The organism is Nocardiopsis oceanisediminis (genome assembly GCF_048595525.1).
GTDB classification, from domain to species: Bacteria; Actinomycetota; Actinomycetes; order Streptosporangiales; family Streptosporangiaceae; genus Nocardiopsis_A; species Nocardiopsis_A oceanisediminis.
In genome coordinates, this window is sequence record NZ_JAFMZJ010000001.1 from 2,032,088 (window position 1) to 2,089,758 (window position 57,671).

The window sequence follows — 57,671 nt, forward strand, 5'->3', positions numbered from 1 at the left end:
GCCACCGTCGGGCTGCTCAGCGGGATCATCGTGGGCATCATCCTGATCAACTGGGGTGCGCGCCGCGGGAAGACCAGCGCGATCAGCGCCGACTCGCGCGGGACCGCCCGGGAGCAGGCCGGGCTGATCGAGAAGGAGAACCGCGGCCCCGGTGCGGTCATGACCGTCCACCCCTCCTCGATGGACCCGCTCACCCTGCACTTCGGCCTGATCGCCGTCGCCGTGCTCATCGGCCAGGTCATCCTGATGGGGCTGCAGGCCCTGGAGCGGGCGCTGTGGGCCGACACCATCGAGATCATGGCCTTCGTTCCGCTCTTCCCGCTGGCGATGATCGGCGGCATCGTGCTGCAGATGGTCATCGACCGGTTCGACAAGAACCACGTGGTGGACGAGCGGACGGTCGAGCGGGTCCAGGGCCTCTCCCTGGACCTGCTGATCATCTCCGCCATGGCCACGCTCTCCCTGCAGGCCATCGCGGAGAACCTCGTCCCGTTCCTGCTGCTCGCCGTCAGCGGCATCGCCTGGTGCCTGTTCGCCTTCCTGGTGCTGGCGCCGCGGATCATGCCCAGCCACTGGTTCGAGCGGGCGATCGCCGAGTTCGGCCAGTCCCTCGGCGTCACCGCGACCGGCATGGTGCTGATGCGGGTCGTCGACCCGGAGATGAAGACCCCCGCCTACTCCGCGTTCGGCTACAAGCAGCTGATCTTCGAGCCGTTCTTCGGCGGCGGCCTGATCACCGCCGCGGCGATCCCGCTGATCGCCAGCCCGCAGATCGGGGCGTGGGGCTTCCTCGGCATGATGGCCGCGACCATGGCGGTCGCGCTCTTCATCGGCCTGATGGGGAGGCGCAGGGCCATGGCGGCCGGCGGCGCGGCGCAGCGCGAGGCGGCCGGTACCGGGGCGTCCTGACGCGACCGGACGCGGTGAGCCGGACACGCTGAGGGGGAGGGGCCGCGCGCCCCTCCCCCTTCTTCGTCCGCGCCTTCCGCCCCCCGGGGCGGGCCGGGCTAGAGCGCTCGGGCCCGGTCGTAGACGGCCCGCTCGGAGGAGCCGAGCACCGGGCCGTACTGCACGCCGTCCCGGCCGGCGTACTTGAAGCTGACCACCGAGACCACGGTGCCGGCCCCGGTGGAGGGGTCGAACCCGGACAGCCACGGGCCGCCGCTGGACCCCTCGGTCATGTCGCAGGACATGCCGTAGGCGGTGGTGCCGCCCTCGTCCGGCCGGGTGGAGCCGGAGCAGTAGTGCATGTGCCGCCCGTCGTAGGGCGAGCGGGACGGGTAGCCGAAGGCGTGCACCGTGCCGGCGCCCTCGCCGGTGAAGGCGATCCGCTGCGCCCCGGCGGCCTGGCGGACGTGCCGGCCCTCCCGGGGCTCCAGCACCGCGGCGCCGAAGTCGTGGCTGTCGTCGGCGCGGCGGGACCACTGCGAGGTCACCAGCAGCTCGCGGGCGGCGAACCGGCCGTAGGGGGCCTTGCCGTCGTCGTAGCCAGGCACGAACACCCACTTGGAGGCCCAGTCGCCGGTGCCGTCCTTGAGGCAGTGGCCGGCGGTGACGACGGTGTCGCCGTTGTTCGAGGGCACCACCGAGGCGGTGCAGGTGAAGTCGCGGCCCCCCATGGTCAGGAAGACCCGCCCGGTGGTCCGGGTGACCTTCCCGCCGCCGGTCCACCGCTTCCCGGTGACCGCGGCGCTCTGCGGCCGGGTCTCCCCTCCCCGCGGGGCGTCCGCTTCCGGAGGGGCGTCCGCGGGCGTCCGCGGGAGCAGGCCGCCGGCGGCGCCCTCCAGGATTCGGGTGATCGGGCGGGCGGCGGCCATCCGCTCCTGGGTCCAGTAGGCGAGGGACTCCGCCGGGGACTCGGCTGCGGAGTACCGGGCCACCTCGGCGGAGGGGTCGGCGCGGGGGCCGGGCGAGGCGGAGGCGGCGGCGCCGGTCGCGGTCGCCGCGAGGACGAGGGCGGCCACCGGCGCGAGCAGGATGCGGGCAAGGGACGGTGTCATGGAACGGGATCATGCCATACGGAGAGTGACTTCGTCCCTACTTTGGGTTCGGTGTCGGTCGGCCGGGCCGCGCGGAGCGGAGCGGCGGGCGGCCCGGCCCGGCAGGGCCGCCCGCGACCGGGCCCCGGTTCCGGCCGTGCGCCTTACGGGCGCGGCCGCGGCCGGAACCGGGCACACCCGGTCAGGCGGCGCCGGACGGGGGCGCCGCGGTGGGGACGGTCAGCCCGGACGGGGAGCCCTCGGGCGAGGTGAACTCCACGGTCTCGCCGCGCGCGCCGGAGTCGGTGTAGCGGGCGTCCTCGGTGTCGACGACCAGCGCCAGCCGGTGGCCGGCGGGCACGTCCCAGACCACCGGTTCGAACTCGACGCCGACCGTGGCCGGGGCCCCCGGCTCGGCGTCGCGCAGCGTGTAGGGCTCGTGCGTGACCAGCGCCCCGGTCCCGTGCCGGTCGACGGCGTACAGGTAGAAGTAGAGCGACTGGTCGGAGGCGGACGGGGTGACCGTCACCGTCGCCTCGGGGGAGCCGCTGACCCGGGTGCCCTCGGGCAGCGCCGGGCCGGTCCACACGCCCGCGTACGAGCGGTTCACCAGCGGCAGCGACACCCCGGTGGGGATGTCGGCGAACTGCTGGAGGGCCCCGCTGAGCAGCAGCGTCCCGCTCTCGGCGGTGGTGCCGCGGCCCGCGCCGACCCGGTAGTCCCAGCCGGTCTCGGCCCCCTCCACCAGGGCGCCGGTGGACTGCCAGTTCTCCCAGGAGCGGCGCGGCTCGCTCAGCCCGTAGGCGAGCTCGCCCTCCGAGACCGCGTCCCAGTCGGGGTAGGAGGCCCACGCGCCGCGCCCGTTGTTCGGCTTGACCCGGACCGGGTCCTCGCCGCCCACCCCGTTCTCCTCGCCCTTGAGGTGGTGGTCGAACCAGCGGTTCAGCTCCGCCCAGGTCTCGTTGGGCAGGCCGACCGCGCCGAACGCCTCCGGGGTGGCGTGGTCGCCGGCCGAGAGCATGAGCCGCTTGGGGCCCTCCAGCTCCCCGTAGAAGTCCGTCATCTGGCCGGGCGGGAAGATCCCGTCGTTCCAGGCGTGCCCGATCATCACCGCGGTCCCGTTGGCGTTGAGCGCGTCGACCTTGGTGGAGACCGACCGCTCGGGCGCCAGGTCGAGGGCGGGCTGGACGTTGCCCTTGCGGTACTCCCGCTCCATCTCCAGCAGCTTCTCCCCGGGGTCGCCGGTGAGGTGGCCGGCCGCGATGAGCATCTCCACCGCCTGGTAGCTGATGGTCTCGTTGCCGTAGATCGACTCGGCCAGGTCGGCCCAGCCGCTGAGCGCGCCCACCGCCTTGACCCGGTCGTCGGCGGCCGCGGTGAGCAGGCTGATCCCGGCCCCGTAGGAGATCCCGGCCATGCCGACGCGGTCCGGGTCGGCGCCGGTGTTCTCCAGCGCCCAGTCGATGACCGCGCGGGCGTCGGCGACGTCCTCCGGGCCGGCGACCTCGATCCGGCCGCCGGAGTTCCAGAACCCCCGGGAGGTGTAGGAGACGACCTGGTAGCCGGACTCGTAGGCGAGCTTCTTCGCGGCGCCGACGTAGAGCAGCTTGTTGGTGGCCCACGCGGAGGGCATCACCAGCAGCGGGCGCGGCCCCTCGTAGCCGGTGGGGGTGATGACCAGGGCGGGGATGTCGATCCCGCCGTGGCCGGTGATGGTCTCGTAGTCGACGTCGGTACCGGTGCCGGCGTGCGCGGGGGGCGCGGTCAGCGCGACGGCGAGCAGGGCTGAGAGTGCGGCGGCGCAGGCCGCCCTGAGTGTGCGCATGGCTTCCTCACTCCGGCCCGGCGGGGCGGGCCGGAACAGGGGGATGACGGGGGGAGGGGCGGTGCGGGGGACCGCCCCGTGGGCCCGGGGTCGCGCCGGCGCCGGCGGGCGCCTCGGATGGGAGGGGTGCCGCAGGCGTCTCCCGGGGGTGCGGTCCGCGGGGTGCCGCGGACCGCGCGGCTTTTTACTGTGAGGTAACTTACACGTCGGTAACGTAAGGCGGAGCACACCGGCTTGTAAAGGGCCCGAAACCGGGACGTCCCCGCAGGGCGCGGCGGCGCCCCGCCCGGTGCGGGAGAATGGCGGGGTGCGAATCGCCGAACAGCTCCTCCAGAACCCCGCCCCGTCCGAACCGCGCGAGGTGGTGATCCTCGGCTCCACCGGGTCCATCGGCACCCAGGCGCTGGACGTCGTCCGGGGCGCCCCGGGCCGGTTCCGGGTCGTCGGACTGGCCGCCGGCGGCGGCCGCCCGGACCTCCTCGCCGACCAGGCCGCCGAGGTGCGGGCCGAGGCGGTGGCCGTCGCCGACGCCGGCGCGGCCGCGCAGGTGGAGCGGCTGCTGCGGGAGCGCGGCTGCCACGCGAAGGTGCTGGCCGGCGCCGAGGGGGTCGCCGAGCTCGCCGCCTGGCAGTGCGACGTGGTGCTGAACGGCATCACCGGGGCGCTGGGCCTGGAGTCCACCCTGGCCGCGCTGCGCGCCGGGCGGCTCCTCGCACTGGCCAACAAGGAGTCGCTGATCATCGGCGGCCCGCTGGTCCGGGAGGCGGCCCAGCCCGGGCAGATCGTCCCGGTCGACTCCGAGCACTTCGCGCTCGCCCAGTGCTACCCCCGGGTGCCCGCCGCCGAGCTCACCAGCCTGGCCCAGGGCCAGGTCGACGCCCGGCCGGAGGACGTGCGCCGGCTGGTCATCACCGCCAGCGGCGGCCCGTTCCGCGGCCGGACCCGGGCCGACCTGGCCGGCGTCGGCCCCGAGGAGGCGCTGCGCCACCCCACCTGGAGCATGGGGCCGGTGATCACGGTCAACTCCGCGACCCTGGTCAACAAGGGCCTGGAGGTGATCGAGGCGCACCTGCTCTTCGACGTCCCGCTGGAGCGGATCGAGGTCGTGGTGCACCCGCAGTCGGTGGTCCACTCCATGGTGGAGTACACCGACGGCTCCACCCTGGCCCAGGCCAGCCCGCCCAGCATGCTCGTCCCCATCGCCTACGGCATGTCCTGGCCGCACCGGGTCGCCGGGGCGGCGCCCGGGGTCGACTGGACCCGCGCGCAGAACTGGACCTTCGAGCCCTTGGACCACGAGGCGTTCCCCGCCGTCCGGCTCGCCTGCGAGGTGGGCGCGGCGGGCGGCACCGCCCCCGCCGTCTACAACGCGGCCAACGAGGAGGCCGTCGACGCCTTCCTCGGCGGACGCCTGGCATTTCCCGCGATCGTGGACACGGTGGCACGGGTAGTCTCAGAACGACAGCGGGCCGACGAAACGTCCGCGCTGACGCCGGAGGACGTCCGGGCCGCCGACGCCTGGGCCCGCGCCCGGGCCAGGGAGCTGATCTCCGGGGCCGCCTGATGGAGGGGTAACGAGGTACATGGCCACAGTGCTGACCGTCGCCGGGATCGTCCTGTTCTTCCTCGGCCTGCTCTTCTCCATCGCCTGGCACGAGCTCGGCCACCTGTCCACGGCGAAGATGTTCGGCATCCGCTGCACCCAGTACATGGTGGGCTTCGGCCCCACCCTGTGGTCGCGGACCAAGGGCGACACCGAGTACGGCGTCAAGGCGGTCCCGCTCGGCGGCTACGTGCGCATGGTCGGGATGATCCCGCCCGCCTCGGAGCGGGACGAGGCCAAGCCGATGGGCCGCTGGCGGCGGATGATCGAGGACGCCCGGGAGGCCAGCTTCGTCGAGCTGGAGGAGGGCGACGAGGAGCGCCAGTTCTACCAGCGCGCCCCCTGGAAGCGGCTGATCGTCATGTTCGCCGGCCCGGGCATGAACCTCATCCTGGCGGTGGTGCTGTTCACCGTGGTCCTGATGGGCATCGGCGTCCAGCAGCCGGGCACCTCGGTCGAGTCCGTCGCCGAGTGCGTGGTGGCCGCGGACGCGGCGGACCCGAGCTGCCCGGAGGACGCCCCGCCCACGCCCGCCGCCGACGCCGGGTTCAAGCCGGGCGACCGGATCGTCGAGGTCGGCGGCGAGCCGGCCCCGGACTGGGCCGCCGCCAACGAGCTGATCCGCGCCTCGATCGGCCCGACCGAGTTCACCGTGGAGCGCGGCGGCGAGCGGGTCGAGCTCACCGCCGACCTGATCGAGAACGACGTCGTCGCCCGGGACGCCGCCGGCGAGGTCGTCCTCAAGACCGGCCCGGACGGCGAGCCGCTCACCGACGAGCAGGGGTACCGGATCCCGGAGACCGAGAAGGCCGGCTTCCTCGGCATCACCTTCCAGAACGAGCGGACCCCGCTGACCGTCGGCGAGACCGCCTCCTACATGGGCGACACCATCGTCGGCGTGGGCCAGGCCATCATCTCGCTGCCGAGCAAGGTGGACGACGTGTTCCGGGCCGCCTTCCTCGGCGAGGAGCGCGGCGTGGACTCCCCGGTGGGCATCGTGGGCGCCTCGCGGATCGGCGGCGAGGTGCTCGCCCAGCCCATCCCGCTGCTGGACCGCGCCGCCTTCATGCTGAACATGCTGGCCGGGGTCAACCTCTTCCTGTTCGCCTTCAACATGCTGCCGATCCTGCCGCTGGACGGCGGGCACATGCTCGGCGCGCTCTGGGAGTGGGTCCGCCGCGGCCTGGCCAAGGTCTTCAAGCGCCCCGACCCCGGCCCGTTCGACGTGGCCAAGCTGATGCCGGTCGCCTATGTGGTGGTCGCCTGCTTCCTGGTGTTCAGCGCCATGCTGCTCATCGCCGACGTGGTCAACCCGGTCCGGATCATGCAGTGACGCCCGGGCGGCGGGCCGGCCCGCCGGGGTGAACGCCGCGGGCACCGCCCGGGGCGCGGAGGCGAACCCTCGGCGCCCCGGGCGGTGCCGTTCCGGGACCCTGGGCGGATTGGCACACCCCGGCGCGGGCGGCGGGTAACCTGGGCAGCGCGCGCGGACGGCGAGGTTCCCTCGGCCGCTCGGCCCCTTCCCGTGCCGCTCCGCCGCGGGCGCCCGGACGCGCCCCCGTACCTTCGACTTCAACCGAAGCCGCCGGATCGGCCCGGCGGCCCATGAGGTGAGACCGCGTGACCGTCGATCTTGGCATCCCTGTGGCCCGTCCGCGCCCGCTGGCGCAGCGGCGCAAGTCCCGGCAGATCATGGTCGGCAACGTCCCCGTCGGCGGGGACGCCCCGGTGTCGGTGCAGTCGATGACGACCACCGTCACCTCCGACATCAACGCCACGCTCCAGCAGATCGCCGAGCTGACCGCCAGCGGCTGCCAGATCGTCCGCGTGGCGGTGCCCAGCGCCGACGACGCCGAGGCGCTGCCCATCATCGCGAAGAAGTCGCAGATCCCGGTCATCGCGGACATCCACTTCCAGCCCAAGTACGTCTTCGCCGCCATCGAGGCGGGGTGCGCGGCGGTGCGGGTCAACCCGGGCAACATCAAGAAGTTCGACGACAAGGTCGGCGAGATCGCCAAGGCCGCCAGTGAGGCCGGCACCCCGATCCGGATCGGCGTCAACGCCGGCTCGCTGGACAAGCGGCTGCTGGCCAAGTACGGCAAGGCCACCCCCGAGGCGCTGGTGGAGTCGGCGCTCTGGGAGTGCTCGCTCTTCGAGGAGCACGGCTTCCGCGACATCAAGATCTCGGTCAAGCACAACGACCCGGTCGTGATGATCAACGCCTACCGGCAGCTCGCCGAGCAGTGCGACTACCCGCTGCACCTGGGCGTCACCGAGGCCGGCCCGGCCTTCCAGGGCACCATCAAGTCCGCGGTGGCCTTCGGCGCGCTGCTGGCCGAGGGCATCGGCGACACCATCCGGGTGTCGCTCTCCGCGCCGCCGGCCGAGGAGGTCAAGGTCGGCTCCCAGATCCTGGAGTCGCTGGGCCTGCGCGAGCGCGGCCTGGAGATCGTCTCCTGCCCCAGCTGCGGCCGGGCCCAGGTGGACGTCTACACCCTGGCCGACGAGGTGACCGCCGGGCTGGACGGCCTGGACGTGCCGCTCCGGGTGGCCGTCATGGGCTGCGTGGTCAACGGCCCGGGTGAGGCGCGCGAGGCCGACCTGGGCGTGGCCTCGGGCAACGGCAAGGGCCAGATCTTCGTCAAGGGCGAGGTCATCAAGACCGTGCCGGAGTCCAAGATCGTGGAGACCCTGATCGAGGAGGCCATGCGGATCGCCGAGGAGATGAAGGACGGCGGCGCCGCCTCCGGCGAGCCCAGCGTCTCCGTGGCGGGCTGACCCGGCGGGACCAGAAGGAGAACCGGCCGAGGGGCGGGACGCGGACGCGTCCCGCCCCTCGGCTTTTCGGTGCCCGCGATCCCGGCGGTGTCGGGGTTTTCGGGCGTTCCCGATGCATGTTCGGGCGGTCGGTTGCGCATAACCGGACACTCGCGACGGAGTGTGGCGTGATGGACGCCATGCGTCGAATATGTGTGACATCCTGCACATCCGGCGCCGGATCATTGCGTGGCATGGCAACGAACGGCGGGCTTTCCGGGTTAATGGGCAATGAACAGTGGTTCTGTCATCCAGGTAACATCGCTACTGTTTCCGAGGCGCGCTTTGTTCTTCCGTGGGTCGAGTGCGAACTCTCCTGAGAAGAGTTCCCTGTGTGCGCGTCCGGCCACGATGTCCGAAATCCCCCTAGGAGTCCGCAGTTGGTTGAGCAGAAGACGGCCGGAGCGCCGCAGGCGGCGGCCGGCCCCCGGCGGGGCGCGCTCGCGGAGCGCATCCTGCGCCGCAAGCCGGTCGAGCGCCTCGCCTCCGAGGCCGGGCAGGGCGAGGGGGGAAGCCTGCGGCGCTCCATGGGGCTCGCGCAGCTGACCATGATCAGCATCGGCGCCACCCTGGGCACCGGGATCTTCGTGGTGCTGGGCGAGGCGGTCCCGATCGCCGGCCCGGCGGTGGTGCTCTCCTTCGTGATCGCCGGGGTCACCGCGCTCTTCTCCGCGCTGGCCTACGCCGAGCTCGCGGGCATGATCCCGGCGTCGGGCTCGGCCTACTCCTACGCCTACGCCACCATGGGCGAGCTGGTCGCCTGGGTGTGCGGCTGGTGCCTGATGCTCACTTACGGCGTCTCGGTGGCCGCGGTGGCGGTCGGCTGGGGCGAGTACATCAACGAACTGCTCCGCCTGGTCACCGGGGCCACCCTGCCCGGCGCGCTGACCCAGCCGCCCGGCGCCGACGGCGGGATCGTCAACGTCCCCGCCGCGGTGGTGGTGCTGCTCGCCATGGTCGCGCTGCTCGGCGGGGTCCGGGAGAGCGCCGCGCTGAACGGCGTGATGGTCGCGATCAAGGTCGCCGTGATGGTCATGTTCGTGGGCATCGCCTTCACCGCGATCCAGGACGGCAACTTCGCCCCGTTCATGCCGCTGGGCATGGCCGGGGTGAGCGCGGCCGGCGCCACCCTGTTCTTCTCCTACATCGGCTTCGACGCCGCCTCCACCGCCGGCGAGGAGGCCAAGAACCCGCAGCGCGACCTGCCCCGGGCGATCATGCTCTCGCTGATCATCGTCACCGCCATCTACTGCCTGGTGGCCTTCGTGGCGGTCGGCGCCATGCCGTGGACCGACTTCGCCGACACCGAGGCCAGCCTCGCGCACATCCTCACCGTGGTCACCGGCACCCCGATCTGGTCGGTGGTGTTCGCGGTCGGCGCGGTCATCGCGATCGCCAGCGTCGTCCTGGTCGTGCTGTACGGCCAGACCCGGATCCTGTTCGCGATGTCCAGGGACGGCCTGATCCCCAAGGTCTTCGCCAAGCTGGACCGGCGCGGCAACCCCTCGGCCAACACGGTCATCCTCTCGGCCGCCATCGCGGTGCTGGCCGCGGTGGTCCCGCTCGGCCACCTCGCCGACGCCACCTCCATCGGCACCCTGTTCGCCTTCGGGCTGGTCAACGTGGCCGTGCTGGTGCTGCGCCGGAGCCGCCCGGACATCGAGCGCCGGTTCCGCATGCCGCTCGCCCCGCTCACCCCGATCCTCGGCGTCGCCTCCTGCGCCTACCTGATGCTCAGCATGGGCGCCGCCACCTGGATCACCTTCGCCGTGTGGATGGCCGTCGGGTTCGCCGTCTACTTCGGCTACTCGATGAAGCGCTCGGTGCTGCACCGGGAGACCGAGGAGGCGCAGGCGGCCGGCTGAGGCCGCCGGCCCCGGAGGAAGCGGGCCGCCCGCCGGGGGCGCCGGTCGCCGACCGGCGCCCCCGACGCGTCCGGGAGGCCGGGCGGCCCCGCCGCTCCGCGGCGCCAGGACGCAATGAAGAGCGGTCGGACGCCATGAATGCGCAATGAACTCCCAGGCTGAACGCAATGAATCGATTGATCCGTGCGTCTAGAGTGGGTCCGCGAACATCTCACTCGCGGAGTCAGGGGGGCGAATGGAGTCGGCCGGAGCGCTGCGCATCGCTGTGGACCAGGGCACCGGGCCCAGCGGGGACGTGCCCGCGGCACTGGAGCGGCTCGGGCGCACCGCCCGACGGGCCGCCGGCGCCGGAGCGGACCTGCTGGTCGGACCGGAGTGCTCGATCACCGGCTACGCCATCGGCGGGCGGACCGCAGAGCTCGCCGAGCCCGCGGACGGCCCGATCGGCAGGGCGGTGCAGCGGATCGCCGCCGAGGCCGGCATCGCCATCGCCTACGGCTGGCCCGAGCGCGACGGCGACCGGGTCCGCAACGCGGTCCGGCTGGTCGACGCCTCCGGCACCGAGCTCGCCGTCTACCGCAAGACCCACCTCTACGGCGAGCTGGACCGCTCCGCCTTCGCCCCCGGCGGCGAACCGGTCGTCCAGGCCGACCTGGGCGGCCTCCGGATCGGCCTGCTGATCTGCTACGACGTGGAGTTCCCCGAGGCGGTGCGGGCGCACGCGCTGGCCGGGACCGAACTCCTGCTCGTGCCCACCGCGCTGATGCACCCGGCGACCGAGGTGGCCACCGCGCTGGTCCCGGTCAGGGCCATGGAGAACCAGATCTTCCTGGCCTACGCGAACCGCTGCGACACCGAGGGCGACCTGGACTACTGCGGCCTGAGCACCCTGGTCGGCCCGGACGGCGCCGAACTGGCCCGGGCCGGCGCCGGCGAGGAGCTGCTCATCGCCGAGGCCGACCCCGCGGCGATCGCCGCGGCCCGCACCGGCGAGGCCGGCTACCTGCGCGACCGCCGCCCCGACCTGTACCGGGCGCTGACCGGGCCGGCCTGAGCCCCTCCCGCCCCCACCCCCGGCCACCACCGATTTCCTGGAGGAACCACGCGATGACGTCTGCCGTGCCCACCGCCGCCCCGGGCGGCGGCTCCGAGGAGCGCCCGCTCACCATGTGCGGACCGGACTTCCCGTTCGGCTACGACGACTACCTGGCGCACCCCGCCGGGCTGGGCTCGGTCCCGCCGGAGCGGTTCGGCACCGAGGTCGCGGTCATCGGCGGCGGCCTGTCCGGCCTGGTCACCGCCTACGAGCTGATGAAGATGGGGCTGCGCCCCGTCGTCTACGAGGCCGACCAGCTCGGTGGCCGGCTGCGCACCCGGCGGCTCCCCGGCTGCCCGGACGACGTCGTCGCGGAGATGGGCGCGATGCGCTTCCCGCCCTCCTCCACCTCGTTCTTCCACTACATCGACAAGGCCGGGCTGCGCACCGAGGAGTTCCCCAACCCGCTCGCGCCGGCCACCCCCAGCACCGTCGTCGACCTCAAGGGCGAGTCGCACTACGCCCGCACCACCGACGACCTGCCCGAGGTCTACCAGGAGGTGGCCCGCGCCTGGAACGCCACCCTGGAGGAGGGCGCCCGGCACTCCGAGATGCAGCGCGCCATCCGGGAGCGCGACGTCGCGGCGATGAAGGAGATCTGGAACGAGCTGGTCACCCGGCTGGACAACCAGACCTTCTACGGCTTCCTCTGCGACTCCCCGGCGTTCTCCTCGTTCCGGCACCGGGAGATCTTCGGCCAGGTCGGCTTCGGCACCGGCGGCTGGGACACCGACTTCCCCAACTCCATCCTGGAGATCCTCCGGGTCACCTACACCGGCGCCGACGACGACCACATGAGCGTGGTCGGCGGCATCCAGCAGCTGCCGTACCGGCTCTGGGAGCACGCCCCGGACAAGACCGTGCACTGGGCGCCCGGCACCAGCCTGGCCTCGCTGCACGGCGGCGACCCCCGCCCGGCCGTCACCGCGCTGCGCCGCACCGCCGCACCGGGGAACCCGGCCGGCAACATCACCGTCACCGACGCCTCCGGCGCGATCCGCACCTACCCGGCGGCGGTCTTCACCGCGCAGAGCTGGATGCTGCTCAGCAAGATCGAGTGCGACGAGTCGCTGCTGCCGATCGACCACTGGACCGCCATCGAGCGCACCCACTACATGGAGTCCTCCAAGCTCTTCGTCCCGGTCGACCGGCCGTTCTGGAAGGACACCGACCCGAAGACCGGGCGGGACGCGATGAGCATGACGCTCACCGACCGGATGACCCGCGGCACCTACCTGCTGGAGGGCGAGGGCGACGGCCCCGCGGCCATCTGCCTCTCCTACACCTGGTGCGACGACTCGCTGAAGTGGCTGCCGCTCTCCCCCCGGGAGCGGATGGACGTCATGCTCAACTCGCTCTCCCAGATCTACCCGGACGTGGACATCCGCTCGCATATCATCGGCGACCCGGTCACCGTGTCCTGGGAGGCCGAGCCCTACTTCATGGGCGCCTTCAAGGCCAACCTGCCCGGCCACTACCGCTACCAGCGGCGGCTGTTCACCCACTTCAAGCAGGACGCCCTGGCGGAGCGGCACCGCGGCCTCTTCCTCGCCGGGGACGACATCTCCTGGACCGCGGGGTGGGCCGAGGGCGCGGTGCAGACCGCGCTGAACGCGGTGTGGGGCGTGATGACCCACTTCGGCGGGGCCACCGACCCGGCCAACCCCGGTCCGGGCGACCTCTTCGACGAGCTGGCCCCGGTCGAGCTCCCCGAGGACTGACCCGGAGCCCCCGGAGTGCAGGGGGCGGGCGCGGCACCGCGCCCGCCCCCGCCGGGCGAACGGGCCCGGCGGCGGTGGTGCGGTGCGCGCCCCGCGGCCGGGGCCGCGCACGGGCTCAGGCGGTGCGGCCCCGCTCGGCGCCGGCCAGCATCGGCTGGTCCACCAGCCGGGACAGCACCAGGGTGCTCTTGGTGCGCACCACGAACGGCTCCGCGCAGATCCGCTCGATGGTCTCCTCCAGGTGCTGCATGTCGCGGGCGCGGACCTGCACCATGGCGTCGGCCTCACCGGTGACGGTGCAGGCCGCGGTGACCTCGGCGTAGCCGGTCAGCCCGGCCCGGATCTCGGCGGGGGACGTGCGGGGCCGGCAGTAGACCTCGATGTAGGCCTCGGTGGTCCAGCCGAGCGAGGAGGGCTCCAGCACCACGGTGAAGCCGCGGATCGCCCCCGCCTCCACCAGCCGGTCCACCCGCCGCTTGGCCGCCGACGCGGACAGGCCCACGGCCGCGCCGATGTCGGCGAAGCTCGCGCGCGCGTCCGCGCCGAGTATCGCGATGATGCGCTCGTCGACGCGATCCAACCGCACTGAAGCTCCCATCGGTCCCGCCTGCTCCGGGTCGGACCCGGCGAGACCGATGCTACCCACCGGCCGGACCGGGTTCCGCCCGGCCGCCCCGAGCGGGAGCCCCCTGCCCCGGCCCGCCGGAGGGGCACACACCCCGGCCCCGTGCCCTGCGGGAACGGCTCCGTCCCTCTGCCGGAGGGCTTCCCTCCCGGGCCCCTGCGCCAGGGAGCCCCGTCCCCGGTGTCCGGGGGGAACCTCCCCCGTCCCCGGTGTCCAGGGGGAACCTCCCCCCATCCCCCCTCTCCGTGTCGGATGCCGCCCGCCCGCTCGATTGCGGAGAGAATGTGCGTCGTCACGTCAGGTAGGGGGTGGGGGATGCGGGCCATCGGGGTTCCGGCGGTCGCCCTGGCAGCGCTGCTGCTGCCGGTGCAGGGGGTCGCCGCGGCGAAGGAGCAGACCAGGGAGGACCGGTACTCGGTGGAGTGGGGCGAGTGCACCGACCTCGGCGGGGCCGGTGTGCAATGCGCCGAGCTGGAGGTCCCGCTGGACTGGGAGGCCGACGGCGGCCCCGGGGCCCGGTCCGGGGAGACGGCGACCATCGCGCTCTCCCGGGTCCCCGCCCGCAAGCGGGCCGAGGGCGTGCTGCTGGTCAACCCGGGAGGACCCGGCAGCCCGGGGCGGGGCTGGGCCTCCCGCACCGCCGCAGGACTCCCCGGCGACCTGCGCGACCGCTACGACGTGGTCGGCTTCGACCCCCGCGGCACCGGGGCGAGCACCCCGGCGGTCGGCTGCGACCCCGGCTACTTCGATCCGGTCCGCCCGGACACCGTGCCCGCCACCGGCACCGCCGAGAGGGCCCTGGTCCAGCGGGCCGCCGCCTACGCCACCGCCTGCGCCTCCCGCAACGGGGAGCTGCTGGAGCACATGCGGACCGAGGACACCGCCCGGGACATGGACCGGATCCGGCTCTCCCTGGGCGCCGCGCGGATCGACTACCTGGGCTACTCCTACGGCACCCTGCTCGGCGGGGTGTACGCCACCCTCTTCCCGGACGGCGTCCGGCGCCTGGTGCTGGACAGCGTGGTGCACCCCGGCCGCCCCTGGTTCGAGTCCAACCTGGAGCAGAGCCGGGCGCTGGACCAGGCGGCCGGGCACTTCTTCGCCTGGACCGCCGAGCACTCCGCCGCCTACGGCCTGGGCGGCGACCCCGCCGCGGTGGAAGAGGCCTACTACCGGGTGCGATCGGAGCTCGCCGAGGCGCCGGTGGCCGGCACCGTCGGGCCCACCGAGTACGAGAACTCCTTCATCACCGCCGCCTACACCTCGGCGGCCTGGCCGCCGCTGGCCCGCGCCCTCGCCGACCACGCCTCCGGGGCCGACCCGGAGGCGCTGCTCAAGGCGCACGAGCGGTTCGGCGAGAGCGGCGCGGACGACCCCGCCTTCGGCGCCTACCTCGCCACCGAGTGCACCGACGCTCCGTGGCCCCGGTACTGGCCGGAGTGGAGCGAGGCGGGGGAGAAGGCGCACGCCGACGCCCCCTTCCAGGGGTGGAACAACATCTGGTACAACGCGCCGTGCGCGTTCTGGGCGGCCGGCGACGGGCCCTGGACCGAGGTGGACGGCTCCGCCGCGCGGGACGCCCTGCTGGTGCACGCCTCCGAGGACGGCGCCACCCCGCTGGACGGCGCCTTCGCGATGCGCGACCGCTTCCCGGAGGGCCGCCTGGTGGTCGAGGAGGGCGGCCACGACCACGGCGTCGCGCTCGGCGGCAACGCCTGCGTGGACCGCGCGGTCGCCGACTACCTGCGAGACGGCTCGCTGCCCGCCGCGGCCGGGGCGGGCGGCGCCGACCTGGCCTGCGAGGCCGGGCCGGACCCGGAGCCGGCGCAGCGCGGCGACGGCGGCCGCGAGCGGCAGCGGGGCCCGGGGGCGCTCTCCCGGAGCTGATCCGGCCGGGCCGCGGGTCCGGGCCCGCACCGCGGAGGCGCGGGCCCGGGTGCGGCGCGGATCGCCGGGAAGCGGTCGAATAGTCTTGAAAGGCCGGTGACGAGCGCGTTGTCAGGACGCGCCGGGTCGCGGAGGCGGCCACGTGCGGGAAGGCGGCCGGTGAGCGGATGGCGTCTGATGGCGGACGGGGTGATGCGGGTGCTGCGGACCTCGGCGGTGCGGGTGCTCGACGGGCGCGACCTCGGAGCCGTGCACGCCCTGCTCGACCGGGACCCGGTGGGCAACGTCTTCGTCAGTTCCCGGCTGCGCGCCGCCGGCCTGGACCCGGGCCGGCTCGGCGCCGAGGTCTGGGGCCACATCGCGGACGGTGAGATCACCTCGCTCTGCTACTCCGGGGCCAACCTGGTCCCGGTGGACGCCGGACCGGAGGCGGTCCGCCGGTTCGCCGAGCACGCGCGCTGGCGGGGCCGGCGCTGCTCCTCCATCGTCGGCCCGGTCCCCGCGGTCCGCGGGATGTGGGAGCGGCTCGGCCCGGTGTGGGGCCCGGCCCGCGCGATCCGCGCCCGGCAGCCGGTGATGGAGCTGCTGGCCGAGCCGGAGGCCGGGCCCGACCCGCTGGTGCGCCGGGTCCGCCTGGACGAGCTGGACGTCCTCCTGCCGGCCTGCATCGCGATGTTCACCGAGGAGGTCGGGGTGGCGCCGGACGCCGGCGACGGCGGCGCGCTCTACCGGGCCCGGGTGGAGGAGCTGGTCCGATCCGGCCGCGCCTTCGCCCGGATCGAGGACGGCCGGGTGGTGTTCAAGGCCGAGGTGGGCGCGGTCACCCCGCACGCCTGCCAGGTGCAGGGGGTCTGGGTCCACCCGGAGCTCCGCGGCCGCGGCCACGCCGCCGCGGGGATGGCGGCGGTCGCCCGCTTCGCCCGCACCGGGATCGCCCCGCGGGTCACCCTCTACGTCAACGACTACAACGCCCCGGCCCGCGCGGTCTACCGGCGGGTCGGCTTCCGCGAGGTCGGCGAGGTCATGTCGGTGCTGTTCTGAGCCGCCCCGCTCCCGGGGCCGCGCCGGGGCGCCGCTCAGCCGGGCCGCGGGTCGGTCTCGCCGAGCGGGGGCAGCTGGAAGTGCCGGGACGCCAGGTGGTCGATGAGGGCGTTGATGTCGGCGATGTCCTTGGCCCGGCCCAGGCGCCGCTTCCAGCGCAGCACCCGCTCGAGCGGGGCGAAGGGCAGTCCGTGCAGGAACTCACGGGCGGAGACGAACTCGTCCAGGTCCCACATGGACGGGAACCAGCCGTTCAGCATCTCCAGCCGGCCGTCGGCCAGCATCACCCGGCGCACCCCCTCCCAGGGGGCGGTGGACACCGGGCCGAGGCCGCGGACGATGTCCCAGGCCCGGCCGCGGAGCACCACGTCCAGATCGGTGATGTCGTCCCGGATCCCGTGCGCCAGCAGCGGGCCGCTGCCGGCGATGATGAAGTCGGACTGCGGCAGCCGGAGCCGGCGCAGTTCGACGACGAGCGGATGGCCGCTGACGGTCTTCCATGTCACCCAAGGGCCCTTTCTCCCAGCAGCACGCGGACGACCGCGGCGACCAGGAGGGCGAATCCGATGCTGCTCATGGATCCGATGAGGAAGTACTCGGCGAAGCGCTTCTGGTTGCTCTTCAGCTCGGGGAAGCGAGCGAGCGCCTTGATCCCCACGACCACCGCGACGGCCTCCGGCTGTCCTGCGACGGCGAAGGCGTAAGTCATGGACCGCTCCAACCACCCGATGGCGGTGCCGGCCCCGCGCAGGGGCTCCATCTCCTCCGCCTCCGCCTTCTTCAATTCGGCGTAGAACGGGTGGAGCGTGTGAGTGACGACCTCCCCCCCGACGAAGGTGGCCACGAGGAGACCCGAGACCACGAGCGCCGTACTGTCGTCCAGGATAAGTTCACCTGTCGCCCGGGTCAGCAGGGCACCCCCGTAGAGAAGTCCGGACGCCAGGGCGAGCAGCACGGCCAGGGCGAACGGGACGTAGATGAACCGGGCGGTGCCGGCGGGCCGGAACAGCCGGGGCGACCCCTGCATGTTCGCGTCGGCCTTGGCGAGCCGCCCGAGCAGCCAGGAGGCGCCCAGGCAGAGCGCGAGGAGGAGCAGCGCGGCCCAGGAGAGCAGGCCCGGGGCCAGGGAGTACAGGGCGTAGCCGGCGGTGAGGGCGAGCGCGGTCACCCGCCGCGGCCGCACCATCGGGATGGAGTAGGGCAGCAGGGCCGCCGTCACCAGGCCGATGACCACGCGTTCCAGTTCCATGCCGCTCCCTGTCCGGTCGCCGGCCCGCGGGGTGCGGGGGGTCGATTATCGGGAAGGGGCCGGACGGCGAACAGGGCCCCGGAAGCCCTGCGGGAGCGGCGGTGCGGCGGGGCGCCGGCCGGCGCCCCGCCGCCCTCCCCGGCGGCGGTCTAGTCCCGGAACTCCGGGATGACGTGCTCGGCGAACATCTCCAGGTTCCGCTTGACGTCGTCCAGCGGGAGCACCCCCTGCTGGCCCTGCATGAACAGGCCGAACCACTCCAGGTCGGGGATCTCCTTGAGCATCGCCTCGATGCCGCGCTTGACGTCGTCCGGGCCGCCGATGAGCGCCATCTGCACGTCGGCCATCCGCTTGAAGTCGCCCTTCTCCGGGCTGATCGGCTTCGCCGAGTCGTCGTCCGCGGTGCGCAGCACCTCCAGGTAGCCGAACGGGCCGAAGAACGAGGCGAAGTCCTTGTGCATCCTGCTGCCGTAGGTGGCGATGGCCTCCTCGCGGCTGCCCGCCATGCCGACGATCTTCAGGATCCCGGTGTGCTCGCCCAGCTTGTAGTCGCGGCCGTTCCGGGCGGCCTCCGCGCGGTACAGCTCGGCCTTCTTGCGGTGCTCACCGGGGATGGGGGTGAACATCCACGGCAGGATGTCCTCCTTGGCGGCGCGGATCACCGACCGGTCGCTGATGGTGAACGGCTGCCACAGCTCCGGGTGGGGGTCCTGGTAGGGGCGGGGCACCACGGAGACGCGCTGGATCCGGCCCTGGTCGTCCAGCTCGCCGGGGGCGCCGAAGGTCCGCGTCCACTCCTGGGCCGGCCACCCCTCGATCCCGTCGTAGGGCGCGGGGACCTGGTAGTCGAGCACGTCGCTCTTGTACCGGAGGGTCTCCTGCGTCCAGGCCATCTTCATGATGTGCAGCAGCTCGCCGAAGACGTCGAAGTTGCGGTCGTCGCTGGAGGAGCCGTCGCTCCGCGCCGCCTGGGACCGCCACCGCTGCCCCAGCACGTTGGCCCAGCGGGCCTGGTAGCCGCGGGCGATGCCGAGCCGCAGCCGGCCCCGGCTGAAGTGGTCCAGCAGCGCCACGTCCTCGGCGGCCCGGATCGGGTCCCAGGCCGGCAGCACCAGGCCGAGCGGGGCCAGCAGGATCCGCTCGGTCCGGGCGGCCAGGTCGGCCAGGACCATCAGCGGGTTGACCGAGAACTCGAAGCCCTCGGAGTGGAAGTGGTGCTCGGTGAGCATCAGCGCGTCGAAGCCGATCCGGTCGGCGTGCACCGCGATCTCGCGCACCTCGTGCAGGAGCTTCTGGTAGGAGCCGGGGTCGCGTCCGATCGGCCGCAGGGCCTTGGCGTTCTCCTCGGCGGCGAAGCCCGATCCGGGGATCTGCGGGTTCATGAACAGGCTGAACTTCACTGCGCTCCTCGATTCTCGCGGCCGGTGCCGCGCTCGTCGGGATGGGTGCCGCCGCGTCCGCCCTCCGGGACGGCGCGCTCCAGCCAGCGCTGGAGCACCAGCAGGAACTCGGCGGGCCGCTCCTCGTGCAGCCGGTGCCCCGAGCCGGGCCAGCAGACCACCTCGGAGGCGGGGTGGCGGAGCAGCGGCCGCTCCCACTCCGCGTGCTCCGGGTCGAAGCGGAAGGAGAGGGTGGGCTGGTCCCGGCCGGCCAGGTGCCGCTCGGCGGCCGGGCGGGGCCCGATCGCGCCGGGGTCGGTGAACATGCCCGCGAACGCCTCGGCGAGCACGTGCGGGGCGGCGGCCTCCAGCCGGCGGTCGTGCCAGGTGCGGATCCAGGCGGGGGTGGCCGGGGTGTAGTCCCAGGCGTCGATGGCGATCGCGGTCCGCACCGGGTCCGGTCCGCGCAGCGCCTCGGCCATCGCCGGGAAGGCCTGCGCCACGCCGGCCGGGAAGCCGTACCCGGGGTCGACGGTGACCAGGGCGTGCACCAGGTCGGGCCGGTCCGCGGCGAGCAGCCCGGCGACCTGGCCGCCCATCGAGTGGCCGACGGCGGTCACCGGCGCCCGGCCGGGCAGGCCGTCCAGCAGCGCGGCCAGGTCGGCGGCCATGGCCGGCGGGGTGTTGCCGCTCGGCGGCACCCCGGAGCTGCCGTGCCCGCGCAGGTCGGCGGCGATCACCCGGTGCCGCTCGGCCAGCGCGGGGATGTGCTGGACCCACTCGTGGGAGTCCGAGCCCCAGCCGTGCACCAGGAGCAGGGTGTGCGCGGCGTCCTCGGGGCCGTGCTCGGTGTGGAACAGTCGGACGCCGGTCAGGGCGCCGTGCCGCAGGTCGGTGCTGTGCCGCAGATCGGTGCTGTGCCGCAGGTCGGTGCTGTGCCGCAGGTCGGTGAAGGGCATCGGCTGGCTCCCGCCGGGGTCCGTCGGTGGCCGGTCGGGGCGGGGGGACCCGCACCGCCGCTCGCGCTCCAAAAAGCAGAACGTGTTTCAGTTTTTGTTCTCGGTTCACGGTAGCGCCTCCGCGGGTGCCGATCAATCGCTTGGTTCAGTGTGCGGCGGCCCCGCCGGGCGGGGCGTCGAAGACCACCACCGACCGGGTCGCCTCGCCCGCGCGCACCCGCCGCACCGCCTCGTTGACCTGCTCCAGCGGCACCCGCTCGCTGATCAGCTCGTCCAGCAGCAGCCGCCCGGAGGAGTACAGGTCCACCAGGCGCGGCAGGTCGGAGTAGGGGGAGGCGTCGCCGCCCTGGCAGCCCAGCAGCCGCCGGGAGCCGAACAGCCCGGCGGCGGGGACCACCGCCTCGGCGCCGGGCGGCGGGCTGCCCACCATCACCGTGGTGCCGCCCTGCCGGGTGGCGCCGAACGCCTCGGCCAGCACCGCGGGCGCGCCGGTGGCGTCGAAGGCGTAGTCCACCCCGCCCGGCACCAGCGCGCGCACCCGCTCGGCCAGGCCGCCGTCCCCGTCCGCGGAGACCAGCTGGTCGGTGGCGCCGAACCGCTTCGCGGCGCCGGCCTTGGCCGCGGAGACGTCGGCCGCGACGATCCGCGCCGCGCCGGCGAGCGCGGCGCCCTGCACGATGTTGAGCCCGACCCCGCCGCACCCCGCCACCAGCACCGAGGAGCCCGCCTCCACCGCGGCGGTGTTCAGCACCGCGCCGACCCCGGTCACCACGGCGCAGCTGAGCAGCGCCATCGCGTCCAGCGGCAGGCCGGGCGGCAGCCGGACCAGGGCGCGCTCGCTCACCACGGCGTACTCGGCGAAGGAGCCGATGCCCAGGTAGGGGCGGACCTCCTCGCCGCCGGCGCGCAGCCGGGTGCCGCCGTCGGGCATCACGCCCATCACGGCCCGCAGCCGGTCCTCGCCGGTGCACAGGTGCGCGTCGCCGCGCGCGCACATCCGGCACGACCCGCACGGCCGGTTCATCGCGATGAGCACCTCGTCGCCGGGGACGAACGCGGTGACGCCGGGCCCGGCCGACTCCACCGTCCCGGAGCTCTCGTGCCCGCCCACCACCGGGAGCCGGCGCACCACCGGGCTGGTGCCGTCGATCGCCTTCAGGTCGGAGCCGCAGATGCCGGAGGCGGCGATGCGCACCCGGACCTCCCCCGGTCCGGGGTCGGCGATCTCGACCTCGCGGACCTCCAGCGGCGCCCGGTGGGCGGTGAGCAGTGCGGCGCGGATCAGCATGTCGTCAGGTCCTCCTCGGTCGCGGACGCCGCCGCGGGGGCCCGCGGCGGGATCGGCCCCAGGGGTCGCCGGCTCAGCCCAGCTCGATCCAGGCGGCCTTGAGGTTGAGCCACTCGCGCAGCCCGTCGACGCCGTTGGCGGGCAGGTTGCCGCTCTGCTTGTGCCCGCCGAACGGCACCGCCCAGTGGAGCCGCCGGAAGGTGTTGATCCACACCGTCCCGGCCTCGATCGCGGCGATGGCGCGGTGCGCCCGGCCCAGGTCGCGGGTCCAGGCGCCCCCGGCCAGCCCGTAGTCGGTCTCGTTGGCCAGCGCGTAGGCCTCCTCCTCCGACCCGAACGGGATGGCCACCGCGACCGGGCCGAACACCTCCTCCCGGCAGACCGCCGGCCGGTTGTCCGCGGCGGAGAAGAGGGTGGGCTCCACCCAGTAGCCGCCGGCCAGCGCCGGGTCGGCCACGGCGTCGGCGCCGGTGCGCCCGCCGAAGAGCAGCTCGGCCCCGTCGGCCGGGGCGGACTCCAGGTAGGAGAGGACCTTCCGGTACTGCCCGGCGAAGGTGATCGGCCCCATGCCGGTCTCCGGGTCGCGGGGGTCGCCCAGCCGGATCGCGGCGGCGCGCTCGCGGAACCGCTCGGTGAACTCCTCGAAGACCGTGTCCTGGATCAGGATCCGCGAGCCCGCCACGCAGGCCTGCCCGGCCCCGCCGGTGTAGATCCCGGCGGCCGCGCCCGCGGCGGCGGCGTCCAGGTCGGCGTCGTCGAAGACGATGTCGGGGGATTTGCCGCCGAGCTCCAGCGAGAGGTTCTTCAGGTTCGCGGCCGAGCGCTCGGTGACCCGCCGCCCGGTCGCGGTGGAGCCGGTGAAGTGCAGCTTGGCCACGCCGGGGTGGTCCACCAGCGCCTCCCCGGCCTCGGGGCCGGTGCCGGAGACCACGTTGACCAGGCCGGGCGGGAAGCCGGCCCGCTCGAACAGCTCGCAAGCGGCCAGGACCGAGCAGCAGGCCTGCTCGGCCGGCTTGACCACCACCGCGTTCCCGGCGGCCAGCGCCCCGGACACCTTGGCGAAGAACATGGCCAGCGGGGCGTTCCACGGGATGACCACCCCGACCACCCCGAACGGCTCGTAGTAGGTGGAGGCCAGCGCGGTCCCGCCGAGGTGGACGGTGTCCCCGGTGATCTTGTCGGCGAGGCCCGCGTTGTACTGGATGTGCAGCGCGCCGCCGGGGACGTCGGCGTCCCGGGTCTCCCGGAGGACCCGGCCGTTGTCCCGGCTCTCGATCTCGGCGAGCTCGGCGGAGCGCGCGAGGACCGCCTCGGACCAGGCGCGGAGCAGGGCCGCACGGCGCAGCGGCGGGGTGGCCCGCCAGGCGGGGAAGGCGGCGGCCGCCGCGGCGACGGCGTCGTCCACGTCCTCGGCCCCGGAGGCCGGGACGCGCGCCCACACCTCGCCGGTCGCGGGGTCGGTGCTGTCGATCCAGCGCGCGGAGCGGGCGGGGCGGAACGCGCCGCCGATGTGGTTGAGGTACTCGGTCGTCATCGACGGACCTCCGGGGGGTCGGCGCCGGGCCCGCGCGGGGCGGGACCGGCGGTGGTCTCGGTCCTCAAGGGGCGTTGACACCGGTCTGCGCGGATCATACTCTCCGATACCAAGCGAGCGCTAGGTTCAATCGGGTGCGGCGGGGGCGCGCCCGGCACCCCCTCGGGACGGAGCGCCCATGACCAGGACGACCGCAGCCAGGACCCGGACACCCGCGGCCATCTCCCGCCGCCTCGCCGCACTGCTGGCCGCGGCGGCGCTCACCGCCGCCGGATGCGCGGCCGAGGGCGGCACCGCGGCCGCCGCGGACGCCGGCGTCACCGAGGACGCCCTCATCGTCGGCGGGCTGCTGGTGGAGACCAGCACCATCGGCTACTCGCTGGCCGACATGGAGACCGGCGCCCTGGCCCGCTTCGAGCGGGCCAACGCCGAAGGCGGCGTGCACGGCCGCACCATCGACTACACCGGAACCCAGGACGACCGGCTCGACCCGGAGGAGAGCCTGGCGGGCGCCCGGGCCCTCGCCGAGAAGGAGCAGGTGCTCGCGGCCGTCCCGGTCGCCTCGCCCGCCTTCAACGGGGCCGACGTCTTCACCGGCAACGGGATCCCCTGGTTCGGGTGGGGGACCCACCAGGCCTTCTGCGGCAACGACCACGGCTTCGGCTTCAACGGCTGCCTCCAGCCGGAGCAGGGCGACCGGACGCAGACCTGGTGGGGCGAGCTGATGGCCGAGGAGATCGGCGGAGCCGGCGGGAAGACCGCCTGGGTCCAGTCGACCGATTCGGCGAGCAGCGCCGCCGGGATGGGGCCGATGGCCGCCTCGTTCGCCGCGGCCGGGTTCGAGGTCGTCGGGCAGGACGCCGGCATCCCGGCCGACGCCGCCCCGGCGGACTGGACGCCCTACGTCAACGCGGTGCTGGGCGCCGACGGCGGCGACCCGCCCGACGTGGTGGTCTCGGTGATGACCTCCGGGCACAACGCCGGCCTCTACGGCGCGCTCAAACGGGCCGGCTTCGAGGGCGCCTGGACCGACGGGGTCAGCTACGACCCCGACATCCTCGCCCAGCCCGAACTGGCCGAGGCCCTGGACGGGGCCTACGGGTCCCCGCAGGTCCAGCCGTTCGAGCTGGCCGAGGAGCACCCCGAGGTCGCGCTCATGCAGGAGGACCTGCGCTCGCACACCGGCGACCCGGACCTGGAGTTCAGCCAGCCGATGGCCTACGGCTACTGGTCGGCCGACCTCTTCCTGGCCGCCGCGGAGGCGGCCGGCCCCGGCATCACCCGCGCCTCGCTCACCGAGACCCTCAACTCCGGCTTCACCCACGAGAACCCCGGCTTCGGCACCACCGAGTACCCGGCCGGCCACCGGGAGTCCAACGGCTGCGGCGCCCTGGTCCGCCTGGAGGACGGCGAGTTCACCCCGGTCCAGGAGCTCACCTGCACCGAGAACACCGTCTACCGGGGGGACTGATGCGCCGCCCGCCGAGGCCGGACCGCGGCCGCCGCCCGGCCTCCGATCCCCGGCGGAGGACCGCTCCGCCCCCGCCGCCGGTCCGGTTCGCGGAGGGAGGGCGCGGTCAGGGCGCCTGGACGCCGTCTTCGCTCGCCCGGTCGGCCGGGGGCGCCGCCGGTCCGGGCCGCTGCGCCTCCGTCCGGGTCTCCGCCTTCCGCCGGGAGGCCGGTCCGCCCCCGCCGCCGGCCCGCTTCGCGGAGGGAGGGCGCGGCCCTGACGAGAACGCCGGGACACGGCTTCCGCCTGGGGATCCGGCCCGCCCCCGCACCGCCCGCAGCGGCCGGAGCCGCGGTCGCGCCCCTGGTGGCCGGGGCGCCTCCACGCTTCCCGGCGGGAGCCCGGCGCCCCTCCGGCCACCGCTCCGCTCGCCCGCTCGGCGGGGGCTCCACCGGTCCGGTTCCCGTCGCGGGCAGGTCTGCGGCGGACGGGCGCCGGACCCGCGGGAACGGGTGGGGAGCCCCCGATCGCGAGCCCCTGTTCCGCGCCCGCCGCCGGGCCCTTCCGCCGGCGGTCCCCGGCGGAAGGGGCGTCCGGTCCCCCAGTACCCCTGATCCCCTGAGCTCCGCGATCCCTGGAGGGGTGCATGGCCGAACTCCTGGCGTACATCGTCAGCGGACTGGTGACCGGCTCGGTCTTCGCCGTGATGGCCTCCGGGCTGGTGCTCACGCACGCCGCCACCGGGGTCTTCAACTTCGCCCACGGCGCGATCGGGTTCGCCACCGCCTTCCTCTACTTCCAGCTGCACACCGGGGCCGGGCTGCCCGCCCCGGTCGCGCTGGCCATCGCCGTCGGGCTGTTCGCCCCCGGCCTCGGCTACCTGCTGCACAGGACCATGTTCGACCGGCTGGCCGGCGCGGGCGCGACCGCGCAGACCGTCGCGGCCATCGCGCTGACCGTCGCGCTGCCCGCCGCCGCGCTGTGGACCGTGCACGTGCTGAACGGGACGTTCGGCCTCCGGCTGCCCAGCGGCGACGACCAGTTCACCGTGCCCGGCATCGGGCCGAGCCCGGTGGTCGCCTGGCGGCCGCTGGACCTGTTCACGCTGACCTCCAACCAGGTGGCGGCGTTCGCGGCCGCCGCACTGGCCGCCGCCGGGCTGTGGGCGCTGCTCCGCCGCACCCCGCTGGGCCTGCGGATGCGCGCCGCCGCGGACCGGCGCGACCTGGCCGCGCTGCGCGGCACCGACCCCGGCCGCACCTCCGCGGCGGCCTGGGCGCTCGGCTCGGCGCTGGCCGGCCTGGCCGGCGTGGTGGTGGCGCCCTTCCTAGGCCTGGACGCCACCGCCTTCACCGTGCTGCTCTTCTCCTCGGCGACGGCCGCGGTCTGCGGGCGGCTGCGGTCCGTCCCGATCGCGTTCGCCGCCGGGCTCGGCCTCGGCGTGCTGCAGAACCTGGCCGTGGGCTACCTGCCCTTCACCGACCGGGTGCGCGGCCTGGCCACCGCCGTCCCGGTGCTGCTGCTCTTCGCCGCCCTGCTGGTGATGGGCGCGCACCGGGGCCGGATCGCCGGGGCGATGGCCGAGGACGCGCCGCCCCCCGACCACCGGGCCGGGCTCCCGCCGTGGCGGCGCGCGCTGCCCTGGGCCGCCTCCGGGGCGGCCCTGGCGGTCTGGGCGCTCGCCTTCGCCCCGCACTTCTGGCTGGGCCTGGCCGTGCAGGGCCTGGCCTACGGCCTGATCTTCACCTCCTTCGTGCTGATCACCGGGATCGGCGGGATGGTGAACCTGGCGATGCCGGCCTTCGTCGCCGCGGCGGCACTGACCACCGCGATCGCCTACTCCTCCGGGGTGCCGCTGTTCGCCGCGGTCCTGCTCGGGATCGCCGTCTCGGTGCTGCTCGGCCTGGTGGCGGCGGTGCCGTCGCTGCGCCTGGGCGGGCTCGCGCTGGCGCTGGCCACCCTGGCCCTGGCGCTCCTCGCCGACCAGATCCTGTTCCAGCTGGACGCGGTCACCAACGGCAACGAGGGCTGGCCGCTGCCCGGCATCGCGGGGCTCACCGACCGCAGGGCCCAGGTCCTGGCCCTGCTGGCGCTGCTGGCCGGAGCCGCGCTGCTGCTGCGCAACCTGGAGCGCTCCGCGACCGGGCGGGCCGTGCTGGCCGTCCGCTCCGCGCCCGCGGCGGCCCTCACCTCCGGCGTCTCCCAGGTCCGCACGAAACTGCTGCTGTTCGTGCTGGCCTCCGGGGTCGCCGGGCTCGGCGGGGTGCTGCTCGCGGTGTTCAACGGCCGGGTGACCGCGGACGCCTTCCCCGCGGTGACCGGGTTCGTCTGGCTCGCGGTGGCGGTGATCCACGGGGTGCGCAGGGTCGGCCCGGCGGTCGCGGCGGGCCTGGTCTTCGCCCTGGCCCCGGAGGTGCTGAGCCACGTCAGCGACTCCGCCCACCTGCTCACCGCGCTGTTCGGGCTGGGCGGGCTGGTGCTGGCGCGCCGCCCCGACGGGCTGTTCTCCCGCCCCGCCGAGCCCCGGAGGCGCCGCAGGGCCGCCCCCGCCGCGCGGACCGCCCCGCCCGTTCCGGATCCCGGAGGGGAGGACCGGCCCGCCGCGCTCCGCCTGGCCGGGGTCTCCGCGGGCTACGGCGACGTCCCGGTGCTGCGCGGCGTCGACCTGGAGGTCCCCGCGGGCCGGATCACCGCGCTGCTCGGCCCCAACGGCGCGGGCAAGAGCACGCTGTGCGGGGCGGCCGCCGGCACGGTGCCCGCCACCGGCGGCGCGGTGCTGCTGGGCGGACGGGACGTGACCGCCGCCCCGGCGCACCTGCGGGCGCGCGCCGGGCTGTTCCTCGCCCCGGAGGGCCGGGGCGTCTTCCCCTCGCTCACCGTGGAGGAGAACCTCGCCACCTGGCTGCGCGCCCCCGCCGAGCGGGAGGAGGCACTGGACCGGCTGCCGCTGCTGGCCCGCCGCCGCACCACCCCGGCGGGCCGGCTCTCCGGGGGAGAGCAGCAGCTGCTCGCCCTGGCCCCCGCACTGGTCCGGCCGCCTGCCGTGCTGATCGCCGACGAGCCCTCGCTGGGGCTGGCCCCGAAGGCCGCCGAGCAGGTGTTCGCCGTCTTCACCGAGCTGCGCGCCGCCGGTACCGCGCTGCTGGTGGTGGAGGAGAAGCCCAAGGGGATCCTGCCGATCGCCGACACCGCCGCCTTCATGGCCGCCGGCGAGCGGGTCTGGAGCGGCCCGAGCGCGGAGGTCGGCGAGGAGCGGCTGGCAGAGGCGTACCTGGGGCCCGGTCGCGGCCCCGGACCGGACGAGCGTGCACGGCAGGTACAGGAGGTGGGCGAAGCACATGAGAACCGCTGACACACCGGCCCCGGCCCGGCGGGAGCCGGGGGGCCCGGCCGCCGAGGGCCTGCGGATCGAGGGCGTGACCGTGGCGTTCGGCGGGGTCCGGGCGCTCTCCGAGGTGACCTTCTCCGCCCGGCCCGGCGGCGTCACCGGCGTCATCGGGCCGAACGGCGCGGGCAAGACGACGCTGTTCGACGTCGTCACCGGGCTGCGGCGGCCGGCCGCCGGCCGGGTGCTGCTCGGCGGCCGCGACCTGGCCCCCGCCAACGCGGTGGCCCGGGCCCGGATGGGCGTCCGGCGCACCTTCCAGCGCCCGCAGGTCTTCGGCCGGCTGACCGTGCTGGACAACGTGCTCACCGCCCTGGAATGGCGCGGGGGCGGCGGCGGGCTCCCCGCCGACCTGGTCGGCTGGCCGGCCCGCAGGCACCGGGAGCGGGCCCGCCGCGAGCGCGCCATGGAGGTGCTGGAGCGGTGCGGCATCGCCGGCCTGCACGCCGCCTGGGCCGGGTCGCTGCCGATCGGCGGGCGCCGGATGGTGGAGCTGGCCCGCGCGATCGCCGACGACCCGCCGCTGCTCCTGCTGGACGAGCCGACCTCCGGGCTGGACGCCGAGCAGACCGCCCGGCTGGCCGAGGCGCTGCGCACCGTGCAGGAGGCCGCCGGCGGCACCATCCTCCTGGTGGAGCACGACGTCTCGTTCACCATGGCCGCCTGCCGCCACCTCGCCGTGCTCGACCTCGGCCGGGTCATCGCCGAGGGCCCGCCCGAGGAGGTCCGCCTCGACCCCGCGGTCCGCGCCGCCTACCTCGGCTGACCCGGCCCGCCGACCGCGCCGCCGGCCCCTCCGGCACCCCGGCCGCGCGGGCGGCCGCCGGCCCCGGCGGGGATGCGGCGGTCCTCCCCGGAGCCGGGAGCCGCCGGGGCGCCGGAGAGGCCGTCGGGTGCGCGGTCGGCCGCCCGGAGTGTTCGGGTGCGGGCCCGGGGGAAGCGGCGGTCCGGGGCCCGGCGCCGCCGCGGCCGCTGCGGGGAGGTTTCGCGGGGGTGGGCCGTGGCGGGCGGAGAAGCGCGAGGCGGCCCCACCGGGCGACCGGCCGGAGACCCGACAGTCTCTGAGGGCCTGCCGGGTGCGCGGCCGACCGCCCGGGGCCTTCGCCCTCGAACCGTCCCGCTTCCGCGTCGATCTCGGCGCCGCAGGGGGTATTCAGAGCGCTCTGATATCCCCGCAACGCCAAGACCGACGTGTGGGGGAGGGAGGACCGGGGCGGAGCGGGCGCCGCGCGGGGCGGACCGCCGGGCCCGCTCCGCCGGGGCCGCCCGCCTCCGGGACGGCCCGGAAACGGGCGGCGGGCGGACAGGGCGCGCCCTTCGGGCGCGTCCGGGGCGGGGCGTCCTACCGTGGAGGGCGGGAGGACGACATGGCCAGTGGCGTGTACATCGCGGCGACCGATGCCGACAGCCAGCAGGCGGTCGTGGCACTGGGGGTCACCGAGGCGCTGTCCGGAGCGGTCCGCTCGGTCGGCGTGTTCCGGCCGGTGGTGGAGGGCGGTGCCGGCGACCCGATCGTGCAGACCCTGCGCGCCCGGTTCGACCTGCCCGACCGGTACGAGGACTGCGTGGGGGCGAGCTACGCCGAGGCGCGGGCCGATCCGGAGCAGGCCATGGCGCGCATCGTGGACGCCTACCACGCCCTGGCGGCGCGGCACGCGGCCGTGGTGGTGGTCGGCACCGGCTACACCGACGTCGGCACCGCCACCGAGTTCTCCTTCAACGCCCGCGTCGCCGCCAACCTGGGCACGCCGGTGCTGCTGCTGGTCTCCGGGGCCGAGCGGAGCGGGCAGGAGACCGCCGACGCCATCGCCATGGCCCGCCAGGAGGTCGAGCGGGAGCACGCGGTGGCGCCGGCCGCGGTGGTCGACCGGGTCGACCCGGAGCGGGCCGCCGCACTCCGCTCCGCCCTCGGCGACCAGGGCTACGTGCTGCCCGAGGTGCCCCGGCTGCGCGCGCCCACCCTGCGCGACCTGCTCCGCGCCTGCGACGGCCGGCTGCTCTTCGGCGAGGAGCAGCGGCTCGGCCGGGAGGCCTCCGGGGTGCTCGTCGCCGCGATGTCGCTGCCCGGCCTGCTGGACCGGCTGGAGCCCGACCACGCCGTGGTGATGGCCTCCGATCGGGCCAGCGCGCTGCTGCCCGCGATCGACGCCGCGCACACCTCCCCGGACTTCCCGGCGCTGGCCGGGGTCTTCCTCACCGGCGGCGCCGACCTGCCCGAACCGGTGTGGCGGCTGCTCTCCGGCATGGACATCCGGCTGCCGGTCGCGGTCACCGAGATGGACACCTTCCTCACCGCCGGCCGGATGGCCGGCACCCGCGGCCGGATCGAGCCGGGCGCCGGCCCCAAGATCGAGGCGGCGCTGGCCGCGTTCGCCGAGGCCGTGGACGGGCCGGAGCTGGTCCGCAGGCTCCGGGTGGCCCGCTCCGAGGCGGTCACCCCGGCCATGTTCGAGCACACCCTGCTGCAGCGCGCCCGGGAGGACCGCCGGACCATCGTGCTGCCGGAGGGCACCGAGGAGCGGGTGCTGCGCGCCGCCGACGTGCTGCTCCGCCGGGACGCCGCGGACCTGGTGCTGCTCGGCTCGCCGCGCGGGGTGGCGTCCCGCGCCGCCGACCTCGGCCTGGACCTGTCCGCGGCCCGGGTGGTGGACCCCGAGGCCTCCCCGGACCTGGTGGACCGGTTCGCCGAGGAGTACGCGCGGCTCCGCGCGCACAAGGGCGTCACCGCCGAGCTGGCCCGGGACACCGTCCGGGAGATCTCCTACTTCGGCACGCTCATGGTGCACTGCGGCATGGCCGACGGGATGGTCTCCGGTGCGGTGCACACCACCGCGCAGACCATCCGCCCCTCCTTCGAGGTGCTCCGCACGTCCCTGGTGTCCAGCGTCTTCTTCATGCTCCTGGCCGACCGGGTGCTGGTCTACGCCGACTGCGCGGTCAACCCCGACCCGACCGCCGAGCAGCTCGCCGACATCGCCGTCGACTCCGCCGCCACCGCGGCCCGGTTCGGGGTGCGGCCGCGGGTGGCGATGCTGTCCTACTCCACCGGCGCCTCGGGCACCGGCGCCGACGTGGACAAGGTGCGCCGCGCCACCGACCTGGTCCGCGAGCGCGCCCCGGACCTCCCGGTGGAGGGGCCGATCCAGTACGACGCCGCGATCGACCCGGGGGTGGCCCGCACCAAGCTGCCGGACAGCGCGGTCGCCGGGCACGCCACCGTGTTCGTCGTGCCCGACCTCAACACCGGCAACATCCTCTACAAGGGGGTGCAGCGCAGCGCCGGGGCGGTCGCGGTCGGCCCGGTCCTGCAGGGGCTGCGCCGGCCCGTCAACGACCTGTCCCGGGGCGCGCTGGTGCAGGACATCGTGAACACCGTCGCCATCACCGCGGTGCAGGCGCAGCCGGGCCCCGGGTCCGGCTGAGGACCCGGGGCCCGGCGGGAGGGCCGGCCGGCGCTACTGCCCGGCGGCCTTCTCCGGCGCCTGGGCGCCCCGGTGCATCGGCGCCTCGCCGAAGGACAGCTCGAAGTCGGGGGTGTCCGCGATGAGCGCCCGGGTGTAGTCGTGGACCGGGGCCGACATCACCTCGCCGACCGGCCCGTACTCCACGATCTCGCCCTTGTTCAGCACCGCGACCTTCTGCGCGATGTTGGAGACCAGCGCGATGTTGTGCGTGACGAACAGCAGCGCCATCCCGTCGTCCTGCAGGGCGCGCAGCAGCTTGACGATCTCGGCCTGCACCGAGACGTCCAGCGCCGAGGTGATCTCGTCGCAGATCAGCAGGTCCGGGCTGGTCGCGATGGCGCGGGCGATGCTGACCCGCTGCCGCTCGCCGCCGCTGAGCTGCTCGGGGAAGCGGGCCGCGTAGGAGGCCGGCAGCGCCGCGCGCTCCAAGGCCTCGTGCACCACCGCGTCGGGGTCCTCCGGCCGCCCCATCAGGTGCGTGTAGGGGGCCAGCACCAGGTCGCGCACCCGCTTGCGCGGGTTCAGCGCCTCGTAGGGGTTCTGGAAGATGTACTGCACCCTGCGGCGCTGCTCGGCGGTGCGCCGGTAGCTGCTGGCCGCCAGCTGCTCGCCGTCCAGCAGCAGTCCGCCGCTGAACTGGGTGTGCAGCCCGGCGACCGAGCGGGACAGCGTCGTCTTGCCCGAACCGGACTCGCCCAGCAGCGCCACGCACTCGCCGCGCCGCACCTCCACGTCGATGCCGCGCAGCACCGTGGTGGAGCCGTAACCGGCCTGCAGCCCGGAGATCTGCAGCAGCGGCTCGCCGGCGTCCTCCTCCGGTTCGGCGTGGCCGGCGGTCTTGAGCAGCGGGACCGCGCGCAGCAGCCGCCGGGTGTAGTCGTGCTCCGGGTCGGCCAGCACCTCGGCCGCCCGGCCGCGCTCGACCACCTCGCCCCGGTACATCACCGCGATCTCGTCGGCCAGGTCGGCGACGACCGCCATGTCGTGGCTGATGTAGACGCCGGCGGTGCCGTGCTGGCGGGTCATGCTCCGGATGGTCTCCAGCACGTGCGCCTGGGTGGTGACGTCCAGGCCGGTGGTGGGCTCGTCCATCACGATGACGTCCGGGCGGTCGATGAAGGCCATCGCGATCGCGACGCGCTGCTGCTGGCCGCCGGAGAGCTGGTGCGGGTAGCGGGAGAGGAACGCGTCGTCGTCGGGGAGCGCGACCTCGCGCAGCACCTCGCGGACCCGGTCGGCCCTGGAGCCCTGCTCCTGCTCGTTCCAGGAGTGCAGCGCCTCGGCCAGCTGGGTGCGGAGCCGCAGCGCCGGGTTGAGCGCCGAGGCGGGGGACTGCGGGATGTAGGCCACCGCCCGCCCGCGCAGCCGGCGCACGTCGGCCTCGGACAGGCCGGTCAGCGGGGTGCCCGCCACTTCGACCGCGCCGCCGGTGACCTCGGTGGCGCGCTTGCAGTGCGCCAGCAGCGACAGCCCCAGCGTGGTCTTGCCGGACCCGGACTCGCCGACCAGGCCGCAGATCTCGCCGCGCCGCACGGTCAGCGTGATGTCGGAGATGATCTCCACGTCGGAGGGGCGACCGATGACGGTCAGGCCCTGCACGCTCAGTGCGAGCCCCGCCTCCTGCTGCGGGTTGCCGCTCATTACTTCTCCACCCCTCGGTCGATGCCGATGGACGCGCGGGAGAGCCCGTCGGTGATCAGGTTGGCGCCGATGGTCAGCACCGCGACCGCGACCACCGGGAGGACGACCGCCCACGGCTGGACGGTGATCGCCACCCGGCCCTCGTTGATCATCAGGCCCCAGTCGGCGGTCGGCGGCTGCAGGCCCATGCCGAGGAAGCTCAGCGTGGCGATGGTCCCCACCGAGTAGGTGATCCGCAGGCCCAGCTCGACGAGGAGCGGGCTGGTGATGTTGGGCAGGATCTCGGAGGCCATGATCCGCCACCGGGGCAGGCCGATCGCCTCGGCGGACTTGACGAAGTCCTGCTCGACCACTTTCAGCGTCGCCTCGCGGACCACGCGGGCGACCCGGTTGGCGTGCGAGACCGCGATGATCACCACGATCAGCCAGACCTGCGGGCCCAGGATGGACAGCAGCAGCAGCGCCAGCACCAGCTGCGGGAAGGCCAGCAGCATGTCGTTGGTGCGCATGAGCACCTCGTCGGCCCAGTTGCGCAGGTAGCCGGCGACGATGCCGATGACCGCGCCGGCCGCCACGCCCGCCAGGGCGGACAGCACGGCGATGGCCACCAGGGTGTAGCCGCCGTGCAGGAACCGGCTGAACACGTCGCGGCCGACGTCGTCGGTGCCGAACAGGGCGCCGTCGATGCCGGTGGCGTTGGGCGTGCCGGCCATGGCGGTCGGGCTGTACGGGCTGACGAACGGCCCGACCGCGGCGACCAGCAGGACGGCGGCGGTCAGCACGACGCCGATCTTGGTCCGGTGGTAGCGCCAGGCGGTCCGGAACAGCCCGGGGCGGCGCGGCGGAGCGGCGGCCCCGGGGGCGGCCGCGGCGGTAGCGGTGCTCATCTCGACGACACCCTCACCTTCGGGTTGGCGGCCAGGCCGACGATGTCGGCCAGCAGGTTGACCACCACGTACACGACCGCGATCAGCAGGGTCACGGCCTGGATGACCGGGAGGTTGCGGGCCTCGATCGCCTCCATCAGGGTCTTGCCGATGCCCGGGAAGTTGAACAGGAACTCGATCGCGACCACTCCGCCGGCCAGCCAGCCCAGCTGGAGCGCGATGACCTGGGCCACCGGCCCGATGGCGTTGGGCGCGGCGTGCCGCCAGATGACGGCCCGCTCCGGCAGCCCCTTGAGCCGGGCCTGCTGGACGTACTCGCTCTCCAGCACCTCGATCATCGAGGCCCGCATCATCCGGATGATCGGCGGGCTGACCGCGATGGCCAGGGTGAGCACCGGGAGGACCAGCTGGTCCGGGCTGGACAGCACGTCCTCGGAGCTGCCGGCGTAGACCGCGGGGAGCACCTGGAACGCGCCGGTGGCCAGCAGCAGGATCAGCACGATGCCCACGGCGAACTCGGGGACGGCGGCCAGCACCAGGGTGGCCATGGAGGAGGTGTGGTCGAACCGGCGGTCGCGGCGGAGCGCGGCGAAGGCCCCGATCGCCATCGCGATCGGCGCGGCGATCACCGCGGTGATCAGCATCAGGGTGAGGCTGGCCTGGATCCGCGGGCCGAGCAGCTCGGCCACGGGCATGCCGCCGGCCAGCGAGGTGCCGAAGTCGAGGACCACGGCGCCGGCCAGCCAGTTCCAGTACTGCAGGGCGAGCGGCTGGTCGAGGTTGAGCTGCTGGCGCAGGGCCTCCAGGCGGGCCGGGTCGGCGGCCTCCCGGCCCAGGATGGCCTGGGCCGGGTCGCTCGGGAGCGCCTGCGTCGCACCGAAGACCACGAGTGAGACCACGAAGAGGGTCAGCACCCCGTAGCCGAGGCGGTACAGGATCAGACGTGTCATGGGGAGGACCTTCGGGTCGCTGCGGACGAGGGAAGCGCGGTGGGGCCCTCCGGTCAGGCCTCCATCGTCACGGCGTGGAAGTTGTAGCCGCCCAGCGGGTGCCCGACGACCGAGGGCTCGAAGCCCTTCACCTTCTTGCTGATCCCGTCGATCATGCTCGGGAAGCCCCAGACGATGTAGCCGCCGCGCTCGTACTCGATCTTCATCGCCTTCTTGATCAGCTTGCCGCGCTTCTCGTCGTCGACGGTGGCGCGGGCCTCGTCGACCAGCTCGATCCACTCCTCGTCGTCCCAGTGCGTCTCGTTGAACGGCGCACCGGGGTAGGAGCCCTGGGCGGCCTGGGTGAGGTAGTGGCGCGCGCTCCAGAAGTCCTGGGCGAAGGTCCACTTGAGGTAGTTGTCCCCGTAGAACTCCTCGCTGGTGACGCGCTTCAGCTCGACCTTGACGCCGGCCTTCTTGGCCTGCTCCTGGAAGACCTGGGCGGCGGACTCGGCGCCGGCGCTGATCGGGCCGGTGACCAGCTCGACTTCGAGGTCGTCCTCGTAGCCGGCGTCCTTGAGCAGCTTGCGGGCCTCCTTGATGTCCTGCTCGCGCTGCGGGAGGTCCTCGTTGTAGTACGGGTCGAACCGGGAGTACATGTCGTTGCCGAGCAGGCCGTAGCCGTTCAGGGCCTGGTCGATCATCTGCTGGCGGTCGACGATGAGCCGGAACGCCTGGCGCACCTTCACGTCGTCGAACGGCTTCTCGTCCACCCGCATGGTGAACGGCAGCCACATGCCCGACTCCGACTCCAGGATCTGCAGGTTCTCGTTGCCCTCGATGACCTCGATCTGGCTGTGCGGGACCTGGGCGATCACCTCGACCTGGCCGCTGACCAGGGCGTTGACCCGGGCGCTCTCGTCGGCGAAGTTGATGATCTCCAGCTCGTCGATCTGCGGCCGGCCGTCCCAGAAGTCGTCGAAGGCGGAGAAGACGCTCCGCTCGCCCTTGGTGAGCTCCTTGAACGTGAACGGGCCGGCGCCGACCGGCTTCTCCGGGTCGTAGCCCTCCGGGACCAGGCCCATGGCGTACTCGGCGCAGAGCTCCTTGAAGGTGACGAAGGGCTCCTTGAACGGGATCTCGACGGTGAGGTCGTCGACCTTCTTCAGGTCGTCCCGCTTCATCTGGGAGAGCTGCTCGGAGCTGGTGCCCGGGCGGTCGGGGTCGGTGATCCGCTCCAGGGTGAAGATGAGCGCGTCGGCGTTGACCGGCGACCCGTCGTGGAAGGTCAGCCCCTTCTTGAGCTTGGCCGTCCAGACGTCGGCCTCCTTGTTGGGCTCCAGCGACTCGGCCAGCGCCATCTGCACGGTGAAGTCGGAGGCGAACCGGCACAGCCCGGCGTAGAGGTTGTAGACCCGGGCGATGTCGGGGTTGTCGGTGGGCTGGTGGGCGTCGACGGTGTCGTTGGACGAGCCGCCCGCGACCCCGACGCGGAGCCGGCCGCCTCCGGAGCCGGATCCCGAGCCGCCCCCGCCGCAGGCGGCCAGGGCCGGAACGACGACGGCGCCGGCCGCACCCGCCATCAGGACGGTTCTGCGGGTCGGCGCCGGTCCGGCCTCCGGGGCGGGACGCTGATGGCCGGACTCGTTGGGGATGGACGACACGGGACACCTCGGTTCGCGCTCGGGGCAGGGCAAGGGCGCCGGTCCGGCCGCCGAGCCGGGGAGGCGGCTGACCGGGAAGGGGGCGGGCGGCACCCGTCGGAGCGGGCGGGCGGCCCGCGCCGACCCAACCGATAGTCATCACCTCGAACAGGGACGTCAAACCGTGTTCAATGGGGAACCCTGTGTGATAACGGGTGTGACGGAGGCCTGCTTCGCATTATGCACAGAGCGTGATAAAAGCTGGCTTGACGTGCGATTGTGCGATAATCGCAAGTTGCGTCGTGCGCACGGCCGTTCGAATGGCGAAAGAGTGGCCGAGTGCACTGAAGCTGTCATTCCGGGGGGTGGGTTCGTGACTCAATCGATGCCGCCGAGTCGCTGAACCTTGTTGTTTGAGGTTGATTTCGCCGGTTTTGCGTAGTATCAAACGGTTGCTCGGTAGGACTGTCCGCGGGGCCGGCCGGACAGTGCGGAGCCGGCGGCCGGGAGCCCCTCCCGGGAGCCCCTCCCGGACCCGGGGGAGGGCGCCGGGGCGGGCGGAGCGCCGCGCCCCGCCCGCCCCCGGCCCCGCCGGCTCAGGCCGGTGCGCCGAGCAGTGCCCGGGAGGCGGCGAGCGCCTCCGGCCCCATCACGAACTCCGGGTCCACCTGCGCGCTCAGGTCGGCGCCGGTGGCGGCCCCGGCCCAGGCCTCGGCGTTGCGCAGGTGGAACTCGACGCCCTGGCGGGTGAAGGCGGCCCAGTCCTTCCGGGTCGCGTCGACCGCGTCGCGCATCCACGCCAGCGTCTTGAGGTTCTCCGGCTCCAGTTCGTCCAGGCCGGGGTGCGCGCCCTTCTCCATCGACCGCACGAAGCGGGACCGGCCGAAGCAGGCGGCCAGCGCGTCGCCCACGTGCTCGCGGAGGAACGCCTCGTCGGCGGCGTCCTCGACCTTGTTGCCGATGACCATGATGCGCACCCCGTGGTCGCGCGCGTGGTCGGCGTACTGCCGGTAGACGCCGACCCCGCGCAGTGTCGGCTCGGCGACCAGGAAGGTGACGTCGAACCGGGTGAACAGGCCGGACGCGAAGGAGTCGGCGCCCGCGGTCATGTCCACCACGACGTACTCGCCGGCCCCGTCGACGAGGTGGTTCAGGTACATCTCGGCCGCGCCGACCTTGGAGTGGTAGCAGGCGACGCCCAGGTCCTCCTCGGTGAACGGGCCGGTGGCCATGAGCACGGCGCCCTCCGCCCGGATGCCGAACCGGCGGTGCACCGGGTTGTCCGGGGAGAGGTCGAGCAGCCGGGAGCCGCGCCCCGGGGGCGTCGTCTTCACCATCGTCTCGGTGCCGCCGATCCGCGGGTTGGCGCCGCGCAGCAGCTCCTTGATCTCGGTCAGGTGGCCGCCGAGCGGCGGCAGGGCGGCGAGCCGCTCCGCCGGGACGCCGAGCGCCTGGCCGAGGTTCTGGTTGATGTCGGCGTCGATCGCCGCGACGGTGTGCCCGGCGTCCGCGAGGAACCGGGTGAACAGCGCGGAGAGAGTGGTCTTGCCGCTGCCGCCCTTGCCGGCGAACGCGATCTTCATGGCTGGCCTTCCGTGACGTGGTCGGGGAGCGCCGCCCGGGCGGTCCCGGGCGGCGCGGGCACGGCTCCCGAGGGGGCGGGGGGCCGTGAATGGCAACGATTATCGTTCCTGTCCGGGGTCGTGTCAGCCATTTCACCGAACCGGCCGCCCGGCGTGTCCCGGCCGGGCGGCCGGATCTCCGGGAGGGAGCCGGGAATGCCAGGAAGGCGCAGGTCGGATGGGGCCCGCCGAGACCGGCCGGGAGCTTTGTCGTATCCCGGGGGGACACGGGCCCGCGTTTTGTGAGGTATCCGAGATCAACCGGGCCCCGGTGTGCTGTCCTGGTCATGGTGCGCCGTTGTCTAAGGTGAGGCCAGCGGCTACCGCCGTCCGGTGATGGGAGTGACACGGGGATGACCGAATCGCAGCGACTTCGGGAATACGCCGCTGCCGATCCCTTGCGCGATCTGGAAGCGGGCGAGTTCGCCGAAGAGGTCGCCACCGACCACACGGTGTGGAGCTGCGTCGGGAACCTCACCGCGGTCCGCTCCATCCGCGCCCGCGTCCGCGACTTCCTGGAGGGCGTCCAGGGTCCCTGCGAGGCGGTCGACGACGCCGAGCTGGCCGCCAGCGAGCTGGCCACCAACGCGCTGCTGCACTCCCGGTCCGGCCAGGTCGGCGGGGTGATGACCCTGTTCATCCGCTCCGACCGCGGCAGCGTCCGGGTGGCCGTCGCCGACCAGGGCGAGAAGCGGTCCGACGGCGTCGGCGCGGACGGCGTCCTCCGCGAGTCCGACGGGGACTACGGCCGCGGCAAGCTCATCATCGAGAGCTGCACCTCCCGCAGCGGCGAGTACTGGACCGACAGCACCCACGTCGCCTGGTTCGAGATCGACCTCCCCGAGGCCTGAGACCGCCGATGGGAGAAGGCGGCGGGCGCAGAAGAACCCCCGCCCCGGCCCTCCTCTCCCGGTGATCTCGGAGTCGCGGGGGCATCAGAGCGCTCTGATGCCCCCGCGACTCCGAGACCACCGCCCTGGGGCGCGATCTCCCGGCAGCGGCCTGAGGCCCCGCCCCTCCGCCGGGTGAGCGGGCGGACCGGCCCGCCCCGCGCCCGGCCGAAGACCGGGCCCCCGCCGCGGGGAGCGTCCGTGAGCTGTGTATTCTGCGGCGGCAGACCGCCCGCCGCCGTCCTGCGAGGTCGCGGCGGGGACGAGCACGACGGATGAACGCGCCCCGCGCGGTGCGGCGGCGCGATGAGAGGAGCGCGGGCGGCATGGCGATCGACCCCGTGCTGGAGGAGTACCTCGGCACGCTCACCGAGGTCGTCTTCGACGACGGCCTCGACGTTCCCGGCGAGCGGGCGCGCGAGCGCGAGGAGGCGCTGAGCGCGCCCCGGCTCGCCGAGCCGTACGCGGTCGAGGAGCGGAGCATCCCCGGCCCGGAGGGCGCCCCGGAGATCCCGGTCCGGATCTACCGGCCGTCGGCCGGGACCGGGCTTCCGGTCACCGTCTACCTGCACGGCGGCGGGTTCGTCGTGGGCGGGCTGGACACCCACGACAACGCGGTCCGGCTGCTCGCCGAGGAGGCCGGCACGGTCGCCGTCTCGGTGGACTACCGGCTCGCCCCCGAGCACCGGTTCCCCGCGGCGGTGGAGGACGCGTTCGCGGCCTACGCCTGGGTCCTGGCCAACGCCGCCGAGCTGGGCGGCGACCCGGACCGGGTGGCGGTGGCCGGAGACAGCGCGGGCGGCTTCCTCTCCATCTGCACCGGCCTGCTGGCGGCCGAGCGGGGCCTGCCGGCCCCGGTCTTCCAGCTGCTCGTCTACCCGGGCACCGGGGCCGCCCCCGGCGGCGGCTTCTCCGCCTCCGGGGGGGCCGACACCTCCGGCGGGATGAGCGGCGAGGAGCTCGGCTGGTACCTGCGCGCCTTCCTCGGCGACCAGGACCTCTCCGCGCTGCCGCCGTACATGCCCCCGGGGCGCGCCGAAGGGCTGTCCGCGCTGCCGCCGACGTTCATCCTCACCGCCGAGCTCGACCCGCTGCGCGCGGACGGCGAGGCCTTCGCCGACCGGCTCCGCGCCGCCGGCGTCCCGGTCGAGGTGAAGGACTCCCCGGGCATGGTGCACAGCTTCCTGCGCTGGATGCACGCGGTACCGGCGGCCCGCGCCGCCGCCAGGCCGGCCTTCGAGGCCCTCGGCAAGGCGCTCGCCGGGTCCCGCGGCGGCGCCTGACGGCGGCGCTCCCGCCCGGCCCGCGCCGGGTACGGCGCCGACCGGGCGGGGCGGGAGCGGTGCGCACCGCGCGGCCGGTTCAAGACCGGCCCCCGGTCCGGCGCTCCGGTACGCGCCTCCCCTCCGAGCGGTGCCGCGGTGCCGGGCGGACCTCCGCCGGCCTCCGCTCCCGCCGCTCCCTCCCCCCCGGATCGCCGGCGGCGGCCTTCCCCGCCCGGCCGGGGCGGGGCCGCGCGGCACCGTGCAGGGGCCGGGGCCCCGCGCGCCGCCCCGTACCGCAGAGCGCCGGGCGGGCACCGTCTCGGCCGGGCCGGTGCCCGGAAACCCCACTGGAGGTCCGGGGGGAAGGGCGGCCCTCTCCTCGGCGTCCGCCGGGCCCGTTCGGCCCTGCCGCCCCGCTCTCGCCCGCCGCCCTCGATTGACCGGCTCCCGCACCCCGCCTACGCTTGCCAAGCAACCGCTAGGTGGATCGGAGGGTGCCGTGCGCTTCGGAATCCCCCTCGGGCTGGTGCACCCGGACGCCTGGCACGACCTCGCCGTCGTCGCCGACGAGCTCGGGTTCGACTCGGTCTGGCTCCCCGAGCACCTGGTGCTGGCCACCGGGGACGGCATGCGGGGCTACCCCGGCGGGCGGGCGCCGATCCGGCCGTCCACCCCGCTCTACGACGCCCCGGTCCGGCTGGCCGCACTGGCCGCGGCCACCCGGGGCGTCCGGCTCGGAACCGCCGTCTACCTGCTCGGACTGCGCCATCCCCTGGTCAGCGCCCGCGCCTTCGCGACCCTGGACGGGATCGCCGGCGGCCGGACCGTGCTCGGCGCCGGGGCCGGCTGGTACCGGGCCGAATGGGACGCGGTCGGCGCGCCCTTCGCGGAGCGCGGCGCCCGGCTGGACGAGGCGATCGGCGTACTGCGGCGGCTGTGGAGCGAGGAGGCGGTCGCCCACGGCGGACCGCACTTCCCCTTCCCCGAGGTCGCCTTCGAACCGAAGCCGCCCCGGCGCGCCGTACCGATCCTGATCGGCGGGGAGTCCCCCGCCGCACTGCGCAGGGCCGCCCGCAACGACGGGTGGATCTCCATGCCCGCACCGCCGGTGCGGGTGGCCGGCGCCGCCGCCGAACTCCGCCGGCTGCGCGCGGAGGCCGGCCGGGGGGCCGAACCGTTCGAGGTGGTGGCGCACGCGGAGGGCGGATGCCGCCCGGACGAGACCGCCGCCTGGACCGCGGCGGGCGTGCACACCCTGATCGTCCGCCCCTGGCGGCGCGGCCGCGAAGCGGTCGCCGCCGTCGAGCGCTTCGCCCGCGACCACGGCCTCCTCCCGCGCGGCGCTTCGGCCGCCCCCGCCCCGCCGCCCTGAGCGGGAGGACGGGGCCCACCGGGTGCCCGAGGCGTCGGACGGGGCCGTGCGCCGCCGGGCCCGGGGCCGGGCGGACCGGCCGGCGGGACCGGTCAGCGGGTGCGGGACGGGGCGGGGGAGCTGCGGACGGTGGCCTCCGGGGCCTCGGCGGGGGTGGCCACGGTGGTCACCGAGGCGCCGCTCCACAGGGCGGCGGCGGTGAGGGCGATCCGGTCGCGCTCCGAGGTGAGGGCGTCGACGGCCACGGTGTCCGCGGCGCCGAGTCCGAGCTCGCGCTGCAGCTCCGCCCGGCGTCGGAGCAGGTCGGCGCGGGTGTGCAGCACGGTCCGCGGGCGGTCGCCGACCGGCCGGTGCTCCAGCAGGGCGCCGTCGGCCCGGCCCGCGCGGGCCCCGGGGGGCGGCCCGGGAAGGCCGGAGGGGGCCGGGCCCGGCGGCGCGGCGGGGCCCGGCAGCAGCAGCTCGTCGAAGGGGGTCGTCCCCGGTACCCGGCCGAAGGCGAGCACCTGCCGGACCCGGGACCGGTCGGCCAGCCGCAGGGCGGCGCCGGCCAGCGACGCGTCGGCGATCACCATCCGGGTCTCGGTGGCGGTGAGCAGGTGGACCAGGGCCGAGGCGGGCGCGTCCGCGCGGAGCGGCAGCGCCGCGCCGTCGGCGGCCAGCACGGTGAACAGGGCCATCAGCCGGTCCGGTGAGTGCGGGCAGAGCACCGCGGTCACATCGCCGGGGCGGGCCCCCCTGATCCGCAGGCCGGCCGCGGCGCGCTCCACGGTGGAGGCGAAGACGGAGCCGGGGATGCGCTGCCCGCCGGGAGCCGAGACCGCGGGGGAGAGGGCCGAGGAGCGGAGCCGGTCGAGCAGTCCGCCGCTGAGCGACCCCGCGGGGGCACCTCCGTCGGAAGCGGGGACCGGGTGGTGCCTCATGGGGTGGTGTCCCTTCGCGCGAGGTGGCTCTTGCGCCTGCCGCCCGTCCGCTCCGCGCGGCCCGTGCGGCGACCGCCGGAGGGCGGCGCGCGGGGGATGCCCCCCGCGCCGCCTGCGCCAGCCGGGCTCGTCACGCCCCCTCCACGTGGCGAGCCCGGTAGCGCCGCGTCCGCCGCCCCGGGTGCCTCCCCTCTCCGCACCCGGGGACGGGCGGTCCTCCAGCGAATCCGCGGTGCCGGAACGGGCCTCCGCTTCGCGCCCCCGAAAGGTGGCGAAGCGGGGTCGAGCGGCCCGGACGGCCTCGGCCGGACTTCGCGGAGCCCCGGAGGCTCGCACCTCCAAGGCCCGCGGGGCGGCCCGCCGCCCGCCGCCGGGACGGGCGGGGAGCGCGTCCCCATGTCCCTGACACTAGCGCCTTCCCGGGCGTTTGCACATGCATCCACGTGTGCAGCTGCATATGTATTTTCTGTCCTGAGGCGGATGGGCTTTGTGTGAGTGCAGGTCAGAAGCGGTACTACTCGGAGAGGGGAGATGCGGCGACCCACGCGGCGATCTGCTTGCGCGAGTGGAACCCGAGCTTCCGGTTGATGTTGGCGACGTGCCGCGCGACGGTCGCCGGGGTGATGAAGAGCCGCTCGGAGATCTCCCGGTTGCCCATGCCCCGCGCCACGAGGCGGGCGATCTCCCGCTCGCGCGGGGTGAGTACGCGCCGGGTCGACCGCGGGCCCTTCCGCTCCGGTTGGCGCTGCCGGGGCAGGCGGCCGGTCTCGGTGATCCGCAGCGCCAGCCCGACGGCCTCGTCCACCGGCAGCCGGCGGCCCTCGCGCAGCAGCGAGGAGAGCGTCCCCGGGGCGATGCCGAGCTCCTCGCCCTGGACCGCCGGCGGGCGCGGGGCGCGCCCGGGCTCGGCGCGCTCGCGCAGCGCCGCGGCGGCGCCGGCCAGGATGCAGCCGCCGCGGACCTCGCCGGACCCGGCGGCGACCCGCGCGATGGAGGCCAGGCCGACCGCGACCCCGGCCCGCTGCCCGGTGCTCTGGCTCAGCAGCAGCCCCTCGGCGAGGTAGTCGTAGGCCTGCGAGGTCGCCCCGAAGGCGTGTGCGATGCGGCCCACCCCGAACAGGCAGCGGGCCAGCTCGGGGGCGGCGCCGATCTCGCGCTGGATGTCCAGCGACTCCCGGTAGCAGCGGTCCGCCACGGCGATGTCGTGCTGCCGCTCGGCCGCGGTGGCCTGGCCGATCAGCGACACCCCGACGCCCCAGCGGTGGTCCATGCCGCGCAGGATCATCAGCGCCGCGCTGTACAGCGCATCGGCCTCGGTGAAGTTCCCGCCCCGGGCGGCCAGCGCCCCCCGGGTGCTCAGCGCGATGGCCTCGTTCCACAGGTCCCCGCTCCGCCGGGCGAGCGCCAGGGTCCGCTCCAGGTGCCCGGCGGCCTCCTCGGCCGCCCCGGAGCGGAGCGCGGCCAGCGCGAGCATGTTCAGCGCGGCCGCCGCCGTCGGATCGTCGCCGGCGTCCTCGGCGAGGCGCAGCGCGGTGCGCCCGTGGTGCAGGGCGGAGTCCAGGTCGCCCCGGGCCCAGGAGAGCTCGGCCGCGGTCACCGACGCGCGGGCCCGCACCGGACCGGACCCGTCCGGCATGGCCAGGAACCGCTCGGTCCAGCCCATGCCCTCGGTGAAGTGGTAGCCGGTGCCCCAGTAGGGGCGCAGCGCGGCGCAGAGCCGCAGCCCCTCCTCGGCGTCGCGGCGCTCGGCGGTCCAGTGCAGGGCGGCGCGGATGTCGTCGTACTCGACCGAGGCGAGCAGCCAGTGCGCGAACCGCTCCGCCCAGGGCATCAGCCGGCCGCCGACCGAGGAGGAGCCCATCTCCTCGGTGATGCGCAGCATGTGCTCGCGGTGGCGCAGCCGCACCGCCTCCTCCTCGCCGGCGGCGGCCAGCCGCTCCGCGGCGAAGGCGCGCACCGCACCGGGCAGCCGGTAGCGGGCCCGCCCCTGGAATTCCCGGGTGAGCGCGATGAGGGACCGCTCGGCCAGGGAGGAGACCAGGTCCAGCACGGCGCTCTCGGGCAGGTCCGCGTCCGGGCAGACCCGCTCGGCCGACTCCAGGGTCCAGTCGGCGAAGACCGACAGCCTGCGCAGCAGCACCCGCTCCTCCTCGCCGAGCAGGGCGTGGCTCTGCTCCAGCGCGGCGCGGAGCAGCCGGGCCCGGGGCGCGGACCGGGCCGGTTCGCCCTCGCGCGGGCGGGGCGGTTCGGCCCGCCCGCGCGAGGGCGGGGTGCCGGAGGGGTGCAGCGACGCGCCCAGCAGGGCCTCGGCCCGGTGCACCGGCATCCGCCGCAGCCAGGCGGCGACCAGCTCCAGGGCGAGCGGGACCCCGTCCAGCTCCCGGCAGATCCGGGCGGCGGCCGCGACCGCCTCCGGGTCGGCGGAGAAGTCCGGGTCGGCGGTGCGGGCCCGGTCCAGGAAGAGCCGGACGGCCTCGGCCTCGCGCGGGTCGCCCTCCTCGCCGGGCAGGGCGAGCGGCGGCACGTGCCAGACCGCCTCCCCCGGCAGCCCGAGCGGGGCGTCGGCGGTGATCAGCAGGGTCACGTCGGGACAGGACCCGGTCAGCTCGGCGCCCAGCTCGGCGACGTCCGCGGCGGCCCGGGTGCAGTCGTCCAGGATGAGCAGCACCCGGCGGGTGCGCAGCGCGTCGCGGAGCGTCTCGGCCAGCGGCCGCCCGGTCTCCTCGGTGACCCCGACGGCCGCCGCCACCCGCGCCGCCACCTCGTGCGGGGTGGACACCCCCGCCATCTCGGCCAGCCAGACCCCGTCCCGGAAGGCGGCGGTGGCGTGCACGGCGACCCGCAGCGCCAGCCGGGTCTTGCCGACCCCGCCGACCCCGCACAGGGTGACCACCCGGTCGGCGGCGAGCAGGCGGAGCAGATCGCCGAGGTCGCGCTCGCGGCCGATGAAGCTGTCGGATTCCTGGGGGAGGTTCTGCCGCGCGGGCGCGGTTCGAGGTGCCATGGCCATCACGCGATCAGGCGGTCGGGGGCCGCTCTCACCTTGCCTGAGGGTAAGGGCGTTACCTGTGGGTCGGAGGGACGGGGATCGTGTGCGGCAGGCTCCCGGACGAGGAGGCCCGGGGGCGCCGGGACGTCGTTCGGCAGGGGGTCCGGTACGGGTTCCATGACGGTCGTCTGCAGGGCTCTGTGCTCTGTTCTTAGTGGGTGGGTCGCGGTCGTGCAAGCGATACGGCGGAATCGGAGGCGATCCGGCGTAATCACAAGGAGTGCGGGTGTATGCGCGTTGTGCACCGGCCGTACTCAGGGGGCGAGGCCGTTGCGCTGCACCCACTCGGCGAGCTGGGTGCGCGAGGTGAACAGCAGTTTCCGGAAGATGTTGGCGATGTGCCGGGCGGCGGTCGCCTGGCTGATGGTGAGCCGCTCGGCGATCTCCCGGTTGGACAGGCCCTTGCTGACCAGTACCGATATCTCCCTCTCCCTGCGGGTGAGCAGGGAGGGCAGCGCCCTGCGCGGAGCCGGGAAGAAGAGGGCGCGCTCCACCACCTGCTCCAGCGGCAGCGCGCGCCAGGCATTCCAGGCCTCCTCCGCGGCCTCCTCGGAGAGCACCGCCGCCGCCTCGGCGCGGAGCGCTTCGGCGTGCGGGGCGGCCAGGCCCAGCGAGGCGCGGAGCGCGGCCCCGGCGCCGGCCAGCGAGGCGGCCCGCTCCGGCTGCTCCTCGGCGGCGGCGAGTCCGCCGAGCGCCTCCAGCGCGCGGGCCACCGCCAGCCTGCGCCCGCTGGCGATGCTCAGCCGCAGGCAGGAGGAGAGCCGGCGGCGGGCACCGGAGACGTCGCCCCGGGCCAGGTCCAGGTAGCCCAGGCCGGCGGTGCAGCGCGCGATGTCGGGCAGCAGCTCCATCTCGACGAAGACGTTCAGCGCCTCGCCCAGCTGCCGGGCGGCGGCCTCCATGTCGCCCCGGCGGGTGGAGACCACGCCCAGCGCGTTGAGGCAGCGGGCCACGCACCAGCGGTCGCCCATCTCCTGGCCGATCGCGATGCCCCGGGTCAGGAAGACCTCGGAGGAGTCGAAGTCGCCGCGCGAGCGGGCGATCTGGGACAGCGCGCCCAGCGAGCAGATCTCGGTCAGCCGCTCCCCGGAGGCGATCGCCAGCCGCAGCGCCCGGCGGCCGTGCCGCAGCGCCGCGGCGCCGTCCCCCAGGCGGAGCGAGGCCATCGCCAGCGCGGTGTGCGCGATGCCCTGCGCCGGATCGTCGTCGCAGGCCACCGCGGTCTGCACGGCGTCCTCGGCGGCGCAGGCGGCGCCCCGCGGCCCGGCCAGCGGCAGGAGCAGCTCGGAGCGGACCGCCGCGGCCCGCGCGCGGACCGGGGTGCGCGCGGCGGGCACCGCGAGCAGCCGGTCCAGCCGGGAGCGGGCCTGGGCCTGCAGGCCGCGCACGAACCAGTGGAAGCGCAGCGCGACGCAGATCCGCAGCCCCTCCTGGACCAGTCCGAGCGGCACCGCCCGGTCCAGCATCTGCAGGGTGTTCTCCAGGCACCGGTCGAGCATGCGGATGCTGAACATCCGCTCCTCCCAGTCGACCCGGCCGGTGAGCCGGGACGCGAGCCCCTCCAGGTAGGGCGCCGCGGTGGTCAGCATGCGCCGCCAGACCTCGTCCTCCTCGCCGGCCTCGGCGAGCCGCTCCGCGGCGAAGGCGCGCACCGTCTCGGTCATCCGGTAGGTCACCGCGCCGTCCTCGTGGGTATCCGCGGTGATCAGCGACTTGTCCACCAGGGCGGCGTGCGCCCGCTCGGCGCTCCCGGCCGCGAGCCCGCGGAAGCCGCACACCGGGGCCACCTTGTCGGCGGTCCAGACGCAGAACACCGCCAGGCGGCGGAAGAGCACCCGCTCCTCCGGGGCGAGCAGGTCGTGGCTCCACTCCAGGGCGGCGCGCATGGTGCGCTGCCGGGGCGGCAGGCCGTCCGCCCCGGCGGCGAGCAGCCGGAACCGGTCGTCCAGCCGCTCCAGCACCTGCTCGGCGCTGAGCACCCGGATCCGGGCCGCCGCCAGCTCCAGGGCGAGCGGGACGCCCTCCAGCATCCGGCAGATGCGCAGCACCGCCTCGGTGTTGCCGGGGGTCAGCCTGAACCCGGGCCGGGCCGCGGTGGCGCGCTCGACGAAGAGCCGGACCGCCTCGTGCCGCAGCGCCTCCCCCGGGGAGCGGGCCGGCTCGGGCCGGGGCCCCCCGGACGGGGAGGGCGCGGCGGGCGGCAGCGCGAGCGGCGGGACCCGCCAGACGACCTCGCGCCCGACCCGGAGCGGCTCCCGCCCGGTGGCCAGGATGTGCAGGCGCGGGCAGGCGGCGAGCAGCTCCTCGCAGAGCCCGCCCAGGGCGGGGGTGAGGTGCTCGCAGGTGTCCAGCAGGAGCAGCACGGAGCGGGAGCGCAGCGCCATCGCCACCGCCTCCGCGGCGGAGGCGTCCGAGGACTCGGGGATGCCGAGCGCGTGCCCGATCGCGGCGGTCGCCTGCTCCGGGGTGGAGGCGCGGCTCAGGTCGACGAAGCGGGCGCCGTGCTCGAAGTGGGGCAGGGCGGCCTCCGCGACGCGGACGGCGAGGAGGGTCTTGCCGATGCCGCCCGCCCCGACGAGCGATACCGAGCGCGAGTTCCGGACGATCCGGAGGATGTCGGCGGTGTCCCGCTCGCGGCCGATGGGGGCGGCGGACAAGGGCAGGTTATGGCGGGGGTCTGACATGGCCTCGTTCACACTGGGGCGACCGCGACGGGAGGACGTCGCGGGCCGCAGCGGCGGCCTGTTCCGTCCCGGCGCCAAGTCTTCCACGGGGCGCGGGCGGTGTTCGCGGATTGGCCGGTTCCGGCACCTGCGGACGGGAAGCCCCAGGTGGGAGCCGTGAGGCCGCTACTCGGGCGGAGTGATCCGCTACCAGGGGTAGCGGGAGCCGGGGGCGGTCGGCCGCGGGCCGGGGAAAGGGGTGCTCCCCCGGAGGGGGAGCGGTGCCGCAGGAGGGCGGCCCCCGCCGGAGCGCTCCGGCGGGGGCCGCGGTGCCGGGACCGCCGGGAGGGGCGCCGCGCGGCGCCGCCCGCCGCAGAGGCCGTCGGGTGCCCGGCCGGTCACCGGGGGACCGCCTCGCGCTTCTCCGTCCGCCCGCGGTCCGGCCGGCCCGCGCCGGAGGCGCACACCGCCCACCCCCGCGAGGCCTCCCCGCAGCGGCCGCGGCGGCGCCGGGCCCCGGACCGCGCCCGAGCGCTCCGGGCGACCGCCCGCACACCCGGCGGTCTCTCAGCCGGCGGCCGGGCGCTCCCAGGCGGCCGGGTCGGCCTCGTACTGCTCGCCGCTGCCCATGTCCTTGACCTCGTGCGGCCTGCCGTCGTCGAACGGCGGGAACCAGACGAAGGGGATGCCCTTCTTCGAGGCGTACTGCACCTGCTTGCCCACCTTGGAGGCCTGGTGGAAGACCTCGGTGTTGAAGCCGCGCCCGCGGAGCAGCGCACCGGTGCGCAGCGCCTCGCCGCGGCGCTCGTCGGAGGGGACGACGACCAGCACGTCGGTCGGGCAGGTCCGCCCGCCGGCCAGCCGGCCCTCGGCGACGAGCTTGGCGAAGATGCGGGTCAGCCCGATGGAGATGCCCACGCCGGGCAGCCGCCGCCGGATGAACTGGCCGGCCAGGTTCTCGTAGCGGCCGCCGGCGACGATGCTGCCGTAGTCGGGGTCGTCGTCGAAGGCGGCCTCGTAGACGGTGCCGGTGTAGTAGTCGAGGCCGCGCGCGATGGACAGGTCGGCCAGCACGCCGCCCTCGATGTCGGCCAGCGAGTCCAGGACGAAGCCGAGCTCCTCCAGGCCCTCGGAGAGCAGCTCGGAGCGGATGCCGAGCTTGCCGACGGCGTCGACCACCGAGCGGTCCGCGCCGCGGATCCGGGCCAGCTCCAGGCAGGTGTCGGCCTGCGTGGAGGTGAGGCCGGCCTCCTCGGTGAGGATGAGGCGGACGCCGTCGTCGCCGATCTTGTGCAGCTTGTCCACGGCGCGGATGACCGCCATCGGGTCGGCGGCGCCGATCCCCTCGTAGCAGCCCTGCAGCACCTTGCGGTTGTTGATGCCGATGGTCCAGGCGGGCAGGTCCAGCCCGGAGAGCACCTCGTGCGCGATGCGCGGCACCTCGGCGTCGAAGTGCAGCGGCACGCTGTCGACGTTGATCACGTCGATGTCGCACTGGGTGAACTCGCGGTAGCGGCCCTCCTGCGGGCGCTCGCCGCGCCAGACCCGCTGCATCTGGTACCGCTTGAACGGGAAGACCAGGTCGTTGAAGTGCTGGGCGACGTAGCGGGCGAACGGGACCGTCAGGTCGAAGTGCAGGCCCAGCCGGGCCTCGGAGTCGTCGCCGTCGTCGTGCACCCGGTGCAGCGTGTAGACCTCCTTGGAGGTCTCGCCCTTGGCCATCAGGACGTCCAGGTTCTCCACCGAGGGCGTCTCGACCGAGGCGAATCCGTAGCGCTCGAACCCCGCCCGGATATGGTCCAGCCAGCGCTGCTCCACGGACCGGGTCTCCGGCAGCCACTCGGGGAAGCCGCTGATGGGGGTCGGGCGGATGACGCGCTGATCGGACATCGGTTCGGTTGGCTCCTTCGGCCGGTACGGGACTGCGACCAATGGTAGGGCCTGCGCCGCGGTGCGGCGGAACCGGCGGAGCGGGGCGTGCGGGGCGGAACGGCACGTCACCGCCGGTGCGCGCGCGGTCCGGCCGGGAAGCGCCGGAGCGGTGGGCGGGCCTGCGCGGGCGGCCGCGCCGAGACGCCGCCACCGGCCCACATGGACGGAGAGTGGGCCGGTGGGGCCACCGGGCATCGGAGGGCGGCGGGCGGAGTGCTCCGCCCGGTCGTCGCCCCGTGCGACGGTGAGGACCGTCCTTGCGGGTGTCCGTGCGATACCGCTGTGCCAGGATGCGATCGCCGGCGCCGCGTCGAAGGCCTCACTACCACGGTAGACCCCCCGGGGCGGTCCCGGACAGCATTCCCGGCGGCCGAAACGGGCCGCTCACAATGTCGTAAAGTCCGCGCGCCGCCGGGGGTCCGGAGGGGCGGAGCCCCCGGTGCCCGCGCACATCCTGGCCGGACCCGCGTAAACATCCGGCATTCTAGGTGATCGTCATATTTCGGGCATGGATCGCGGAGGGCCCTGATGAAGCCGATCTGGAAGCTCTACGGCGACGGCGGCGCACCGCCCCCCGGCGAGGTCGTCGCGCCGGGCGAGCGGCTCTCCTGGGGGCGGACCGCCGGGCTGGGCGCCCAGCACGTGGTGGCGATGTTCGGGGCGACCTTCGTCTTCCCGCTGATGATGGGGCTCGACCCCAACCTGGCGATCATGATGTCGGGGCTGGCCACCGTCCTGTTCCTGCTCATGGTCCGGAACCGGATCCCCAGCTACCTCGGGTCCAGCGCCTCCTTCGTCGGCGCGGCCGCGCTCATCTCGCCGGACGGAGCGAACCCGGCGCTGGTCACCGGAGCGGTCTGCGTCGCGGGGGTCGTGCTGGCGCTGTCCGGGTGGGTGATCCACCTGATCGGGCCCAAGGCGGTGCTGGCGGCCTTCCCGCCGGCGGTCACCGGCGCGGTGGTCATGCTCATCGGGTTCAACCTGGCCCCGGTCGTCGCGGACAGCTACTGGCCCTTCGACCAGTGGATCGGCCTGGCCACCATGGCCTTCGTGATCCTGGCGACGGTGCTGCTGCGCGGATTCGCCGGGCGCATCGCGATCCTGCTCGGCCTGGTGTTCGGCTTCGCGCTGTCCTGGCTGGCCGACCTCCTGGCCGGCCCGGCGGCGCTGCCGGACGGCGGCGCCGCGCCGCGCGTCGACCTGTCCGCGGTGTCCGAGGCGGCCTGGTTCGGCCTGCCCGAGCTGCACGCCCCGGAGTTCCAGGCCTCCGCCGCGCTGGTGGCGCTGCCCGCGGTGATCGCGCTGATCGCGGAGAACGCCGGGCACGTCAAGGCGGTCCAGGAGATGACCGGCGACGACCTCGACCCCTACATGGGGCGGGCCATCGCCGCGGACGGCATCGCCACCGCGCTGTCCAGCGCGGTCGGCGGCGCCCCCACCACCACCTACGCGGAGAACATCGGGGTGATGGCGGCGACCCGGGTCTACTCCACCGCCGCCTACTACGCCGCCGCGCTGGCCGCGGTCCTGTTCGGCCTCTGCCCGAAGTTCGGCGCCCTGGTGGCGGCCGTCCCGGAGGGCGTGCTCGGCGGCATCACCGTGGTGCTCTACGGGATGATCGGGCTGCTCGGCGCGAAGATCTGGGTGGAGAACCGGGTCGACTTCGGCAACCCGGTGGTGCTGGTCCCGCTCGCCGCCGGGCTCGTCGCCGGCATCGGCGGGGTGCGGCTGGAGTTCACCGAGGCGTTCGCGGTCGAGGGGATCGCGCTGGGCACCTTCATCACGCTGGCCGGCTACCACATGCTGTACCGGCTGGCCCCGGAATCGATGCGGCCCCGCCCGGCCGGACCGGCGGCGGCGCCCGCGCAGGGCGCCGGGACGGTGCTGGGCACCGGGTCCGACGCGGTCCGCGCCGAGGACGCCGAGCCGGAGCGGGGCTCCCCGGACGGCCCCGGGCCGGAGCCCGGCGAGGGGGCGGACCCCGAGCGCGGCCAGGGGTAGGGGCGGGGAGCGCCCGCGGGTGCTCCCCGCCGCCCGGGGCGGGGTGTTCGTCCCGTCCCGGGCGGCGTTTCCGGCCAACTCGCTCATCCGGTCACACAGCGCGACCCGACGGTGCTAGGTTCACTGGAAGGTCTTCTGCGCGCAGTCGTGGGGACCGTATCCCTTTTGTGGCGGGCTATCCCGGTTCCTCGCGGTCCCGCCGCAACCCGGAGTCGTGAGGACCTGAAGACGCAGTGAACGAGTCACCGAAGCTCTCTACGAAGATCATCGTCGCCGGCGGGTTCGGTGTCGGGAAGACGACGTTCGTGGGCGCCATCTCGGAGATCCCGCCGGTGCGTACCGAGGCCGCGGTCTCCGCGGCGAGCGCCGGGATCGACGACCTGTCGCAGACCCCGGACAAGACCAGCACCACCGTCGCCATGGACTTCGGCCGCATCTCGCTCGACACCGACCTGGTGCTCTACCTGTTCGGCACCCCCGGCCAGCAGCGCTTCTGGTTCATGTGGGACGACCTGGTCCGCGGCGCCCTGGGCGCGGTCATCCTGGTCGACGTCCGCCGCCTGGAGGACTCCTTCCAGGCCATCGACTACTTCGAGAAGCAGTACCGGCTGCCGTTCCTCATCGCGGTCAACGACTTCGCCCAGGAGGGCGGCTCCGGCTACACCGACCAGGAGCTGCGCGACGCCCTCGACCTGGAGGACGGCGTGCCCATCGTGCACTGCGACGCCCGCGACCGGCAGTCCGTGCTGGACACCCTGGTGGTCCTGGTCAAGCGGGCGATGGCGGTGGAGGCGCGGCAGAGCGCCCAGCTCGTCACCTGAGCCCGGCCCGGGCGGCCGTGCCCGGCCCGCGCCGGATGTGCCGGAACACACACCGGGTCCGGCGCGTTAGTCTTGCGTGGTGTTCGGACGAATGGCGGAGAGCGTCCGCAGGCTGCTGGGCAAGCCCGGTGCCGTGGACATCAGGCCCTATACCAAGCTGCTGGAACCCATCGAGGCCCGGGAAGAGGACCTGCGGGCTCTGGACGACGCGGAGCTCACCGCGAAGGCCGCCGAACTCGGCGACGCGGAGCTCCCCTACGAGCGCGCCGACCTGATCGAGCTGTGCGCCGTCGGGCGCGAGGCCGCCCGCCGCGCGCTCGGCGAGCGGCCCTTCGACGTCCAGCTGCTCGGCGTCATGGCGCTGCTGGACGGCCACGTCGCGGAGATGGCCACCGGTGAGGGCAAGACCCTGACCGGCGCGCTGGCCGCCGCCGGGTTCGCGCTCCGCGGCAAGCGGGTGCACGTGCTCAGCGTCAACGACTACCTGGCCCGGCGCGACGCCGAGTGGATGCGGCCCCTCTACGACCTGCTGGGCGTGGCGCCCTCCTGGGTCACCGAGGAGTCCGCGCCGGAGGAGCGGCGCATCGCCTACACCGCCGACGTCACCTACGCCTCGGTCAGCGAGGTCGGCTTCGACGTGCTGCGCGACCGGATGGTCACCGACGCCGGCGACCGGGTGCTGCCCGACCCCGAGGTGGCCATCGTCGACGAGGCCGACTCGGTGCTGGTCGACGAGGCGCGGGTGCCGCTGGTGCTGGCCGGGGCGGCCGAGGCCGCCGCGGCCGACCTGGAGATGGCCGAGCTGGTCCGCACGCTCAAGCCCCGGCGGCACTACGAGATCGACGAAGAGGGCCGCAACGTCCAGCTCACCGAGGACGGCATCGACGAGGTGGAGAAGCGCCTCGGCGGCATCGACCTCTACGACGAGGACGACGTCTCGGTGCTGCCGCGGGTCAACCTCGCGCTCCACGCCCACGTACTGCTCAAGCGGGACGTGCACTACGTCGTCCGGGACGGCGGGGTGCGGCTGATCAACGAGTCCCGCGGCCGCATCGCGCTGCTGCAGCGCTGGCCGGACGGGCTGCAGGCCGCGGTCGAGGCCAAGGAGAAGGTCGACGTCTCCGAGACCGGCGAGGTGCTGGACTCCATCACGGTGCAGGCCCTGGTGGTGCGCTACCCGACGCTGGGCGGGATGACCGGCACCGCGATGGCCGTCGCCGAGCAGCTGCGCGAGTTCTACGGGCTGGAGGTCGCCCAGGTCCCCTCCAACAAGCCGTGCGTCCGCGAGGACGAGGCCGACCGCCTCTACGCCACCCTGGAGGAGAAGGAGGACGCGGTCGTCGCCGAGGTGGCCGAGGTGCACGCCTCCGGCCGCCCGCTGCTCATCGGCACCCAGGACGTGGCCGAGTCCGAGCGGCTGGCCAAGCGCCTGGAGGGCGAGGGGCTGACCTGCTCGGTGCTGAACGCCAAGAACGACGCCGACGAGGCGGCGATCATCGCCGAGGCCGGCAAGTACGGCGCGATCACCGTCTCCACCCAGATGGCCGGCCGGGGCACCGACATCCGGCTCGGCGGCAGCGACATGGCCGACCGGGATCGGGTGGTGGAGGCCGGCGGCCTGTACGTGCTGGGCTACGGCCGCTACCCGAGCAGCCGGCTGGACGACCAGCTCCGCGGCCGCGCCGGGCGCCAGGGCGACCCCGGCAAGTCGGTGTTCTTCGTCAGCCTCGACGACGACCTGGTCACCGCCAACGTCGCCGACACCTCCGGCTACACCGCCGACGCCGAGGGCCGGGTCGCCGACCCCACCTGGCTGGGCACGGTCGACCACGCCCAGCGGGTCTCCGAGGGCCAGCTGCTGGAGGTGCACCGCAACACCTGGCGCTACAACAAGCTCATCGACGTCCAGCGCGGCGTGGTCCTGGAGCACCGCGAGGCCGTGCTCACCCAGGGGCTCGGCGACCGGCAGCTGGCCCTGGACTGCGCCCGGCACCACGCCGACCTCGTCGACGACGTGGAGGCCGGCGGCGGCGACGGCGAGGCGGAGGTCGCCCGGGCGGCCCGGCTCATCACCCTGTACCACCTGGACCGCGGGTGGACCGACCACAACGCCTTCCTCGCCGAGCTCCGCGAAGGCATCCATCTGCGCTTCCTCGGCCGCCGGGACCCGCTCGACGAGTTCAACCGGGACGCGGTCCCCGCCTTCAAGGGCTTCCTGGACGGCGCCCGGGCCAGGGCCGCCGAGACCTTCGCCGACACCGAGGCGGCCGACGGCGCGATCGACGTCTCCGCCGCCGGGGTGAAGCGCCCCTCGATGACCTGGACCTACATGGTCCACGACCACCCCTTCTCCTCCGACCTGGAGACCGTCGTCGGCCGGCTCAAGGGCAGGGGCGGCGGCACCTGACCGGCCGCCCGGGGCAGGGCCCGCCCTCCCCCGGGACCGGGGCCGGGGCGATTCCGCGCCGGGCCCGCCCGGCCATGGCGCCGTACCGCGGAAGAGCACGGAGTACCGACGGCCGCCCCGCCCGCCCCCGAAGGCCGGCGGGGCGCGGGGGCCGGGACCGCGGCCGCGCGGCCGCGGACGCTGCTGCGGGCCCAGGGCACCCGCCGGTTCCTGGTCGGCGGGTGGCCCCGGCGGGCGCTGGTGCACGCGGCGGCCGCGCCGCCGTCCGCGCTCCTCTTCGGCGTCCCGCTGCTCGTGCCGGCCCTGCCGCTCTCCATGCCGGCCAGGCCGGACCTGCCGCCCTCCGGCGGCGTGCACCGGCGGGTGACGGCGGTCCCGGCCTACCTGAGGTCCGGTGCGGACCGGAGGTGCGCACGGCCGCCCCGGGGCCGCGGAGGCCCGGGAGGGATAGGCGGGGAGCATCCGGGAAGCCGGTGCTTCAGGACGAAAGTCCCCGGCCGGAACTCCTGCACAAGATGCGACATATCGGACGGGAAAACGCCGTGCGAGGTCATATGCAATTGCATTTCGGGGCGGTAAAGTTCGGAGAATCCCCTCGGGAGCGGTCGAAAAGGCGGCCGCGCCTTCCCTGCGGAGGGGCGTATCTGGCCGGAGGACGGAGACGGGGTCGGCGTGGCTCACGAGGTCGGAGCGGAGGAGAAGGTCACCTACGGGCGCAACGACCGCTTCGATGGCGGTCCGGTCGGAGGCGGCCGGTTCTGGGTGGACGAGGAGGGGCGCCCCGCGGCGAGGATCGGAGGCCCGCAGGAATGGCGCCCCACCGGAATGCTCGACGTCCGCGTCGGGGACACGTTCAGCGTCGGCGGGCAGACGTGGAAAATCACCGAGATCTCCGAGGCGGAGACATCGGACGCCTATCTTCTCTGCGTCCGGATCAGCTGAAATAACGGACCGCCGGATTTCCATCCGGAAAACCGCGCGCCGGCCTCCGCACGGGGAGGCCCACCGGGGCGCCGCACCGCCGGGGCCGCCCGTGCGGCACACGCCGCCGGCCCGGCCCTCTCCCGCGCCCCGCCCGGCCGCCGCGCCCCGGAGGCGGACCGCGCCCCCCGGGGCGGCGGGGAGGAGGCCGACCGGTACCGGAGCCCTTCCGGCCCCGCCCGCCACCGGCCGTCGCAGCGGAGACGGGCCCGGTACGCCGCCCCGGCCCTGCTCGCCGAAGCGCCGGGGCCGCCTTGGCGAAGACCGCTCAGCGGGCGGCCGGCCCGCTCCGGCCGGACCCGTGGAGAAGGCGCGGAAGGAACCCCGTCCGCGCCGGGCGGCGGGGAGGGCGCCCCTGCCCCCGGCTCCGCCCGGCCGCCGCCGGGCCCGCGGCACCCGGCGGCGGGTTCAGCGCGCCGCGGCGGCGCGGGCGCGGGCGAAGGCCTTGCCCGCGGCGATCGCGGCGGAGGCGGCCTCCATCGAGGTGTAGCAGGGGACGCCGGCCCGCCGGGCGGCCGGGCGGAGGGCGTCCAGGAGGTCCGGAGGGCCGCACTCGGGGTTGCGCAGCACCAGGGTGACCCGGGAGGCGGGCAGCTCCTCCTGGAGCGCGGCCAAGTGCGAGACGTACTCCAGCAGGCCGTCCCGGACCGCCCCGCCGCCGTCGGCGCCCGGGGCCGCGAAGGTCGCGAAGCTCTGCACGTTGGCGTGCGCGACGATGTCCGGGAGCGCCCCGGCGGGGCTCTCCGCGGCGACCGCGGCGGAGGCCAGCCGGGCCAGGTCCTTGCGGCCCCGCGGCCCCAGCGGTATCTCCAGCGGGTTGCCGAGCGGAGCGCCGGCGCCCAGGCCCAGCGAGCGCAGCGCGGTGCGGGCGGCGCCGGAGAGCGGCTCCAGGCGCGCCCCGGCGGCGTCGAACACGTCGGCGGCCAGCACGCTCGCCCCGCCGCTCGGCCCGACCACCAGGACGCCCGGACCGCCGCCGGCCGGCCGGTGCGCGTGCAGCTCCAGGAAGTCCAGCGCACCGATCAGCGCGTCCTGGCCGTCCACCAGGGCCAGCCCGCACCGCTCGGCGAGCCCGGTCCAGATCCGGGCGTCGCGGACCATCCCCCCGGTGTGCGAGGCGGCGGCCCGCCCGCCCTGCGCGGTGCGGCCGCCGATCAGCGCGACCGCGGGGAGCCGCCCCGCGCACGCCTGCAGCGCCTCGGCCAGCGCCCGCCCGTCCCGCGGGTCCTCCAGGTAGAGGCCGAGGACGCCGGTGCCGGGGTCGGCGGCGAGGAACCGGACCAGCTCGGCCGGGGTGACGTCGGCGCTGTTGCCCAGGGTCGCCACCTTCGCGAACCGCAGCCCGCGCCGCTCGCCGACCCGGACCACCTCGCCGGCCAGCCCGCCGCTCTGCGAGACGAGGCTGATCCGGCCGGGCCTCCCCGGGGCGCCGCCGAGGAACGTCTGCCCCCCGGCCGGGGAGTAGACGCCCATGCAGTTGG

39 protein-coding genes (2 of these 39 running past the window's edge) are annotated in these 57,671 nt (G+C 74.9%); 20 read left to right on the top strand and 19 right to left on the bottom strand.

Annotated elements, in window-relative coordinates:
- Nucleotides 1-909, top strand: the 3' portion of a protein-coding gene (locus J0910_RS09205) for a sodium/glutamate symporter (RefSeq protein WP_420158104.1). Its footprint begins 600 nt before the window's first position; only the last 909 of its 1,509 coding nucleotides appear in the window; the start codon falls outside the window, past its left edge; it ends in the stop codon at nucleotides 907-909.
- 98 nt (nucleotides 910-1,007) lie between these two features.
- Here J0910_RS09205 and J0910_RS09210 read toward each other — a convergent pair whose 3' ends face one another.
- Together J0910_RS09210 and J0910_RS09215 are read right to left on the bottom strand one after the other, a co-directional pair.
- The gene (locus J0910_RS09210; RefSeq protein ID WP_420158105.1) at nucleotides 1,008-2,000 is read right to left on the bottom strand and encodes a trypsin-like serine peptidase; all 993 of its coding nucleotides are present in this window, start codon (nucleotides 1,998-2,000) and stop codon (nucleotides 1,008-1,010) included.
- Nucleotides 2,001-2,181: 181 nt separating this feature from the next.
- Nucleotides 2,182-3,804: a CocE/NonD family hydrolase gene (locus J0910_RS09215; protein ID WP_420158106.1), complete on the bottom strand. Its 1,623-nt coding sequence runs from the start codon at nucleotides 3,802-3,804 to the stop codon at nucleotides 2,182-2,184.
- Nucleotides 3,805-4,168: 364 nt separating this feature from the next.
- Between J0910_RS09215 and dxr the strand changes: the two genes are divergently transcribed.
- The 6 genes from dxr (at nucleotide 4,169) to J0910_RS09245 (ending at nucleotide 12,906) form a co-directional block, all read left to right on the top strand.
- Nucleotides 4,169-5,368: a 1-deoxy-D-xylulose-5-phosphate reductoisomerase gene (gene dxr, locus J0910_RS09220; protein ID WP_420161927.1), complete on the top strand. Its 1,200-nt coding sequence runs from the start codon at nucleotides 4,169-4,171 to the stop codon at nucleotides 5,366-5,368.
- 19 nt (nucleotides 5,369-5,387) lie between these two features.
- Entirely contained in the window at nucleotides 5,388-6,740 is a 1,353-nt protein-coding gene (locus J0910_RS09225) for a M50 family metallopeptidase (RefSeq protein ID WP_420158107.1), read from the top strand.
- A gap of 287 nt (nucleotides 6,741-7,027) precedes the next feature.
- A complete protein-coding gene (gene ispG / locus J0910_RS09230; RefSeq protein WP_420158108.1) occupies nucleotides 7,028-8,185 on the top strand; it encodes a flavodoxin-dependent (E)-4-hydroxy-3-methylbut-2-enyl-diphosphate synthase in 1,158 nt (385 codons plus the stop codon).
- Between the two features lie 419 nt (nucleotides 8,186-8,604).
- On the top strand, nucleotides 8,605-10,089 hold the full coding sequence (locus J0910_RS09235; RefSeq protein ID WP_420158109.1) for an amino acid permease: 1,485 nt from the start codon (nucleotides 8,605-8,607) through the stop codon (nucleotides 10,087-10,089).
- Between the two features lie 235 nt (nucleotides 10,090-10,324).
- Nucleotides 10,325-11,143 carry a carbon-nitrogen hydrolase family protein gene (locus J0910_RS09240; RefSeq protein ID WP_420158110.1) on the top strand — a complete coding sequence of 273 codons (819 nt, stop codon included), beginning with the start codon at nucleotides 10,325-10,327 and terminating at the stop codon, nucleotides 11,141-11,143.
- Between the two features lie 53 nt (nucleotides 11,144-11,196).
- A complete protein-coding gene (locus J0910_RS09245; protein WP_420158111.1) occupies nucleotides 11,197-12,906 on the top strand; it encodes a flavin monoamine oxidase family protein in 1,710 nt (569 codons plus the stop codon).
- A gap of 115 nt (nucleotides 12,907-13,021) precedes the next feature.
- Here the strand turns inward: J0910_RS09245 and J0910_RS09250 are convergent, their stop codons facing one another.
- Nucleotides 13,022-13,492 carry an Lrp/AsnC family transcriptional regulator gene (locus J0910_RS09250; protein ID WP_420158112.1) on the bottom strand — a complete coding sequence of 157 codons (471 nt, stop codon included), beginning with the start codon at nucleotides 13,490-13,492 and terminating at the stop codon, nucleotides 13,022-13,024.
- Nucleotides 13,493-13,846: 354 nt separating this feature from the next.
- On the opposite strand from J0910_RS09250, the gene J0910_RS09255 reads away from it, so the two are divergent.
- Nucleotides 13,847-15,418: an alpha/beta hydrolase gene (locus tag J0910_RS09255; protein WP_420158113.1), complete on the top strand. Its 1,572-nt coding sequence runs from the start codon at nucleotides 13,847-13,849 to the stop codon at nucleotides 15,416-15,418.
- A gap of 198 nt (nucleotides 15,419-15,616) precedes the next feature.
- Nucleotides 15,617-16,459 (top strand): GNAT family N-acetyltransferase, encoded by an 843-nt coding sequence (locus tag J0910_RS09260; RefSeq protein ID WP_420161928.1) that lies wholly within the window; start codon nucleotides 15,617-15,619, stop codon nucleotides 16,457-16,459.
- A gap of 35 nt (nucleotides 16,460-16,494) precedes the next feature.
- On the opposite strand, the gene J0910_RS09265 is transcribed toward J0910_RS09260, so the two are convergent.
- From J0910_RS09265 to J0910_RS09290, 6 genes are all read right to left on the bottom strand, one after another.
- Entirely contained in the window at nucleotides 16,495-16,965 is a 471-nt protein-coding gene (locus J0910_RS09265; RefSeq protein WP_420158114.1) for a hypothetical protein, read from the bottom strand.
- Nucleotides 16,962-17,708: a hypothetical protein gene (locus tag J0910_RS09270; RefSeq protein WP_420158115.1), complete on the bottom strand. Its 747-nt coding sequence runs from the start codon at nucleotides 17,706-17,708 to the stop codon at nucleotides 16,962-16,964. Before J0910_RS09270 ends, J0910_RS09265 begins: the two co-directional genes overlap by 4 nt.
- A 149-nt stretch (nucleotides 17,709-17,857) precedes the next feature.
- Nucleotides 17,858-19,108, bottom strand: a complete 1,251-nt coding sequence (locus J0910_RS09275) for an LLM class flavin-dependent oxidoreductase (RefSeq protein WP_420158116.1) — start codon at nucleotides 19,106-19,108, stop codon at nucleotides 17,858-17,860.
- Entirely contained in the window at nucleotides 19,105-20,046 is a 942-nt protein-coding gene (locus tag J0910_RS09280; RefSeq protein ID WP_420158117.1) for an alpha/beta fold hydrolase, read from the bottom strand. The genes J0910_RS09275 and J0910_RS09280 overlap by 4 nt, the downstream gene beginning before the upstream one ends.
- 145 nt (nucleotides 20,047-20,191) lie before the next feature.
- Nucleotides 20,192-21,334: an alcohol dehydrogenase catalytic domain-containing protein gene (locus J0910_RS09285; RefSeq protein WP_420158118.1), complete on the bottom strand. Its 1,143-nt coding sequence runs from the start codon at nucleotides 21,332-21,334 to the stop codon at nucleotides 20,192-20,194.
- A 73-nt stretch (nucleotides 21,335-21,407) separates the two neighbouring features.
- Entirely contained in the window at nucleotides 21,408-22,868 is a 1,461-nt protein-coding gene (locus J0910_RS09290) for an aldehyde dehydrogenase family protein (RefSeq protein WP_420158119.1), read from the bottom strand.
- A gap of 178 nt (nucleotides 22,869-23,046) precedes the next feature.
- On the opposite strand from J0910_RS09290, the gene J0910_RS09295 reads away from it, so the two are divergent.
- The 4 genes from J0910_RS09295 (at nucleotide 23,047) to pta (ending at nucleotide 31,125) form a co-directional block, all read left to right on the top strand.
- Nucleotides 23,047-24,339 (top strand): ABC transporter substrate-binding protein, encoded by a 1,293-nt coding sequence (locus J0910_RS09295; protein ID WP_420158120.1) that lies wholly within the window; start codon nucleotides 23,047-23,049, stop codon nucleotides 24,337-24,339.
- Between the two features lie 625 nt (nucleotides 24,340-24,964).
- Nucleotides 24,965-27,670 carry an ABC transporter permease subunit gene (locus J0910_RS09300; protein WP_420158121.1) on the top strand — a complete coding sequence of 902 codons (2,706 nt, stop codon included), beginning with the start codon at nucleotides 24,965-24,967 and terminating at the stop codon, nucleotides 27,668-27,670.
- Nucleotides 27,657-28,469: an ABC transporter ATP-binding protein gene (locus tag J0910_RS09305; protein ID WP_420158122.1), complete on the top strand. Its 813-nt coding sequence runs from the start codon at nucleotides 27,657-27,659 to the stop codon at nucleotides 28,467-28,469. Before J0910_RS09300 ends, J0910_RS09305 begins: the two co-directional genes overlap by 14 nt.
- 601 nt (nucleotides 28,470-29,070) lie before the next feature.
- Complete coding sequence (pta, locus tag J0910_RS09310) at nucleotides 29,071-31,125, top strand: phosphate acetyltransferase (RefSeq protein WP_420158123.1); 2,055 nt, start codon at nucleotides 29,071-29,073, stop codon at nucleotides 31,123-31,125.
- A 33-nt stretch (nucleotides 31,126-31,158) separates the two neighbouring features.
- On the opposite strand, the gene J0910_RS09315 is transcribed toward pta, so the two are convergent.
- The 5 genes from J0910_RS09315 to J0910_RS09335 all read right to left on the bottom strand — a co-directional run bounded on the left by J0910_RS09315 (nucleotide 31,159) and on the right by J0910_RS09335 (nucleotide 37,850).
- Nucleotides 31,159-32,808: an ABC transporter ATP-binding protein gene (locus J0910_RS09315; protein WP_420158124.1), complete on the bottom strand. Its 1,650-nt coding sequence runs from the start codon at nucleotides 32,806-32,808 to the stop codon at nucleotides 31,159-31,161.
- Nucleotides 32,808-33,695: an ABC transporter permease gene (locus tag J0910_RS09320; protein WP_420158125.1), complete on the bottom strand. Its 888-nt coding sequence runs from the start codon at nucleotides 33,693-33,695 to the stop codon at nucleotides 32,808-32,810. The genes J0910_RS09315 and J0910_RS09320 overlap by 1 nt, the downstream gene beginning before the upstream one ends.
- A complete protein-coding gene (locus tag J0910_RS09325; RefSeq protein ID WP_420158126.1) occupies nucleotides 33,692-34,645 on the bottom strand; it encodes an ABC transporter permease in 954 nt (317 codons plus the stop codon). Before J0910_RS09325 ends, J0910_RS09320 begins: the two co-directional genes overlap by 4 nt.
- A gap of 53 nt (nucleotides 34,646-34,698) precedes the next feature.
- On the bottom strand, nucleotides 34,699-36,288 hold the full coding sequence (locus tag J0910_RS09330) for an ABC transporter substrate-binding protein (protein ID WP_420158127.1): 1,590 nt from the start codon (nucleotides 36,286-36,288) through the stop codon (nucleotides 34,699-34,701).
- A gap of 575 nt (nucleotides 36,289-36,863) precedes the next feature.
- Nucleotides 36,864-37,850: an ATP-binding protein gene (locus tag J0910_RS09335; RefSeq protein WP_420158128.1), complete on the bottom strand. Its 987-nt coding sequence runs from the start codon at nucleotides 37,848-37,850 to the stop codon at nucleotides 36,864-36,866.
- A gap of 392 nt (nucleotides 37,851-38,242) precedes the next feature.
- On the opposite strand from J0910_RS09335, the gene J0910_RS09340 reads away from it, so the two are divergent.
- The 3 genes from J0910_RS09340 to J0910_RS09350 all read left to right on the top strand — a co-directional run bounded on the left by J0910_RS09340 (nucleotide 38,243) and on the right by J0910_RS09350 (nucleotide 41,416).
- Nucleotides 38,243-38,740, top strand: a complete 498-nt coding sequence (locus tag J0910_RS09340) for an ATP-binding protein (protein ID WP_420158129.1) — start codon at nucleotides 38,243-38,245, stop codon at nucleotides 38,738-38,740.
- A gap of 365 nt (nucleotides 38,741-39,105) precedes the next feature.
- Complete coding sequence (locus tag J0910_RS09345; protein ID WP_420158130.1) at nucleotides 39,106-40,062, top strand: alpha/beta hydrolase; 957 nt, start codon at nucleotides 39,106-39,108, stop codon at nucleotides 40,060-40,062.
- A gap of 481 nt (nucleotides 40,063-40,543) precedes the next feature.
- Nucleotides 40,544-41,416, top strand: coding sequence for a TIGR03619 family F420-dependent LLM class oxidoreductase (locus J0910_RS09350; protein WP_420158131.1), 873 nt, complete (start codon nucleotides 40,544-40,546; stop codon nucleotides 41,414-41,416).
- Between the two features lie 92 nt (nucleotides 41,417-41,508).
- On the opposite strand, the gene J0910_RS09355 is transcribed toward J0910_RS09350, so the two are convergent.
- From J0910_RS09355 to hisS, 4 genes are all read right to left on the bottom strand, one after another.
- The gene (locus tag J0910_RS09355; RefSeq protein WP_420158132.1) at nucleotides 41,509-42,336 is read right to left on the bottom strand and encodes an AMP-binding protein; all 828 of its coding nucleotides are present in this window, start codon (nucleotides 42,334-42,336) and stop codon (nucleotides 41,509-41,511) included.
- 514 nt (nucleotides 42,337-42,850) lie between these two features.
- Complete coding sequence (locus tag J0910_RS09360) at nucleotides 42,851-45,346, bottom strand: LuxR C-terminal-related transcriptional regulator (protein WP_420158133.1); 2,496 nt, start codon at nucleotides 45,344-45,346, stop codon at nucleotides 42,851-42,853.
- 293 nt (nucleotides 45,347-45,639) lie between these two features.
- The gene (locus J0910_RS09365; protein ID WP_420158134.1) at nucleotides 45,640-48,042 is read right to left on the bottom strand and encodes a LuxR C-terminal-related transcriptional regulator; all 2,403 of its coding nucleotides are present in this window, start codon (nucleotides 48,040-48,042) and stop codon (nucleotides 45,640-45,642) included.
- A 573-nt stretch (nucleotides 48,043-48,615) separates the two neighbouring features.
- On the bottom strand, nucleotides 48,616-49,938 hold the full coding sequence (gene hisS, locus J0910_RS09370) for a histidine--tRNA ligase (RefSeq protein ID WP_420158135.1): 1,323 nt from the start codon (nucleotides 49,936-49,938) through the stop codon (nucleotides 48,616-48,618).
- 570 nt (nucleotides 49,939-50,508) lie between these two features.
- Between hisS and J0910_RS09375 the strand changes: the two genes are divergently transcribed.
- The 4 genes from J0910_RS09375 (at nucleotide 50,509) to J0910_RS09390 (ending at nucleotide 56,151) form a co-directional block, all read left to right on the top strand.
- Nucleotides 50,509-51,981: a uracil-xanthine permease family protein gene (locus J0910_RS09375; protein ID WP_420158136.1), complete on the top strand. Its 1,473-nt coding sequence runs from the start codon at nucleotides 50,509-50,511 to the stop codon at nucleotides 51,979-51,981.
- Nucleotides 51,982-52,214: 233 nt separating this feature from the next.
- Nucleotides 52,215-52,802: a GTP-binding protein gene (locus tag J0910_RS09380; RefSeq protein WP_420158137.1), complete on the top strand. Its 588-nt coding sequence runs from the start codon at nucleotides 52,215-52,217 to the stop codon at nucleotides 52,800-52,802.
- Between the two features lie 91 nt (nucleotides 52,803-52,893).
- Nucleotides 52,894-55,209 (top strand): accessory Sec system translocase SecA2, encoded by a 2,316-nt coding sequence (gene secA2 / locus J0910_RS09385; RefSeq protein WP_420161929.1) that lies wholly within the window; start codon nucleotides 52,894-52,896, stop codon nucleotides 55,207-55,209.
- 672 nt (nucleotides 55,210-55,881) lie between these two features.
- The gene (locus J0910_RS09390) at nucleotides 55,882-56,151 is read left to right on the top strand and encodes a DUF6406 domain-containing protein (protein ID WP_420158138.1); all 270 of its coding nucleotides are present in this window, start codon (nucleotides 55,882-55,884) and stop codon (nucleotides 56,149-56,151) included.
- A gap of 447 nt (nucleotides 56,152-56,598) precedes the next feature.
- Here J0910_RS09390 and J0910_RS09395 read toward each other — a convergent pair whose 3' ends face one another.
- Nucleotides 56,599-57,671, bottom strand: the 3' portion of a protein-coding gene (locus J0910_RS09395; RefSeq protein ID WP_420158139.1) for an acetate--CoA ligase family protein. The gene runs 1,144 nt beyond the window's last position; the window shows 1,073 of its 2,217 coding nt (coding positions 1,145-2,217); the start codon falls outside the window, past its right edge; it ends in the stop codon at nucleotides 56,599-56,601.

Excerpts from the sequence above, each read along its gene's own strand:
- J0910_RS09345 (WP_420158130.1), top strand. The coding sequence starts at position 39,106 with ATGGCGATCGACCCCGTGCTGGAGGAGTACCTCGGCACGCTCACCGAG.
- J0910_RS09295 (WP_420158120.1), top strand. The coding sequence starts at position 23,047 with ATGACCAGGACGACCGCAGCCAGGACCCGGACACCCGCGGCCATCTCC.
- hisS (WP_420158135.1), bottom strand. The coding sequence starts at position 49,938 with ATGTCCGATCAGCGCGTCATCCGCCCGACCCCCATCAGCGGCTTCCCC.
- pta (WP_420158123.1), top strand. The coding sequence starts at position 29,071 with ATGGCCAGTGGCGTGTACATCGCGGCGACCGATGCCGACAGCCAGCAG.
- J0910_RS09255 (WP_420158113.1), top strand. The coding sequence starts at position 13,847 with ATGCGGGCCATCGGGGTTCCGGCGGTCGCCCTGGCAGCGCTGCTGCTG.
- J0910_RS09270 (WP_420158115.1), bottom strand. The coding sequence starts at position 17,708 with ATGGAACTGGAACGCGTGGTCATCGGCCTGGTGACGGCGGCCCTGCTG.
- J0910_RS09280 (WP_420158117.1), bottom strand. The coding sequence starts at position 20,046 with ATGCCCTTCACCGACCTGCGGCACAGCACCGACCTGCGGCACAGCACC.
- J0910_RS09340 (WP_420158129.1), top strand. The coding sequence starts at position 38,243 with ATGACCGAATCGCAGCGACTTCGGGAATACGCCGCTGCCGATCCCTTG.
- J0910_RS09215 (WP_420158106.1), bottom strand. The coding sequence starts at position 3,804 with ATGCGCACACTCAGGGCGGCCTGCGCCGCCGCACTCTCAGCCCTGCTC.
- J0910_RS09300 (WP_420158121.1), top strand. The coding sequence starts at position 24,965 with ATGGCCGAACTCCTGGCGTACATCGTCAGCGGACTGGTGACCGGCTCG.
- J0910_RS09210 (WP_420158105.1), bottom strand. The coding sequence starts at position 2,000 with ATGACACCGTCCCTTGCCCGCATCCTGCTCGCGCCGGTGGCCGCCCTC.
- J0910_RS09335 (WP_420158128.1), bottom strand. The coding sequence starts at position 37,850 with ATGAAGATCGCGTTCGCCGGCAAGGGCGGCAGCGGCAAGACCACTCTC.
- J0910_RS09290 (WP_420158119.1), bottom strand. The coding sequence starts at position 22,868 with ATGACGACCGAGTACCTCAACCACATCGGCGGCGCGTTCCGCCCCGCC.
- J0910_RS09245 (WP_420158111.1), top strand. The coding sequence starts at position 11,197 with ATGACGTCTGCCGTGCCCACCGCCGCCCCGGGCGGCGGCTCCGAGGAG.
- J0910_RS09360 (WP_420158133.1), bottom strand. The coding sequence starts at position 45,346 with ATGGCCATGGCACCTCGAACCGCGCCCGCGCGGCAGAACCTCCCCCAG.
- J0910_RS09305 (WP_420158122.1), top strand. The coding sequence starts at position 27,657 with ATGAGAACCGCTGACACACCGGCCCCGGCCCGGCGGGAGCCGGGGGGC.
- J0910_RS09240 (WP_420158110.1), top strand. The coding sequence starts at position 10,325 with ATGGAGTCGGCCGGAGCGCTGCGCATCGCTGTGGACCAGGGCACCGGG.
- J0910_RS09315 (WP_420158124.1), bottom strand. The coding sequence starts at position 32,808 with ATGAGCGGCAACCCGCAGCAGGAGGCGGGGCTCGCACTGAGCGTGCAG.
- J0910_RS09355 (WP_420158132.1), bottom strand. The coding sequence starts at position 42,336 with ATGAGGCACCACCCGGTCCCCGCTTCCGACGGAGGTGCCCCCGCGGGG.
- J0910_RS09225 (WP_420158107.1), top strand. The coding sequence starts at position 5,388 with ATGGCCACAGTGCTGACCGTCGCCGGGATCGTCCTGTTCTTCCTCGGC.
- J0910_RS09320 (WP_420158125.1), bottom strand. The coding sequence starts at position 33,695 with ATGAGCACCGCTACCGCCGCGGCCGCCCCCGGGGCCGCCGCTCCGCCG.
- secA2 (WP_420161929.1), top strand. The coding sequence starts at position 52,894 with ATGGCGGAGAGCGTCCGCAGGCTGCTGGGCAAGCCCGGTGCCGTGGAC.
- J0910_RS09325 (WP_420158126.1), bottom strand. The coding sequence starts at position 34,645 with ATGACACGTCTGATCCTGTACCGCCTCGGCTACGGGGTGCTGACCCTC.
- J0910_RS09375 (WP_420158136.1), top strand. The coding sequence starts at position 50,509 with ATGAAGCCGATCTGGAAGCTCTACGGCGACGGCGGCGCACCGCCCCCC.
- J0910_RS09285 (WP_420158118.1), bottom strand. The coding sequence starts at position 21,334 with ATGCTGATCCGCGCCGCACTGCTCACCGCCCACCGGGCGCCGCTGGAG.